Source organism: Methylibium sp., from assembly GCF_965279545.1.
Lineage (GTDB): Bacteria > Pseudomonadota > Gammaproteobacteria > Burkholderiales > Burkholderiaceae_C > Methylibium.
In genome coordinates this window covers 565,655-620,698 of the sequence record NZ_OZ257250.1, presented here as the reverse complement: position 1 = coordinate 620,698, position 55,044 = coordinate 565,655, and the positions used below count along the sequence as shown (strand labels likewise).

The 55,044-nt window shown below is 67.9% G+C and carries 55 protein-coding genes (2 of these 55 only partly in view); 23 read left to right on the top strand and 32 right to left on the bottom strand.

The annotated features are described in order from the left end of the window. The 6 genes from ACQY9S_RS02905 to ACQY9S_RS02880 form a co-directional block, all read left to right on the top strand. Positions 1-718 carry the 3' portion of a glycosyltransferase family 2 protein gene (locus ACQY9S_RS02905; protein WP_428423075.1) on the top strand. 134 nt of this gene lie to the left of the window's left edge, so the window shows 718 of its 852 coding nt (coding positions 135-852); its start codon lies beyond the left edge, outside the window; the stop codon is at positions 716-718. Then, on the top strand, positions 699-998 hold the full coding sequence (locus ACQY9S_RS02900) for a hypothetical protein (protein WP_428423074.1): 300 nt from the start codon (positions 699-701) through the stop codon (positions 996-998). The genes ACQY9S_RS02905 and ACQY9S_RS02900 overlap by 20 nt, the downstream gene beginning before the upstream one ends. 25 nt (positions 999-1,023) lie before the next feature. Beyond that, positions 1,024-1,884 (top strand): hypothetical protein, encoded by an 861-nt coding sequence (locus ACQY9S_RS02895; protein ID WP_428423073.1) that lies wholly within the window; start codon positions 1,024-1,026, stop codon positions 1,882-1,884. 46 nt (positions 1,885-1,930) lie between these two features. After that, positions 1,931-3,322: a hypothetical protein gene (locus ACQY9S_RS02890; RefSeq protein ID WP_428423072.1), complete on the top strand. Its 1,392-nt coding sequence runs from the start codon at positions 1,931-1,933 to the stop codon at positions 3,320-3,322. Then, on the top strand, positions 3,319-4,737 hold the full coding sequence (locus ACQY9S_RS02885; RefSeq protein ID WP_428423071.1) for a DUF3179 domain-containing protein: 1,419 nt from the start codon (positions 3,319-3,321) through the stop codon (positions 4,735-4,737). The genes ACQY9S_RS02890 and ACQY9S_RS02885 overlap by 4 nt, the downstream gene beginning before the upstream one ends. Before the next feature lie 256 nt (positions 4,738-4,993). After that, on the top strand, positions 4,994-6,472 hold the full coding sequence (locus ACQY9S_RS02880) for a hypothetical protein (protein WP_428423070.1): 1,479 nt from the start codon (positions 4,994-4,996) through the stop codon (positions 6,470-6,472). A gap of 109 nt (positions 6,473-6,581) precedes the next feature. On the opposite strand, the gene ACQY9S_RS02875 is transcribed toward ACQY9S_RS02880, so the two are convergent. The 15 genes from ACQY9S_RS02875 to ACQY9S_RS02805 are packed head-to-tail and all read right to left on the bottom strand — an operon-like array spanning position 6,582 to position 21,589. Continuing rightward, positions 6,582-7,427, bottom strand: coding sequence for an MTAP family purine nucleoside phosphorylase (locus tag ACQY9S_RS02875; protein WP_428423069.1), 846 nt, complete (start codon positions 7,425-7,427; stop codon positions 6,582-6,584). 31 nt (positions 7,428-7,458) lie between these two features. Further along, the gene (locus ACQY9S_RS02870) at positions 7,459-8,313 is read right to left on the bottom strand and encodes a phosphate ABC transporter ATP-binding protein (RefSeq protein ID WP_428423068.1); all 855 of its coding nucleotides are present in this window, start codon (positions 8,311-8,313) and stop codon (positions 7,459-7,461) included. Beyond that, entirely contained in the window at positions 8,310-9,257 is a 948-nt protein-coding gene (gene pstA, locus ACQY9S_RS02865) for a phosphate ABC transporter permease PstA (RefSeq protein WP_428423067.1), read from the bottom strand. Before pstA ends, ACQY9S_RS02870 begins: the two co-directional genes overlap by 4 nt. Beyond that, positions 9,244-10,137: a phosphate ABC transporter permease subunit PstC gene (gene pstC, locus ACQY9S_RS02860; RefSeq protein ID WP_428423066.1), complete on the bottom strand. Its 894-nt coding sequence runs from the start codon at positions 10,135-10,137 to the stop codon at positions 9,244-9,246. Before pstC ends, pstA begins: the two co-directional genes overlap by 14 nt. Further along, positions 10,091-10,921, bottom strand: a complete 831-nt coding sequence (locus tag ACQY9S_RS02855) for a phosphate ABC transporter substrate-binding protein (RefSeq protein WP_428423065.1) — start codon at positions 10,919-10,921, stop codon at positions 10,091-10,093. Before ACQY9S_RS02855 ends, pstC begins: the two co-directional genes overlap by 47 nt. A gap of 15 nt (positions 10,922-10,936) precedes the next feature. Next, the gene (locus ACQY9S_RS02850) at positions 10,937-11,974 is read right to left on the bottom strand and encodes a methyltransferase domain-containing protein (protein ID WP_428423064.1); all 1,038 of its coding nucleotides are present in this window, start codon (positions 11,972-11,974) and stop codon (positions 10,937-10,939) included. A gap of 14 nt (positions 11,975-11,988) precedes the next feature. Then, positions 11,989-13,131 carry an FAD-dependent oxidoreductase gene (locus ACQY9S_RS02845; RefSeq protein ID WP_428423063.1) on the bottom strand — a complete coding sequence of 381 codons (1,143 nt, stop codon included), beginning with the start codon at positions 13,129-13,131 and terminating at the stop codon, positions 11,989-11,991. Next, positions 13,128-13,796: a TIGR04282 family arsenosugar biosynthesis glycosyltransferase gene (locus ACQY9S_RS02840; RefSeq protein ID WP_428423062.1), complete on the bottom strand. Its 669-nt coding sequence runs from the start codon at positions 13,794-13,796 to the stop codon at positions 13,128-13,130. Before ACQY9S_RS02840 ends, ACQY9S_RS02845 begins: the two co-directional genes overlap by 4 nt. Continuing rightward, on the bottom strand, positions 13,793-14,470 hold the full coding sequence (locus tag ACQY9S_RS02835; RefSeq protein WP_428423061.1) for a TIGR04283 family arsenosugar biosynthesis glycosyltransferase: 678 nt from the start codon (positions 14,468-14,470) through the stop codon (positions 13,793-13,795). Before ACQY9S_RS02835 ends, ACQY9S_RS02840 begins: the two co-directional genes overlap by 4 nt. Then, on the bottom strand, positions 14,467-15,318 hold the full coding sequence (locus ACQY9S_RS02830) for a DUF547 domain-containing protein (RefSeq protein WP_428423060.1): 852 nt from the start codon (positions 15,316-15,318) through the stop codon (positions 14,467-14,469). The genes ACQY9S_RS02835 and ACQY9S_RS02830 overlap by 4 nt, the downstream gene beginning before the upstream one ends. Then, positions 15,315-17,480 carry an FAD-dependent oxidoreductase gene (locus ACQY9S_RS02825; RefSeq protein WP_428423059.1) on the bottom strand — a complete coding sequence of 722 codons (2,166 nt, stop codon included), beginning with the start codon at positions 17,478-17,480 and terminating at the stop codon, positions 15,315-15,317. The genes ACQY9S_RS02830 and ACQY9S_RS02825 overlap by 4 nt, the downstream gene beginning before the upstream one ends. After that, entirely contained in the window at positions 17,480-18,541 is a 1,062-nt protein-coding gene (arsS, locus tag ACQY9S_RS02820) for an arsenosugar biosynthesis radical SAM (seleno)protein ArsS (RefSeq protein WP_428423058.1), read from the bottom strand. The genes ACQY9S_RS02825 and arsS overlap by 1 nt, the downstream gene beginning before the upstream one ends. A gap of 44 nt (positions 18,542-18,585) precedes the next feature. Beyond that, positions 18,586-20,076, bottom strand: coding sequence for a sensor histidine kinase (locus tag ACQY9S_RS02815; RefSeq protein WP_428423057.1), 1,491 nt, complete (start codon positions 20,074-20,076; stop codon positions 18,586-18,588). A 29-nt stretch (positions 20,077-20,105) separates the two neighbouring features. Next, on the bottom strand, positions 20,106-20,879 hold the full coding sequence (locus tag ACQY9S_RS02810; protein ID WP_428423056.1) for a response regulator transcription factor: 774 nt from the start codon (positions 20,877-20,879) through the stop codon (positions 20,106-20,108). After that, a complete protein-coding gene (locus tag ACQY9S_RS02805) occupies positions 20,876-21,589 on the bottom strand; it encodes a DUF6969 family protein (RefSeq protein WP_428423055.1) in 714 nt (237 codons plus the stop codon). Before ACQY9S_RS02805 ends, ACQY9S_RS02810 begins: the two co-directional genes overlap by 4 nt. 69 nt (positions 21,590-21,658) lie before the next feature. Here ACQY9S_RS02805 and ACQY9S_RS02800 point away from each other — a divergent pair, with 69 nt between their 5' ends. Further along, positions 21,659-21,859: a hypothetical protein gene (locus ACQY9S_RS02800; RefSeq protein ID WP_428423054.1), complete on the top strand. Its 201-nt coding sequence runs from the start codon at positions 21,659-21,661 to the stop codon at positions 21,857-21,859. Between the two features lie 36 nt (positions 21,860-21,895). Here the strand turns inward: ACQY9S_RS02800 and ACQY9S_RS02795 are convergent, their stop codons facing one another. After that, positions 21,896-22,345, bottom strand: coding sequence for a YHS domain-containing (seleno)protein (locus tag ACQY9S_RS02795; protein ID WP_428423053.1), 450 nt, complete (start codon positions 22,343-22,345; stop codon positions 21,896-21,898). A gap of 227 nt (positions 22,346-22,572) precedes the next feature. On the opposite strand from ACQY9S_RS02795, the gene ACQY9S_RS02790 reads away from it, so the two are divergent. Then, a complete protein-coding gene (locus ACQY9S_RS02790; RefSeq protein ID WP_428423052.1) occupies positions 22,573-22,806 on the top strand; it encodes a hypothetical protein in 234 nt (77 codons plus the stop codon). A 465-nt stretch (positions 22,807-23,271) separates the two neighbouring features. On the opposite strand, the gene ACQY9S_RS02785 is transcribed toward ACQY9S_RS02790, so the two are convergent. The 4 genes from ACQY9S_RS02785 to hemN form a co-directional block, all read right to left on the bottom strand. Continuing rightward, a complete protein-coding gene (locus ACQY9S_RS02785; RefSeq protein WP_428423051.1) occupies positions 23,272-23,496 on the bottom strand; it encodes an Arm DNA-binding domain-containing protein in 225 nt (74 codons plus the stop codon). Positions 23,497-23,694: 198 nt separating this feature from the next. Continuing rightward, complete coding sequence (gene icd / locus ACQY9S_RS02780; protein ID WP_428423050.1) at positions 23,695-24,948, bottom strand: NADP-dependent isocitrate dehydrogenase; 1,254 nt, start codon at positions 24,946-24,948, stop codon at positions 23,695-23,697. Positions 24,949-25,094: 146 nt separating this feature from the next. After that, on the bottom strand, positions 25,095-25,790 hold the full coding sequence (locus ACQY9S_RS02775) for a sulfite exporter TauE/SafE family protein (protein ID WP_428423049.1): 696 nt from the start codon (positions 25,788-25,790) through the stop codon (positions 25,095-25,097). Between the two features lie 22 nt (positions 25,791-25,812). Beyond that, positions 25,813-27,243 (bottom strand): oxygen-independent coproporphyrinogen III oxidase, encoded by a 1,431-nt coding sequence (gene hemN / locus ACQY9S_RS02770; protein ID WP_428423048.1) that lies wholly within the window; start codon positions 27,241-27,243, stop codon positions 25,813-25,815. Between the two features lie 173 nt (positions 27,244-27,416). Here hemN and fnr point away from each other — a divergent pair, with 173 nt between their 5' ends. Then, entirely contained in the window at positions 27,417-28,142 is a 726-nt protein-coding gene (gene fnr / locus ACQY9S_RS02765) for a fumarate/nitrate reduction transcriptional regulator Fnr (protein WP_428423047.1), read from the top strand. A gap of 28 nt (positions 28,143-28,170) precedes the next feature. On the opposite strand, the gene ACQY9S_RS02760 is transcribed toward fnr, so the two are convergent. The 9 genes from ACQY9S_RS02760 to ACQY9S_RS02720 form a co-directional block, all read right to left on the bottom strand. Continuing rightward, positions 28,171-28,425, bottom strand: a complete 255-nt coding sequence (locus ACQY9S_RS02760; protein ID WP_428423046.1) for a hypothetical protein — start codon at positions 28,423-28,425, stop codon at positions 28,171-28,173. A gap of 18 nt (positions 28,426-28,443) precedes the next feature. Further along, a complete protein-coding gene (locus ACQY9S_RS02755) occupies positions 28,444-28,689 on the bottom strand; it encodes a hypothetical protein (protein WP_428423045.1) in 246 nt (81 codons plus the stop codon). 31 nt (positions 28,690-28,720) lie between these two features. Next, positions 28,721-30,205: a cytochrome c oxidase accessory protein CcoG gene (ccoG, locus tag ACQY9S_RS02750; protein ID WP_428423044.1), complete on the bottom strand. Its 1,485-nt coding sequence runs from the start codon at positions 30,203-30,205 to the stop codon at positions 28,721-28,723. A 28-nt stretch (positions 30,206-30,233) separates the two neighbouring features. Next, entirely contained in the window at positions 30,234-31,157 is a 924-nt protein-coding gene (ccoP, locus tag ACQY9S_RS02745; protein ID WP_428423043.1) for a cytochrome-c oxidase, cbb3-type subunit III, read from the bottom strand. Next, positions 31,150-31,320 carry a cbb3-type cytochrome oxidase subunit 3 gene (locus ACQY9S_RS02740; RefSeq protein ID WP_428423042.1) on the bottom strand — a complete coding sequence of 57 codons (171 nt, stop codon included), beginning with the start codon at positions 31,318-31,320 and terminating at the stop codon, positions 31,150-31,152. The genes ccoP and ACQY9S_RS02740 overlap by 8 nt, the downstream gene beginning before the upstream one ends. A 10-nt stretch (positions 31,321-31,330) precedes the next feature. Beyond that, positions 31,331-31,960, bottom strand: a complete 630-nt coding sequence (gene ccoO / locus ACQY9S_RS02735; RefSeq protein WP_428423041.1) for a cytochrome-c oxidase, cbb3-type subunit II — start codon at positions 31,958-31,960, stop codon at positions 31,331-31,333. Between the two features lie 24 nt (positions 31,961-31,984). After that, entirely contained in the window at positions 31,985-33,427 is a 1,443-nt protein-coding gene (gene ccoN / locus ACQY9S_RS02730; protein ID WP_428423040.1) for a cytochrome-c oxidase, cbb3-type subunit I, read from the bottom strand. A 70-nt stretch (positions 33,428-33,497) separates the two neighbouring features. Further along, complete coding sequence (ccoS, locus tag ACQY9S_RS02725; RefSeq protein WP_428423039.1) at positions 33,498-33,695, bottom strand: cbb3-type cytochrome oxidase assembly protein CcoS; 198 nt, start codon at positions 33,693-33,695, stop codon at positions 33,498-33,500. An 18-nt stretch (positions 33,696-33,713) separates the two neighbouring features. Continuing rightward, complete coding sequence (locus tag ACQY9S_RS02720; RefSeq protein ID WP_428423038.1) at positions 33,714-36,035, bottom strand: heavy metal translocating P-type ATPase; 2,322 nt, start codon at positions 36,033-36,035, stop codon at positions 33,714-33,716. Between the two features lie 78 nt (positions 36,036-36,113). Here ACQY9S_RS02720 and ACQY9S_RS02715 point away from each other — a divergent pair, with 78 nt between their 5' ends. Next, positions 36,114-36,596 carry a DUF192 domain-containing protein gene (locus tag ACQY9S_RS02715; RefSeq protein ID WP_428423037.1) on the top strand — a complete coding sequence of 161 codons (483 nt, stop codon included), beginning with the start codon at positions 36,114-36,116 and terminating at the stop codon, positions 36,594-36,596. A 59-nt stretch (positions 36,597-36,655) separates the two neighbouring features. Here the strand turns inward: ACQY9S_RS02715 and sodB are convergent, their stop codons facing one another. Continuing rightward, positions 36,656-37,237: a superoxide dismutase [Fe] gene (sodB, locus tag ACQY9S_RS02710; RefSeq protein ID WP_428423036.1), complete on the bottom strand. Its 582-nt coding sequence runs from the start codon at positions 37,235-37,237 to the stop codon at positions 36,656-36,658. Between the two features lie 168 nt (positions 37,238-37,405). On the opposite strand from sodB, the gene ACQY9S_RS02705 reads away from it, so the two are divergent. Continuing rightward, positions 37,406-37,984: a urate hydroxylase PuuD gene (locus tag ACQY9S_RS02705; protein ID WP_428423035.1), complete on the top strand. Its 579-nt coding sequence runs from the start codon at positions 37,406-37,408 to the stop codon at positions 37,982-37,984. A 45-nt stretch (positions 37,985-38,029) separates the two neighbouring features. Here ACQY9S_RS02705 and xseA read toward each other — a convergent pair whose 3' ends face one another. Further along, positions 38,030-39,361, bottom strand: a complete 1,332-nt coding sequence (gene xseA / locus ACQY9S_RS02700) for an exodeoxyribonuclease VII large subunit (RefSeq protein ID WP_428423034.1) — start codon at positions 39,359-39,361, stop codon at positions 38,030-38,032. A gap of 331 nt (positions 39,362-39,692) precedes the next feature. On the opposite strand from xseA, the gene ACQY9S_RS02695 reads away from it, so the two are divergent. The 10 genes from ACQY9S_RS02695 to ACQY9S_RS02650 all read left to right on the top strand — a co-directional run bounded on the left by ACQY9S_RS02695 (position 39,693) and on the right by ACQY9S_RS02650 (position 50,144). Continuing rightward, positions 39,693-40,334, top strand: a complete 642-nt coding sequence (locus ACQY9S_RS02695; protein ID WP_428425563.1) for a MotA/TolQ/ExbB proton channel family protein — start codon at positions 39,693-39,695, stop codon at positions 40,332-40,334. Between the two features lie 33 nt (positions 40,335-40,367). After that, positions 40,368-40,811: an ExbD/TolR family protein gene (locus ACQY9S_RS02690; RefSeq protein WP_428425561.1), complete on the top strand. Its 444-nt coding sequence runs from the start codon at positions 40,368-40,370 to the stop codon at positions 40,809-40,811. Further along, a complete protein-coding gene (gene lpxK / locus ACQY9S_RS02685) occupies positions 40,808-41,884 on the top strand; it encodes a tetraacyldisaccharide 4'-kinase (RefSeq protein WP_428423033.1) in 1,077 nt (358 codons plus the stop codon). The genes ACQY9S_RS02690 and lpxK overlap by 4 nt, the downstream gene beginning before the upstream one ends. Positions 41,885-41,886: 2 nt before the next feature. Continuing rightward, on the top strand, positions 41,887-42,084 hold the full coding sequence (locus ACQY9S_RS02680) for a Trm112 family protein (RefSeq protein ID WP_428423032.1): 198 nt from the start codon (positions 41,887-41,889) through the stop codon (positions 42,082-42,084). Next, positions 42,081-42,875 carry a 3-deoxy-manno-octulosonate cytidylyltransferase gene (gene kdsB / locus ACQY9S_RS02675; RefSeq protein WP_428423031.1) on the top strand — a complete coding sequence of 265 codons (795 nt, stop codon included), beginning with the start codon at positions 42,081-42,083 and terminating at the stop codon, positions 42,873-42,875. The genes ACQY9S_RS02680 and kdsB overlap by 4 nt, the downstream gene beginning before the upstream one ends. A gap of 132 nt (positions 42,876-43,007) precedes the next feature. Beyond that, positions 43,008-43,661, top strand: a complete 654-nt coding sequence (adk, locus tag ACQY9S_RS02670) for an adenylate kinase (protein WP_428423030.1) — start codon at positions 43,008-43,010, stop codon at positions 43,659-43,661. 86 nt (positions 43,662-43,747) lie between these two features. Beyond that, complete coding sequence (locus ACQY9S_RS02665) at positions 43,748-44,506, top strand: 3-hydroxyacyl-CoA dehydrogenase (protein ID WP_428423029.1); 759 nt, start codon at positions 43,748-43,750, stop codon at positions 44,504-44,506. Positions 44,507-44,567: 61 nt separating this feature from the next. Then, complete coding sequence (gene dnaG, locus ACQY9S_RS02660; RefSeq protein ID WP_428423028.1) at positions 44,568-46,388, top strand: DNA primase; 1,821 nt, start codon at positions 44,568-44,570, stop codon at positions 46,386-46,388. A gap of 317 nt (positions 46,389-46,705) precedes the next feature. Beyond that, entirely contained in the window at positions 46,706-48,961 is a 2,256-nt protein-coding gene (gene rpoD / locus ACQY9S_RS02655) for an RNA polymerase sigma factor RpoD (RefSeq protein WP_428423027.1), read from the top strand. 241 nt (positions 48,962-49,202) lie between these two features. Then, a complete protein-coding gene (locus ACQY9S_RS02650; protein ID WP_428423026.1) occupies positions 49,203-50,144 on the top strand; it encodes an adenylate/guanylate cyclase domain-containing protein in 942 nt (313 codons plus the stop codon). A gap of 23 nt (positions 50,145-50,167) precedes the next feature. On the opposite strand, the gene ACQY9S_RS02645 is transcribed toward ACQY9S_RS02650, so the two are convergent. After that, positions 50,168-50,863 carry an HAD-IA family hydrolase gene (locus tag ACQY9S_RS02645; protein ID WP_428423025.1) on the bottom strand — a complete coding sequence of 232 codons (696 nt, stop codon included), beginning with the start codon at positions 50,861-50,863 and terminating at the stop codon, positions 50,168-50,170. Between the two features lie 123 nt (positions 50,864-50,986). On the opposite strand from ACQY9S_RS02645, the gene ACQY9S_RS02640 reads away from it, so the two are divergent. Together ACQY9S_RS02640 and hemH are read left to right on the top strand one after the other, a co-directional pair. Beyond that, the gene (locus ACQY9S_RS02640) at positions 50,987-54,934 is read left to right on the top strand and encodes a PAS domain S-box protein (RefSeq protein ID WP_428423024.1); all 3,948 of its coding nucleotides are present in this window, start codon (positions 50,987-50,989) and stop codon (positions 54,932-54,934) included. Then, positions 54,934-55,044 carry the 5' portion of a ferrochelatase gene (gene hemH / locus ACQY9S_RS02635; RefSeq protein WP_428423023.1) on the top strand. It continues 981 nt past the right edge of the window, so the window shows 111 of its 1,092 coding nt (coding positions 1-111); its start codon is at positions 54,934-54,936; its stop codon lies beyond the right edge, outside the window. Before ACQY9S_RS02640 ends, hemH begins: the two co-directional genes overlap by 1 nt.

Below are 55,044 nucleotides of genomic sequence, written 5' to 3'. Positions count from 1 at the left end.
CATTCGCAGCCTGCTGCGGTTGCGCACGCAGGACCAGCAGGTGCTGATCTTTGAGGTGGTAGTCGCCGATAACGGCTCGACCGATGCCACCGGCCAGGTAGCGCGCGATGCTGGTGCCCGAGTGATCGAAGTTCCGCAGCCCGGATACGGCCAGGCCTGCTGGGCCGCGGTGCAGGCGAGCGATGGCGACGTGCTGCTTTTTGTTGATGGTGACGGTGCAGCTGACCCGCAGGACGCCTTCGCGCTGCTCGCTGCCCTCGAAAACAGCGCCGACCTGGTGATTGGCCTTCGGCAGAGTCCGGACGCAGGGGCGATGAGCCCACCGCAGCGGTTTGGCAACGCGCTGGCGTGCGCGCTGATGCGGTGGCTGTGGCGCATGCCGGCCACCGACCTAGGCCCGTACCGTGCCATTCGCCGCGCCACTTTCGATGCGCTCGACATGCAAGACCGCGGCTTCGGCTGGACGGTGGAAATGCAGGTGCGCGCCCACGGCCTCGGGCTGCGGGTGGCCCAACTTCCCGTGCAGTGGCATGCGCGCAGCGCCGGCGCCTCAAAGATCAGCGGCACGCTGCGCGGCGTGCTCGGTGCAGGCATCGGCATCCTCGGAATGATCACCCGCCTTTGGTGGCGCGAACGAACGCGACCACGGCACCCTGTCTCTCATCTCGTCTTATCTCACCCCACAGAAGGAGCTGTTCATGAATCGAAAGAGTTTTAGATCAACTGCATCCGCCGCGTTGCTGGCGCTGACGACTGGCCTTGCCTTGGCCTCAGGCTCTGACAGCGGGGGAGCGGCCGAAACCGGCGACGCCGCCGCCTACAACACCGGCAAGGGCGTCTACTCCGCCAAGCTGGCGTGCAGCGGTTGCCCAATGGCGGGCAAGAGCCTGGACTCCGGTATGGCGCGCGAGCTGTTGAGCAACAGAAAAGGCGTGACGCTCAGCGCCGAGGAATCGCAGGCGCTGGAGGTCTATCTCAAGCGCCGCTTCAAGCTCTGACACGACCTTGGCAACTGGACTCAACATGACAAAACCCCCGATTCGAGCCCTGCTGACCGCGACATTCTTGGCCCTTCCGTTGGTCGCTCTGGCCGAGGGCGCCTCGCCTTGGCTGCCGATCCCTGGCCAGCTTTCGCTGACGCTGAACCAGACCGAGCAAAGCGGCAGCGATGCGTACATCGGTACCACCAAACTGTCTGCGGCCGCGATCACCGGAGGTGCCGCGTCGAAGTTCCAGCGTTCGACCACCAACGTGCGTCTGGGTTACGGCCTGGCCGACGCGGTCTCGCTCGACGCAACGATCGGATACAGCAAAGTCAAAGCCGGTGCCGCTGATAGTGACAGCGGCCTGACCGACTCCGTGATCGGCGTCAGTTGGCGCGTGCTCGATGAATTCGAACAGCCCGCGTTGCCCACCTTGACGCTGCGCGGCGCGGCGATCCTCAAAGGCAACTACGACGGAGCGCGCCTGGCCGCCATTGGCAACGATCAAAATGGCATTGAACTGGCTGTGCTGCTGGGCAAGCAGATCACACCGAGCTTCGCGCTGTGGACCGAAGTGGGTGTGCAGAATCGATCAGGCAGCGTGCCCAATGCAAGGTTCTATGAGGTCGGCGCCCGGTATCGCTTCGCGCCGCAGTGGAGCGCCAGCCTGGGTTATGGCGGCAAAAAGTATGGCGGCAATCTGGACATCGGCGGCCCCGGCTTCTCGCCGGCCCGCTTTCAGGATGTGCGGGCGGAGCGCGAACTCGTCAAGCTCGGGGTGGGCTATGCCTTCGCCAGCAACCAGGGCTTGGCTTTGAACTACGCTAAGGCACTGAGCGGCGGCCGCAACACGGTCAAGGATGATCAGATCATCGGCTTGTCCTACACCTACGGGTTCTGACGAACCCGGCGCCGGGTGGCGTGGCCTCGCGGTCGCGCTGCTCGGCGTGGCCCAGGCCCTCACGCTGGTGGCCGCGAGTGGCGCGCCGCCGGGCGCTCAAATGGCGGCCGTGTTGATCAGCGCCAGCCTGGGTGGTGCAGCCTTGTTGTGGGTTGCTTGCGAGCGGCGTTTCGAGCGCCTGCCGGTGGCCGCCGTACTCGGCTTGGCGCTCGTGCTGCGACTGATTGCAGCGCAGGCTTCACCCCTGCTCGAAGACGACCACTACCGCTACCTGTGGGACGGCATGCGAACCGCCACCACGCTCGACCCCTACCGCCTGCCTCCTGCGGCGTTCTTCGGCCAGGTCGACCTGGCGGCGCACTGGCAAGACATCCTTGGCGGCATCAACAACCCGGACATTCCCACGATCTACGGGCCCGTGTTGCAATGGCTCTTCGCGCTGGCCCACTGGATCTCGCCAGGACGGCTGGGTGCCTTGCAGGCCCTGCTGCTGGTGGCCGACATGGCCGTGTTGTGGGTGCTGATGGGCCAGGGCATGGCAACGCGCTGGCTGCTGGCTTATGCGCTGCATCCTCTGGTGCTGAAGGAGGCGATCGCGAGCGCGCACCCCGACGGTCTGGTGGCATTGGCACTTTTGCTGGTGCTGACCGCCTGGCGGCAGCGCGCAGCCGCGCGGGTCGGCGTGATGCTGGGCTTGGCCGTGGGCACCAAGATTGCCGCGCTGGTGGTTCTGCCTTTGCTGCTGCTGGCCCCGGCGAAGCAGCAAAGCGCTGCGGCTCCGGTGGCCGCCGCTGCGCGATGGGCGTTTCGGCTGGGCTTGGGCTTTTGCGCCACCCTGGCCGTGCTCTATGCCCCGTTCATCCTGAACGGCGGCAGCGACGCTTCTGCGCTGGGCATCTTTGGCAGCCGGTGGCGCTTCAACCCGCTGTTGTATCGCGCGGTCGAAGTACTCGTGCCCGCAGCTGCCGCGCGTACGCTGGCAGCGGCATTGATCGTTGCCGGCATCGCGGTGCTGTGCTGGCAATGGCAACGCCAGGCCCGTTGCGCAGCGGCTTGCGGCAGCACCTGCCCGCTGCCGCCGGTCGACCTGGCCTTGGTGCTGCTCTTGCTGTTTTCGCCCGTCGTCAACCCCTGGTACTGGCTGTGGGCGCTGCCGCTCTCGACCTTCTTCGGACGCGGCTGGGTTGTTGCTGGCAGTGTGATGGCCGCCGTGTCGTACCTCAACAGCACCGTCTTGTTCGAGGCTGGCGTTTGGGCGGCGCACGGCACCGTCGCCGCACCCTACAGCGTGCCCTGGCCGCTCGCAGCGTTTCAAATGGCTGTGCTGTTCGGTGCCTTCGCCGCCGTTCGCGCCCGCAGCAAGGCGCTTGCCCGAGTGCGAGCGGCGCGATCAGGTGCCTGCCCAAGCTCATTCGAAACCAAGGGGAGACCTTCATGATCCGCATCCGAGCCCTGCAATTCACCCTGATGTGCTCGGTTTTGCTGGCGACCGTGGCCAGCCTGGCCGCCACGGAACCTGACGGCAGCGCGCCGCCCAAGCAAACGGCCCGCCCCGCGGCAACTCGTCAGGCGCAACTTCCGCTCGGCGTGTTCACGGCGGTGATTGGCGACGACGAGAAGGAGGCACTCGCGGCGCTCGCGCGCATTGAGCAGAGCTGGCACGAATCGTCCGCGGCGATGCTGATCGAAATGATCCACTTCGCGCCGAGCCGCCGAGTCCTCCATGCCTTGATTGCCCTGATCGAAAAGAAGTCAGGACGGTCCTTCGATGGCGACATCAATGCCTGGTACGAATGGCTTTGGTCGGCTGAGCGAGCGGTTCATCCTGACTATGCCGAATTCAAGGCCTGGTTGTATGAAGCGATCGACCCGCGCTTCCGCGAATACTTCCAGCGGCGCCCCAAGTCGATCATCCGTCTCGACGAGATCCGTTGGGGCGGCGTGCGCCGCGACGGCATACCGCCGCTGAAAAACCCGGCCATGATCACGGCGGGCGAAGCCGGCTGGCTTCAGGATTCGGACGTAATCTTCGGCGTTGCGGTCAACGGCGACGTGCGGGCGTATCCCAAGCGCATCCTGGCCTGGCACGAAATGTTCAAGGACCGCATCGGCGGCCGCGAACTGGCGGGCGTGTACTGCACGCTGTGCGGCGCGCTGGTGCTGTATGACACAACTGTCGACGGGGTACAGCACGAACTCGGCACCAGCGGCTTTTTGTACCGATCGAACAAGCTCATGTACGACCATGCCACCAAGTCGCTGTGGTCGACGCTGACCGGCACACCCGTGGTCGGTCCACTCGTCGGCAAAGGTATCGAGCTCAAGCCACTGTATGTCGTCACAACCACTTGGAAGGAATGGCGCACGCGCCACCCCGGCACCCAGGTGCTGTCGCTCGAGACGGGCCATCGGCGCGACTACAGCGAAGGCGCGGCCTACCGCGAATACTTCGCTACCGACCAGTTGATGTTCACCGTTCCCAAGCACGATGAGCGCTTGCCGAACAAGGCGGAGGTACTGGCGCTGCGCCTGCCGCAAGCGCAGCGCGAAGCGTTGGCCATTGCCGCCGACTTCTTGGTCACCCACCCGGTCTATCACACGCGCATGAGCAGCGTGAACATGGTGGTGTTCACTGATGCCAGCGGCGCCAATCGCGTCTACGAATCACGCGAGACGACGTTCACGAGCTGGGACAACATGGCGAGCGCACGCGACAGCTTGGGCAATGCCTGGCGGGTGGACGAGTCCCAGCTCACCGCGCCGAACGGCCAGACCTTGAAGCGGCTGCCGGCGCACCGGGCGTTCTGGTTTGGCTGGCACGCCGCGTTTCCGGAGACGCGGCTGGTCAAGTAGCGACCACCCGCGTCGCCGTTGCCGCAGCACCGCACCGGACCAATTGCCGTTGGGGCAGAGCGAACCAGCGGGAGGGTCGACACGACGCGAGTGATCTGCAAGCGTGCCGTACAGCGTGGCGCGCAGTGGGCGGGGTTGCGAACGAGAACAAATTGTCCACCTCTCGCCAGAACTCGGTGACACATCCATGAGTTCCGGGCGGCAGGATGCTCTGGCGTCGGCGCTCGCTTGCGCGCATTCAACACAGGAGTAGTCAATGAAGAATTCACACTTGCTTCGAGCGTCAATGCTCACCGCGTCGCTGTCTCTTCTTGGTGGGGCCATCTTTGCCACTCAGGTTGCGGCGCAATCCCATCGCGGATTGTTTGCGCAGAAGTATCAGCAGAAGGCCGATCAGGACGATCAAGCCGACCAACGCGACAACAAGCGCGAGATCGTCGACTTCGTCAACCGCGGCGACATCAAGCCGCTGCCGGCCCCGCTCAAGAAGCGGCTGATCCGCCTTGCCAAGCGTCCCCATACGTTTTTGCCGATGACCCTGTTTTCGGAGGCCGCACAATCGAGCCTGCTGTTCCAGTACTACCTGCTCGACACCACCGGCTTTCAACCCAACGTCTTCACGAGCGTGGTGCCGGGCATCAACGACACCGCCATCGCCACCGCAGCCAACGCCGCCAACGGCGGCCTGCCCACCGTCGGAGCGGTTCGCCTCGCACTCGAACCCAAGCCCGGACTGCCCACGGATCCCAATGACCCCCGTGCGTTCATCGACATCTTCACCGACATCTCAGGGCTGTTTGTCATCAACAACGAAGCCGGTTGGTACGAAGGCTGGATGATTCAGGACATTCCGGTGCCGGCCATCGCGTCAGCGAAGGCCGATGGCACGTCGCAGTTTGGCAGGATCACTCCGGCCGATGCCGCTGCACTGGCCGCAATGGGCGACGGCAACAACCGGCCCGGCAATGTCTTCACGGTCGACGGCAAGGCGGCGCGCTTCCCGACCGCCGGTGACCGTTTCCCTGACCTTGGCAAGAACACCATCGCGCACCCGGTCAGCATGGGCGCCTACAACGCCATGCAGCAAAGCGACGTGCATTCATACTGGGAATTCAACGCCGGAACCAACTGGGTGTTCCCGCATTACGAGGTGATCTTCACCGGGGGCGTTCCCGGCACCTACGCAGCGGGGCTGCAGTACAACAATCTGAAAGACCTGCGCACGGTCATCCCCGGCTCGGGGCCACGCGGCGTGACCAACGACAAGATCGCCTACGGCGACAACCCCAACGATCCGCGCGACCCGGACCGAACCGAAGCGACGAACCCGGCCCAGGCCGAGAAGCGGCTGCGCATCGTGCCCAGCGCAGTCGACCTCGAAGTGTTGTTCGACGTCTTCCTGCGAAGCAAGTCCTTCCGCCCGGATGTCGCCGACACCGCGGAACGGTTCTTCCTTGCCTATGCCCACGAAGTGGCCAAGGTGGACAAGAACGGCGACGGTGTCATCTCGTTCGAGGAAGCCAATATCAACGGAACCTCGGACGGCCTGCCCAACACCCGCCTGTACCTGCCTCCCAGCGCCTTCAACCGCTTCGCGATCACGCGTGAGTTGAACGACGGCTTGCTCGCCCCCCGCTTCGCGCCGAGCGAGCGCGGCTATGTGCTCAGCGGGTTCCTCACCCGCCTGCGCAATCCCGCCGGCGCATCGGTGCCCGAGGATGCCGACCTGCGCTGACGGCCGGTAGCATGGCGCGCATTGGCAGCTGGTACGCGGCCATGAGGCCGAGTCTTCAAGCCACCGTTGACCGCACGATGCTCATCCGGGCATCACGGCAGCTGCGCGGCTATTGCCGCAGCACGGACAACCAACTGAACTGCGCCGGCGTGAGCGCCGCATCGGGCGTCAGCATGGCCGATTGCAGCGCCGTTCGAATCGTCAGCTCAGGGGTGGGCACCGGCTGCGCCAGCCAATGGTCGAGCAGGCGGCGCGCGGTGGCCAAGCTCTGCCCATACAGCTCGAAAATCCCCGAAACGCTGACGTGGCGCGCCGGGTCTTCCAGCCAGCAGTCGTAGTCGGTGACGATGCCCACGGTGGCGTAGGCCATTTGCGCCTCCCGTGCCAAGAAGGCCTCGGGTACGTTGGTCATGCCCACCAGATGGCAGCCGGCCTGGCGCAGAAACAGGCTCTCGGCCCGGGTGCCCAGGCGAGGGCCCTCGACACAGGCGTAGGTCAGGCCGCGGTGCAGCGTGATGCCGAGCAACTGCGCTGAGGCCGCTGCGGCATCGACCAGCGCGGCGCTGACCGGATTGGCGGTCGATACATGCGCCGCCACCCCATGGCCGAAGAACGTGCGCTCGCGCGTACCGCGCGTCCAGTCGAAATATTGCTCCGGCATCGCCAGATCACCCGGCGCGATGTGCTCGGCGAGGCTGCCCACCGCCGAGAAGCCGAGCACCATGGTCGCACCCGCGCGCTTCAGCGCGAAGATATTCGCGCGGTAGTTCACCTCATGCGGCAACAGGCGGTGACCCGCGCCGTGGCGGGCCAGGAACAGCAGCGACTGATTGCCGATGCGGCCGCGCACCACCGAGCCCGACGGCACGCCGAACGGCGTGCTGCCGTCGATGCGCTGTTCGATCTGCATGCCTGCCAGATCGTACAGACCGGTGCCGCCGATGATTGCAAGCATGGTGTTCAATCCTTCGTGGGGAATGCCAGGTTCAACCGCGCGCCCCGCCCACATAAGCAGCGGTCAGTTCATCGCGCGGGTTCTCGAACAGGTGGCGCGACTGGCCGAACTCGATGAGTTTGCCCACACGCTCTTTCATCCAGAAGAATGCAGCGTAGTTGGCAATGCGGCGGGCCTGCGCCAGGTTGTGGGTGACGATAACCACCGTGTAGTTGCCTCGCAGGCGCACGATCAGGTCTTCAACCACGGCTGATGAGATCGGGTCGAGCGCCGAGCACGGTTCGTCCATCAGCAGCACCTCCGGCCGCAGCACCAGGGCGCGTGCAATGCACAGGCGCTGCTGCTGCCCGCCGGACAAGGTGAGCGCGGGCCGGTCGAGCCTGTCGTGCACCTCGGCCCACAGGCCCACGTCGACAAGAGCCGCTTTGATGCGGTCATCGAGTTCGGCGCGACGGCGCACGCCGTGCTCGCGCAGTGGCAGCTCGAGGTTGCGGCGGATCGACAGCGGGAACGGATTGGGCTTCTGAAAGATCATGCCGACGCGTTGGCGCAGCGCGCGCACGTCAAGCGCGGGGTCGGCCAGATCGGTGTCGCCCAGACGCACGCTGCCGCTAACCTGCGCGCCGGGCACGAGGTCGGACAGGCGGTTCAGCGCCGTCAAGAACGAGGTCTTGCCGCAGCCCGACGGGCCGATCAGCGCGGTGATGCAGCCCTTGAAGATATCGAGCGAGACGTCTTTGAGCACCGGGTGGCCGCGATAAGCCACCGACAAGCCGCGCACGGCCAGGTGCGGCACTGGCGCACAGCAGGCCGGCCCGCTCTGCACCTGCCCGAGCGTGTACGAGGGGGCGTCCGGCGCCAGGCCGAGATCGGTGAGTGTGTTCACGAGGGCGAGATCTTTCGCGCCATCCAGCCCTGCGCGAGGGCCGACGACAAGACATTGATCGAAACGATGAGCAGCACCAGCACGCAGGCCGATGCGTACGCGGCGCGGTCGCCGCCTGCCACGTTCATCGCCAGGTCGTAGATGTGAACGGCGAGCGTGCGGCCCGAGTCGAGCAGCGAGTCGGGCATGCGGTCCACATAGCCGCTGGTGAAGATCAGCGCGGCGGTTTCGGCGGTGGCGCGGCCGATGCCAAGCATGACGCCTGCCATGATGGCCGGTGCGGCCGCCGGCAGCAGCAGATGGCGCAGCGCGCTGGTGCGGGTCAGACCAAGCGCGGCGGCGCTCGGCCGCCAATCGGTCGGCAACGCCGACAGGCCGGCTTCACTGGTGCGGATGACGATCGGCAGGATCATGCAGGCCAGCGTCAGCCCGCCCGAGAGAACCGAAAACCCGAGGCCGAGAAAGACGCTGAAGAAGGCGCTGCCGAACAAACCAAAGACGATCGAGGGCACGCCCGCCAGCGCGTCGAGCGCCAGGCGTACGCTGGCCTGTGTGCCGCGGTGGCGGCTACCGAACTCGACCAGCCACACCGCCGCACCGACGCCCAGCGGCACCGCCGACAGCAGCGCCACCAGCAGCACCGCGAGCGTGGAGACGAGGATCGGCGCGATGCCGCCAGCACGCCCCGATTGGCGCGGCTCGCTCCACAAGTAGTCCCACGACAGTTGCGTTGCGCCCTGGCGCACCACGTCCCACAGGATCCAGCCCAGCGCCAGCACGACCACGCCGGTGGCGCCGCAGACCACGGCGGCAAAGACCGCATCGCGCCAGCGCCTAGGCAACGGGCTCGTGCTCTTACTGAGCGCCCCCAGGGCCGGGCCGCGCCCAGCCCGCCCCCCGCGGGGGTCAAGCAAAGTGGCAAAGCCACATTTACTTGAGAGCATGTGTGCTCCCGCGCGTCGTGCGCGCCGCGGCCGCGGCCAGCGCCAGTACCAGCATGCCGAGCAGCAGGCCGGACGCAAACAGCGCGGCGCGATGCTCGCCGGTGGCGTAAGCCATTTCAAGCGCTATGTTGGCCGTGAGCACGCGCACCGGGTCGAAGACGCTGCCCGGCGTTTGAACCACATTGCCGGCCACCATCAGCACGGCCATCGTTTCACCGAGCGCCCGCGCAGCGGCCAGTACCATGCCGCCGACAATGCCCGGCCGCGCTGCCGGCAACACCACACCGAGAATCGCACCCGTCTGCGAGAGGCCGAGCGCCGCGGTGCCGCGCAGCAGCGGCTGCGGCACCGCGGTCAGGGCTGAAGCGCCGGTCAGCGCCACCGTCGGCACCACCATCAGCGCCAGGATGAGCATTGCCGCCAGCAGGCTGGCACCGGGTGGCTGCCAACGTGCGATCAACGGCACCAGCACGGTCAAGCCCCACAGGCCGAACACCACCGACGGGATGCCGGCCAGCAAGGCCAGCATCAGGCGCAGCGCGCGTGCAGTGGCCGCGCCGGCGTAGAAGCAGACGAAGACCGCGACGCCCAGGCCTAGCGGCGCTGCCAGCAGCAACGCGCCTAGCGCGGCCGCCAGCGTGGCCCACACCATCGGCAGCAGGCCCAGACGCTGTTCGAGCGGGAACCAGCCGTCGCTGGCGACGAAGCGGGACAGGCCGTGCAGCGTCAGCACCGGCGCGGCCTCGCGCGCCAGAAAGCCCAGCACCAGCGCCAGCAGCAGCACCGCGCCGACGACCAGCGCGCCGAGTGCGCGGCCGGTCAGCCGGTCGGCGTCAGGGCGCGTCGAGCGCAACAAAAAACTGGGCTTCGACAAGATCATGGGTGGCCTTGGACTTGGCGAACTCGATGAAGGCCAGCGCCAAGCCCGTGGGCTGCCCGCGCGTGACCAGGTTGAGCGGGCGCGACAGTGGGAACTTGCCGGCACGCACCTGCGCCACGCTGGCCGCCACGCCGCCCATCGGCAGCAGCTTGATGGCCGCGCCCTGCCGGGCTTCGTAGTCGGCCGCGCCGATCGAAACGTAGCCGATCGCCCCCGGGTTGCCGGCCACGGTCTTGATGCCCTGCGCGTTGTCGCCGATCACGACCTGCGGCTTGATCTGGCTGTTGGTGAGTTCGAAGTAGTGCAGGAAGAGTTCGAGCGTCGAGCGCCCTTCGGCCTTGTTGACAACGGTGATCGGCAGATCGGGCCCGCCGGCCTCGCGCCAGTGGCGCACCTGGCCGGTGTAGATGGCCTTGATCTGCGCGTCGCTGAGCAAAGCCACCGGGTTGCTGCGATGAAGGATGATGCTGATCCCGTCCAGGGCCACGGTGTGTGCAAGGAGATCGTGCTCCTCGGCCTTCAAGGCACGCGAGACCAGACCGATCTGCGCTGCGCCGCTGCGTGCATCGGCAATGCCGCGCGACGAGCCGCCCGATTGCACATCAATGCGCACGCCGGGGTTCTGCTTCTCGAAGCGCTTGGCCATCTCCAGGGCCAGCGGCGCGACCGTGCTTGAGCCGGTGAGCGTGAGCTTGCCTTCGGCGGCGTGGGTGCGGTCGAGCCCGGCCAGTGCGACGGCGGCACTGGCCAGCGCGCGGCGGCGGTTGAGTTTGAACGCTTTCATGGGGAAGGCCTTCGTTCAGCAACAGGGGGTTGATGAGACAGTGCCGGCGGCATCGAACGGCAGGCTGCCGCCGCAGCCTTCAAACAGGCCGTGGTGGCGGTCGAAGTTGCCGATGAACTCGAAGTGCGGTGCCAAGCGCGTGTCGTGCAACATGCGCCAGGTGTTGCCACACACTGGAAAGACACGCCCGGTCTCGATGTCGTGGTGCTTGTCCAATACGAAGCGGTGTGGCTGCCGCGCCATGCTGCCGCGGTAGATCACCGCCTGGCCGTAGTCTTCGCATGCTGTTTCGAGCCTGGCGAGCTTGAACAGGCGGTAGGTGGCCGAGAAGAAGCGCAGGTTGCCCAGCTTGTCGGCCAGCAAGGGGTCGGTGACGGCCAGCGGCCGATCTTCCACCAAGCGCGGATCGGCGCAGCCCTGGCGCTGTGCCAGGCGCATGAAGTCGTTCCAGTACAGCGCGCCGCCCAGGCATTCGCCGTACAGCACGGGATCGTTGCGCACGGCGTCGGGCACGCGACGGTCCGCATAGACATCGGAGAAGTAGAACTCGCCACCCGGCTTGAGCAGGCCCTGCACGCCGCGCAGTACCGCGTCCTTGTCGGGCGACAGGTTGACCACGCAGTTCGAGACGATGACGTCGAAGCTGCCGGGCTGCAGGCCGAGTTCGTCCAGGCGTTCGATGTAGCCATGCAGAAAACTCACGTTGTCGAAGCCGAATGCTTGTGCATGGTGCGCACGGTGGTTTTGCGCCACGGCGAGCTGCTCGTCGGTCATGTCGACCCCGACCACCTCGCCCTGCGGGCCGACGAGCTGGGCCAGCAGAAATACGTCGCGCCCGGCGCCGCAGCCCAGATCGAGCACCCGGCAACCCTCCAGCACGGGTGGGCACACCAGACCGCACCCGTAGTAGCGGGACTGCACCTCCGGGTGAATCTTCGAAAGCAGTGGCTTGAGCCACTCGGGCATCTGGCTGATGTCGCAGCACGCGGTGGTTTTCAGGTCGCCGGTGCTCTGCAGTTGCCGGCCGTAGTAGTCTTGAACGATGCTGTGCATGGAGTGTTTTCCTTTCATGCCCGAGGGACGCTGTTTGAGCGAACCGGTGAAGTCCGGAACGAATGATCTGCCGCGTCGGAAAACTTCCCCAGGAATCCACGGTCGAGATGGTTCTTCCAGCGCTGGGCCCAACGACCGTTGGTCGACCAGCCTCCCCATGATGCGATGGCACGACCGTCGGCGGTGGACAACAGTGCAAGCGTCCGGCGCTGTGGGCGGTGCTCGGCTGCGGTGCCAATGCCCAGCGCGGCGCGCAGGTTGCGTGACAGCACCGATCCCATGCGCACCGCGTGGACGCCGGCTTTAGGTAGCGGCGCGGGGCTGTCGGCGCAGTCGCCCACCGCGTAGACGTTTGGGTGCGAAATTGATCGCAGCCGGCCGTCGATGCGGATGAAACCCTGCGCGTTGACCGCCAGGCCGCAGTAAGGCTGCCAAGCATGCGCTTCGGCGCCCGCCGCCCACAGCAACAGATCACTCACCGGTGTCGCCGCATCGGCATAGGCGGCGCCCAATTGCACCACCACACTGGCCGATGCCAGCGCTGCCCGTGCCGCGACGGCCGCCCTCGGTGCGAGATCTGCCAACAGCACCGTGTTGCGCGAGACCAGCGTGCCGTGAACAGACCTCAGCGGCTGCATCGAGCGCAGCCGTGCCAGCACGGCCAACAGCGCTTCCACACCGGCCGCGCCGCCTCCCACGGCGGTGACCGTCAGCGCGCTGTCGGCTGGGTCCGACGCCAGTTTGCCCAGCAGTGTTTCCCACGCTGTGCGCAAGCTGGCCAACGGGCGCAGCGCGAGTACCTGGGTGTGACAGCAGGGCGTCGGCGGGTTCAACGTCGATCCGACATTGAGCGACAGCAGGTCGTAGCCGAGTTGCGTGCCGCTGGTCAGGCGCGCGCTGGGGCGGTTCGGGTCGAGACTGGCCAGTGTGTCGATGACGAGGTGAGCCCCAGCCGCACGAGCCAGCGCTTTGAAGTCGATGCAGATGTCGTCGTAGTCGTAAACCCCGGCGAGCCAACCTGGCACCATGCCGGAATAGGGCGCCTGTGCACTGGGCGAAACGAGCACGAGTTCGACGCCGGGCAGCGGCGCGGCAATCCAGTCGAGCAAGACCTGTGCATGGGCATGGCCCGCACCAATCAGCAACAGGCGCTTCATGTCATCGCCCGCTGCGGCGAGACCTGGTGTGACCTGCCCGCGCCGTGTCCTCGCGAGCACCATTCGGGTGGCACGTGGATCAGATCCACAGGCTCGTCGATGTCGGCCACCGGTGGCAGTTCGACGTGCCGCAGCCCGGCCGCTGCGAGCCGCTCTCGTGTGTCGGCCATCACACGGGCCGTGCTCCAGGCCATGCCGCTGAACAGCGTTGGCGTCGCGCGTCGCAGCCCGATCAAGGCATAACCGCCATCGATTGCCGGGATGAACACCGCGTCGGCGTCGTCCAGCGCCGCGGCGGCGCGGCCCAGCATTGCCGCATCGAGCGCCGGCGCATCGGTGCCGATCATCAGCGCGCGGCCCGTGCGTGCCAGAACGCGATCAAAGGCACGCACCATTCGTGCGCCGAGATCGCCCTCGCCCTGGGCCGACAGCGTCATGCCGGGCCAGGCGGCGTGGCGAGCCAGCGCGGGGTGGTTCATGTCAGGGGCGCAGCACAGAACTACCGGCCCCAGCCGCGCATCCAGCGCCTGGCCGATTGCATGCTCCATCAGGCATTCAGCCAGTGCCGCCGCACCCTGCGCACCCAGCGCAGGGATGAGACGTGTCTTCGCAAAACCGGCCACCGGCGCCTTGGCCATGACAATGACCGGGCAGCTCGTTTTCATCGGTAGGCCTTCGCGAGTTCATCGGCGGGCACGCCACGCCAGTGGCACCAGCGCAGCCGCCACATCAGCCAGGTCGTACGCCACACGCCGTGTGCCTCCCAGCGCCGACCGGAGGTGACAACACGTTCTCGCAAGCAGGCCGGCGCACCCTGCGCACGCAGACGCCGCGAGAGGTCGACGTCTTCCATCAGCGACAGGTCTGCGAAGCCGCCCAGGCATTCAAACACCGAACGTCGCACGAACATCGCCTGGTCGCCGGTGGCGATGCCGGTCCAGCATGATCGCCGGTTCATCAAGGCCGCGATGACGGGGAGCATCAGCGATCGACCGGTGATACGCACATCGAAGCGGCCCCAGGAGGCACCGCCCTGGAGTGCTTCGGCGACCAGGACGTCCGCATGCACCGGCAGCAGCGTATCGGCATGCAGGAACAGCAACACGTCGCCGCGCGCGCGGGCCGCGCCGGCATTCATCTGGCGCGCGCGGCCACGCGGGGCGATGAAGGCCGCATCGGCCCGACCCTGGCACAGCGCCAGCGTGCCGTCGCGGCTGCCACCGTCGACCACGATCACCTCGTGACCGAGCGCACGCAGCGGCGCCAGCGCGGCCAGCGTCGCGGCGATGAGGCCGGCTTCGTCGAGCGCCGGCACGACGATGGACAGTCGCAGGATCATCGCGTCGCGTCGTTGAGCTTCCAGTCGTAGTCGAGGTACGCCACGCCGGTGTCTTGCTTGCGGATTCGTTCGCGGGCTGCCGGCGCGTCTGCGAGTTGATCCGCGAAGCGGGCATAGAACGCTGCCGTCGAGGCGATGCCGTGGTGGCCGAGCTTGAAGTCCTCGCCGTACCAGTCGAATATCTTCGACACCTCGAGCTTGGCCTTGGCGGCATTCCAGCGGTTGCGACTGCGGTCGGACATGAAGCGCAGGGCCTGCTCGTCGAGCTGCGCATCAAGGCGCTCGGCCACATAAGCTTCCTCGCGCAAGGGCGGACAGCCGATGGACGCGCAGTTGGCGGCGAAATGGATGCGCGGGTCGTCGTAGCGCCCTCGCTGGCGCAGCATGTCCTGCTCGATGCCGTCGAGCGAGAGCGTGCCACCCAGCAGCGGCACGATCTTCTTCTTCCACGGCGACTGGATCAGGCTGCCCAGGTCCTTGATGGAGGACAGCTTGGGATAGCCAGTGAGGATCAGCTCGATGGTGTGCGCGTTGTAGGCGTTGATCAGGAAGGCCATCTGCTGCGGCTTACTGAAGGCGTCGAAGGTCGGCGCGTTGACCGAGGCCAACGCGCCGAGGTAGGCCTTGAGCGCAGCCCGGTCCCGTGCCATGCCGGCATAGCGCAGCTGCGTGGCCTTGCCGCCGTCGATCAGCACCACATGCTTCTTCAGCAGCGAAGTCCAGGCGGTGTGGCTGTGGTCGAAGGCCGGTTGGGCATGCGCCACCGGCAGCGCGATTGCAACGCCGGAAGCAACCCCGGCGGCAAGCCAGGTGCGACGCCTGAGGGAGATGGATATGCGGTTCGTCATGTTCGTTCCCAGGTATGAAAGCGCTCGACCCAGGCCAGCAGCCGCTGCGGGGCATGCGCGCGCTTCCACGCGCCGGCGGCGTACTTGTTGGCCTCGGCGAGCGTCGGGTAGGTATGGATGGTGCCGAGGATCTTGTTCAGCCCCAGGCCGTGTTTCATCGCCAGAACGTATTCGGCAAGCAGGTCGCCAGCATGCTCGCCGACGATGGTCACGCCGAGGATCTTGTCCTTGCCCGGCACGGTAAGCACCTTGATGAAACCATGCGCCGTGCCGTCGGCAATGGCACGGTCGAGATCGTCGAGGTCGTAGCGAGTCACTTCGACGGCGATGCCCTGCTCGCGGGCTTCAGTCTCCGACAGACCGACGCGCGCGACCTCCGGGTCAGTGAATGTGGTCCAGGGCATCACCGAGTAGTCGGCCTTGAAGCGCTTGAAGCGGCCGAACAGCGCGTTGACCGCCGCATACCAGGCCTGGTGCGCGGCAGCGTGTGTCAGCTGGTAAGGTCCAGCCACGTCGCCCACGGCGTAGATGTTGGGGTAGCGCGTGCGCAGCCAGGCGTCGGTGGCAATGGTTTTGCGCGGCGTGAGCGGGATGCCGAGTTCTTCCAGGCCGTAGCCTTCGACGCGCGCACTGCGACCCACGGCGCACAGCAGCACATCGAACTCGATGGCCTGCTCGACCTCGCCCTTTCGGACGATCAGGCGCTTGATGCCGTCAGCCTGTTCGCAGCGCAACGCCTGGTGACCGGTCAGCACCACCACGCCATCGCTGCGCAACGAATCGGCCACCAGCTCGGCCACCTCCGGGTCTTCCCGCGCCATCAGCCGCGCCAGCATTTCGACCTGCGTGACTTGCGCACCCAGGCGCGCAAAACTCTGCGCCAGCTCGCAGCCGATCGGCCCGCCACCGAGCACCAGCAGCCGCCGGGGGCATGCGGTCAGGCCCCAGACCGTGTCCGACGTGAGGCAGCCCACCTCCGCCAGCCCCGGAATGGGCGGCACGAAGGGCCGGGCGCCGGCGGCAATGACGATGTTCTTCGTCGTCAGCGTCTGCCGCAGTCCGTCGGCTGCGGTGATCTCCACGCTCCACGGCGAGCTGATGCGTGCATGGCCTTGCACCACATCGACACCGAGCCCGGTGTAGCGTTCAACCGAGTCGTGCGGCGCGATGTCGCCCACCACGCGCTGCACCCGCGCCATCACGGCTGCGAAATCAACGCGACCGGAGGCGTTGCGCAGGCCCAGCGATTCGACCTTCTCGATCTGCTTGGCGAGCTTGGCCGAGCGGATCAGTGCCTTGCTCGGCACGCAGCCGAAGTTCAAGCAATCGCCGCCCATCTTGTGGTCTTCGACCAGCGTTACTTTGGCCTTCACGGCGGCGGCAATGTAGGCAGTGACCAATCCCCCGGCTCCCGCACCGATGACGACCAGGTTTCGATCAAAGCGCCGAGGCTTCGGCCACTTTGCGTACACCTTGCGGCGGTTGATCGCGGCCAAGACCGCCTTGGCCATGAGCGGGAACACGCCCAACAGCACAAAGCTCAGCAGCAGCCCGGGCGAAAGAATGTCGGCGGATGTCTGGATGCTGGCGAGCTGCGTGCCGGCGTTCACGTACACCGCCGTGCCCGCCAGCATGCCGAGCTGGCTGACCAGGTAGAAGCGGGCAGCGCTGATCGGGGTCAGGCCCGCCAGCAGGTTGACCACGAAGAACGGAAACACCGGCAGCAACCTCAGTGTGAACAGGTAGAAGGCGCCGTCGCGCCGCATTCCGTCGTTGACGGGTGCGAGCACTTTGCCGAAGCGCGATTGCACGCCGTCGCGCAGCAGGTAGCGAGCGGCCAGAAACGCCAGCAGCGCCCCCACGCTGGAAGCAAACGAGACAACGACAAGCCCCAGGCCCAGCCCGAACATGGCGCCCGCCGCGAGCGTGAGGATCGTCGCACCGGGAAACGACAGTGCAGCCGCAAGCACATAGATGGCGAAATACACGGCGACCGCGGTGACCGGCCGGTTCTGGTAGAGCGCCCCGAGCGTTTCGCGGCTGCCCTTGAGCGCGTCGAGCGTGAGCAGCTTGCCAAGGCCGAAGTAACGATAGGCCACCAAAGCAGCCAATGCGACCAGCACGATGCCGAGCCACCGACGGTGTTTGGAAAGCGCGGTCATCACGCCGCCGCCACGCTCGTGGCTGCGGCCTTGAGCGCGCCCCCACAACTGCTGCCCTGGCCCGCGGTGCAGCCGTAGCAGTGATCGGCCACACGAATCGACTCGCCAGCAGCGTCGTGCAGCAGCAGATCGCGCAGGTGTGGGCGGGTGTGGCCGTTCAGCCGCGCGGGCAATCCGAGCATCTGGTTGAAGTCGCAATCGTAGAGATCGCCCTGCCAATCGACACTGAGCATCGAGTTGCACATCACGGTGCCAAGGTTATCGCTGCGGTAGGCCGATTTGAGCAAGGCCATGTAGGCCTGAAAGCCGTGCTTGGATATGAGCGTGCTGCCAAAGCGCTGTATCGGCATATTGGTCAGCGCAAAAAGGTGGTTGAAGCCGATACCGAAGCGCGCGCCGAGTTCACGCTTGTAATCGGCTTCCAGGCTCATTTGCGGCGGCGGCAGCGAGGCGCCTTGAGGGTTGTAGACCAAGTTGAGCACCAGGCCCGAGCCCGGGTTGCCATAGCCCAGGGCGTTGAGCGCGCGCAGCGCGTCGATGCTGCGTTCAAAGACGCCATCACCGCGCTGGCGATCGACGTTGTCCACTGAATAGCACGGCAGCGAGGCAATGATTTCAGCGCCGTGGGCGGTCAGGAATTCGGCTAGGCCTTCCTGCCCTGGCTCGGACAGAATGGTCAGGTTGCAACGATCGATCACCTTGACGCCTTCGCGGCGCGCAGCGCTGACAAGGCGCCTGAAGTGGCTGTTGAGCTCGGGCGCGCCACCGGTCAGATCCAGGGTCTGTATCCGACGTGTGCGCAGCACCTCGAGCACCAGGTCAACATGGGCGCCATCCATCATCTCGGTGCGGTTCGGGCCTGCATTGACATGGCAATGCAGACAGCTCTGATTGCAACGGTAGCCCAGGTTGACCTGGAGTGTTTCGAGCCTCGCTCGGCGCAGGGGCGGGAAGTCTGTCTTCGCGAGCAGGGGGAGCGTCGGGTGCATAAAGGGCAGGTGCTTGGGCTGGGGGATGGTCGGGCCATTGGATGGGCAATCGGCGCGCAAGTCCTCACGCATCCATCACGTTTCGATTCAGGCGCGCCGGATGGGCAGCGTTCAAGTCAAGCAGCCTGCGGCAGCAAGAACTCGAAGCGTGTGCCGCGTTTCAATTCCGAGTGCACCCGCACCACGCTGCCGTGCAGGTCCAGGATTCGTTTCACGATCGCTAGGCCCAGCCCTGAACTGGTCGATGCGCCGGCCTCCTCGGCGTCGGAGGCCCGCCAGTAGCGCTCGAAGATGTGCGGCAGGTGGTTCGTCTCGATGCCGCGGCCGGTGTCACTCACGCTGATCTGCATGAATGCCCCGTGGTTCTCGATGGCCAGCACCACCGTGCCACCCGAAGCCGTGTAGCGCAGCGCGTTGTCGACCAGGTTCTGGAGCACGCGCTCGATCATGGCGATGTCGGCCAACACCTTGGCCTTCATGTGGCTGCCGGCCGCCAGGCTGAGCGACACGCCGCGCCGCTCGGCAGCGAGCCGGTAGTTCTGCACCACGTCCTGCAGCAATTCGGCCAGGCAGAACATCTCTTGCCTGGGCTCGATCCGGCCGGCGTCGAGCTTGGACAGTTCGAACAGGTCGGCAATGCGCTTACCTAGCAGATCGACGTGGCGCAGCGCGGTGCGCAAGTGGGCAGCGCGCGTCGGTGCGTCAATCGCCTCGCCGCGCAACAGCACGGTCTCGACATAACCCTGGATGCTGGACAGGGGTGTGCGCAGATCGTGCGAGATGTTGCTCACCAGTTCGCGGCGCTGCCGGTCGCTGTCTTCGAGCCGCTGGAACTGCTGTGCGATGCGTTGCCGCAGGGTCTGCACAGCGTTTCGCAGCACGCCGATCTCGTCGCCGGATTCACTCTGTGCGCCGGCGTCGCCATCGTCGCGGAACGACTTCAGCTCGTCGGTGAGCTGTCGCAGCGGGCGGGTCAGGTGCCGCCACGCGAGCCACAGCACGGCAGCCGCCAACAGCGTGGACAGTGCAGCACCGATGGCCATCGCACGCAGCGCGCCGGAGTTGCCAAGGCCGGCCGCAACGCCCTGGGCCGCGCTGCCGTTGAGCACGACGTAGAGGTAGCCCATGCCGCCCCCGGGCGGTGCAATGGCCCACACCGAGAAGATGTTGGCGCGGGCCGGGCTGCGCGGGTCTGTGCCCAGCACCGGCAGCAGCACGCCGGCATCGTTCTCAGCGCTCAGCAAGCGGCGCATCGGTGCCATGTCGACCTGCACGCCCACCGGATCCGGCCCCCGCAGACCTTCCAGCGCGTGGGCCAGAACGCGGCCGTTGGTGTCCAGAAGATACAACTCGACCGACGGGTTGATCGCCATCACTTGCACGGCCAATTCCTTCACCAGGCCCTTGTCCGGCCGGCCCGCGGAGTTGATCAGGCCGGGCGGCTGGTGCTCGACGATGTAGCGCGCCAGCCCGAGGTTCATGCGCTGCCCGGCTTCGAGAGCCGCCTGCGCGCTGTAGTGCTGCAGCAGGAAGTACATCACCGCACCCAGGCCCAACAACAGCGGTGCAGCCACAAGCGCCGCGCGCACGTGCAGACGACGCCACATGGCAGACCACTTCTGCTGCCGCGCCGGCCTCACGGCGCCACCTCGAAGCGGTAGCCCACACCCCACACCGTGTGGATGAAGGCCGCCTCCGCGCGCTCGTCGCCGAGCTTGCTGCGCAGCCGGTTGATGTGGCTGTTGACCGTGTGGTCGTAACCATCGTGGCCATGGCCCCACACGTCAGCCAGCAGCTCGGTGCGGGTGAACACGCGGCCGGGGTGCTGCACAAAGTGCCACAGCAGATCGAACTCGCGCGGCGTGAGAACGATCTCGGCGCCGCTCAGCCAGGCCCGGCGCTGCGTCCGGTCCACGCTCAAGCGGCCTTGTTCGACGCGCGTAGGCGCCTGCGCCACCGCCTCCGCCGTGCGTGCCGCGGTGACGGCAGAGCGCCGCAGCAAGGCCTTCACGCGCGCCTGCAGCTCCAGCACGCTGAAGGGTTTGGTCAGGTAGTCGTCGGCACCCAACTCAAGGCCCAACACGCGGTCGAGCTCGCCGCTGCGCGCGGTCAGCATCAGGATCGGCACATGGGAGGTTTGCGCACGCACTTCGCGACAGAGATCCAGGCCGTTCAGCCCCGGCAGGCGGATGTCGAGCACGATGGCGTCCCAGTGCCGCTGCAAGGCCAGTTGCAAGCCGCCCGGACCGTCGTTGGCCAAAGTGATTTGAGCCGGCAGGTCCGTCAGATGCAGCGCGATCAGTTCGGCGATGTCGCGCTCGTCCTCGATCACGAGGATGCAGCGCGCGGCCCGTTCGGTCGCATCTGCGGCTGAACGGGTGGAAGATCCTGGCTGCGTGGTGAGGGTCATGTGACAGGTGCCAAGCCGCGGCGTTTCAGTTCGTGGTCGATGCGGTTCAGGTCGGCAAGCCAGTCCAGGCCCGCCACGCTGACCACTTCGATCCGTCGGTCGTTCAGCGCTGCCGCCGGGCAAGGCCGCGCGCCGATCCGGCGGTCGCGCGAGCGCAGCACCTGGCCGATGACGGGTTCATACAGCCGCACAAAAGCGGTCAGCCAATCACATGAGTCGGCATGGCCGGCGATTCCTTTCAGCTCGAAGCGCCGAACCATCCCGAGCGTGGTTTCGGCATCGAACCAGTGGCCGTCGGCGACCCAATGGTTGACGCTGAAGATGCTCACCGGCAGGCCGCGGGCATCCAGGCCGATGGCGATCAGATGACTCGGTGCACTGCGTTTCCAGTCGTCTCGACCTGGGGCTCCGGGCAGGCCGAGGTAGCGCCGCCGGCCTCTGCGTGTGGCATGCCAGAACAGGTGCAGGTGGCCGTGTTCGGCATCGCCCGCGCGGTGGCTGTGATAGAAGAATTGCGAGCCGCGGCCGCGGTCCACCACGCCGCCTTCGGGGTAGTGTTCGAGTGCCACCACGCTCGCGCCCGCCACCCAGCTCTGGGTCAGCGAGCCATGCCGCCGGGTGGCGCGGCCGAAGCTGTCCAGGCAGATTCTCGCGGCGTGATGAGTGCGCAGCAGTTCGGTGTCGCTGAGGCCGCGCAGCGGCAATCGCATGGGTGGGCAGTTGTGCGGTCGCGCGATCGCTCAACCGACTATTTCTTGGCGCCGCAGGCACCGCACTTCTTGGCCGCGCAAGCCCCGCACTTCTTCGCGCCGCAAGCCCCGCATTTCTTGCCGCTGCAAGCGCTCGCGGAAGTGCTGCAGCGCGCGCGGCAGGCGCTGCCGGCGCAGCCGGCCAGCGCGGCAGCGGTCACGACGGCGGTGGCCAGAGTGCGGGAAAGGTCAAGGGCCAATGAACTCATGGAAGTCTCCAGTGGTGGATGAAGTGGGATGGGTGGCTGCGCTTTCAGCCGTTGGCGATCACTGGCCCTTCAGCGAAGTCCAGTTCTGACTCGCACGATCAATGAAGCCCGGGATGTCTGCCTGCCAGCGCTTCTGGACGGCGGGGCTGAGGTTCAGATAGAGCTTGCCGTCGACGATGCGAAAGGCTGTCGGGTCGATGTCGGGCTTGTAGCCCTGGGCGACACCGTAGGCGCAGTAGCCGCCGTACTGCGGCTCGTACTTTGCAGGGTCGGCCTTGAAGAGCTGCTGGTTCGCCTCGCTGGCGAACCAGTAGGTGGCCGCGCCGGCGATGGCGCTGTACTCGGCCTTGCCCATGACCGCCTTGCTTTCGACGAAGTAGGCCACCGGGTCGTGGCCATGGATTGCGACGCCGCGGGCGTCGAGATTGGCTGGCCCTGCGGCCAACGCGGCAAGGGGCGCCAGAGTGGCGGCCACTGCGAGCAAAAGGTGGCGTCGAAGAGTATTCATGATCGGTTCCGAGGCTTCGAGCGCTCATCATGTTTCGTGCGTCGGCGCAAGTCCTCACCGATTTCTCACGCAGTGCTCAGCGATTCGATTCGCGGTCCTGCATGAGCGGCGGCAGACGGTGTTGCCCGCGGTCTGACGATTTGCCGCGATCGTTTGGTGAGGACTTCTGCGCGGCGGGCTCCAAGAATCCGTCGCTGGAGCTATTGCCAGATCCCAGGAGATTCACCGTGCATTCATCTGCGAGACGTTTCGCGTTGGCCTTCACGTCATTGGCCGTGCTGCTCGGCACCGCCGCGTGCGGTGGAGGCGGCGACGATGCCGCCGATCAAAATTCGGCCGCGGCGCTCGACGCCGAACGCGCTACCGCGCTGGCGCGCCGCACGCCCGCGCCGCCGCCTCCCGCACCGGCACCCGCGACCGACGCCACCCTGGCACTGGCCTCGGCCGGTGCCTCCGGCTAGGCGGTCGACGGCCAAATTTGCGGCGTGTCGGCCGACGGGGGCAAGGTCTTGTTCACCTCGTCGTCGGACACGCTGGTGAGTAGCGACGTCACACCCCTCGCGGCGGACATCTACTTGAAGAACTTCAACGGCAACGGCGTCACGCGGGTGGTGGCCGGCACACAGTTCTGCCTTGCCCTGACGCCGGACGCCGGACGCCGGACGCCGGACGCCAACACGGTGGTCTACACATTGCAGAACCCCAGCATCCATCCACCGATCCGGGTGAAGAATCTGACCACGGGCGTGGACACGCTGGTCACGCCGCCGCTCAATGCGTTCCCGAACGTCGCGGGCTACCAGTTTGCCGGCGTGTCCGACGACGGTCTGCGCGTGGCCTGTCGGCTTCTTGGTCTCCTGGACCCGCTGCCTGCGCTCGTCCACCTCCTTGCGCTTGGCCTGAGCCGGATCGACCTCGCTCCGGGATCAGCACTCAAAGTGCCGATCCCTGGCGTCGGCGACGCCCACCTCGGGGTACTTGCCGATGGTCACCTCGACGCGGGTACAGCCGAAACGGTACTGGTAGCGCCAAGTCTTCAGGCCCGCAGGGCTCACATGCACATACAGACCCCCGCCATCGCTCAGTTTGTACGGCTTCGGCTTGGCGTTGTTGATGCGGGTCGGAGAAAGGGTGTACCGGGATGTCCTCATGAACGGTCTCGCTAGCTCGGTTTGCGAATCCTACAAATGGAGGAATTTGGAGGATTTCTCCCCCTCTGTCCCTCCAAAATTCTCTCCAAATTGGCGGGATTTCGCGATTACCAGTGAGACGCAGAAAAACGAAATTCCTCGAAATTCACAAGGAAAATCAATGGCTTACGAGACGTCATGAGACGCCAGGTAGCAGCTTCACATATGGTCGATCATCACCTGCCCGAAGCCCGAGCAGCTGACCTGCGTGGCGCCGTCCAGCAGGCGCGCGAAGTCGTAGGTGACCTTCTTCGACAGGATGGACTTCTCCATCGACGAGATGACCAGGTCGGCCGCCTCGGTCCAGCCCATGTGGCGCAGCATCATCTCGGCCGACAGGATCTCGGAGCCCGGGTTGACGTAGTCCTTGCCGGCGTACTTGGGCGCGGTGCCATGGGTGGCCTCGAACATCGCGATCGAGTCCGACAGGTTCGCGCCCGGGGCGATGCCGATGCCGCCGACCTGCGCCGCCAGCGCATCGGACACGTAGTCGCCGTTCAGGTTGAGCGTGGCGATCACGGAGTACTCGGCCGGGCGCAGCAGGATCTGCTGCAGGAAGGCGTCGGCAATCGAGTCCTTGACGGTGATGTCCTTGCCGGTCTTCGGATTCTTGAACTTGCACCACGGGCCGCCGTCGATCGGCTGCGCGCCGAATTCCTTCTGTGCCAGGCCGTAGGCCCAGTCGCGGAAGCCGCCCTCGGTGAACTTCATGATGTTGCCCTTGTGCACGATGGTCACGCTGGGCTTGTCGTTGTCGATCGCGTACTGGATCGCCTTGCGCACCAGGCGCTCGGTGCCTTCACGCGACACGGGCTTGATGCCGATGCCCGAGGTGTTCGGGAAGCGGATCTTCTTGACGCCGAAATCCTCTTGCAGGATCTTGATGAGCTTCTTGGCCTTCTCGCTCTCGGCCTCGAACTCGATGCCGGCGTAGATGTCTTCCGAGTTCTCGCGGAAGATCACCATGTTGGTCTTGTGCGGCTCCTTGACCGGGCTCGGCACGCCTTCGAAATACTGGATCGGGCGCAGGCAGACGTAGAGGTCGAGTTCCTGGCGCAGCGCCACGTTGAGCGAGCGGATGCCGCCGCCCACCGGCGTGGTCAGCGGGCCCTTGATCGACACCACGTACTCCTTCAGCACCTGCAGCGTCTCTTCGGGCAGCCAGACGTCGGGGCCATAGACCTTGGTCGACTTCTCGCCAGCGTAGATCTCCATCCAGTGGATCTTGCGCTTGCCGCCGTAGCTCTTCGCGACCGCGGCGTCGACCACCTTGATCATCACCGGCGTGATGTCGAAGCCGGTGCCGTCGCCCTCGATGTAGGGAATGATGGGCTGATCGGGCACATTGAGCGAGAAATCGGCATTGACGGTGATCTTGTGGCCGTCGGCAGGCACCTTGATGTGCTGGTACATGGACTTGCGTCTCCGCTGGGTGGGGGTTCGAGAGGAACAGGAGGGGTGACTTCGATTCTAGGCGAGGCATCGTGCACTGCAGCGAACGATGCCGCTCTGCGCAGCGCACAGGGGAGTGCCAGGGCAATACCGGACGGTCAATGGTCCTAGGCCGCAATGCACCACGGCCCGCCCGGGCCGGTCAGCTGGTGCCACATCGCCCACGCCCCAGCGGCGGCCAGCAGCACCCCGGCCAAGCGCACGGCGCCCGCGCCGCGGCCCAGGCGGCCCAGCAGGCTGCGGCCCAGCAACAAGGCCAGCGCGCCGCCGAGCGCGAACGCCAGCATCACCGCCGCACCGGCGAGCGGCCCGTCGGCCAGCGCGGCGACGACCAGCGCCGAGTACAGCAGGCCGCAAGGCCAGGCCGCCCACAGCAGGCCGACGGCCCCCGACCAGGCCCAGCCGCGCTGGCGCACCCGCCCCATGGCCGGGAGCGGCCCGAGCATCGGCACGGCCGAGAGCGGTGCCGTGAGGCGGCCCAGCGCAACGCGCGGGATGCGGCCGGTGAGCAGCAGCCACAGGCCGAAAACCATCACCGCCGCCTGCAACAGTGTCCACAAGGGTTTCAGCCAGGCGGTGGCCTGGAACATCTCGGCCAGCCAGCCGGCGCCCACCGCCACCAGGGCCCCCGCACTGCCGTAGGACAGCAGCCGTCCGAGCTGCAGCGACACCGCAGCCTGCCACGGGCGCGCGCCGGGACAGGCCCGCTCGACGGCCGCACAGGGTGCGGCGCACATCGCAACGCAGTGCGGACTGCCGGCCAGACCCAGCACGAGGCCGGTCGTGATCAGTGCGAGGCTCATTGCCGCACCCCGCGCACTTGTCTCAGATCAACCGCGAATAACGCTCGCGGTCGCGATCGGCCTGCAGGTGGCGGTCGAACACCATCGCCACCGCACGCACGAAGTACCAGCCCAGCGGCGTGAGCTGGATCGCGTCGGCGTCGATCTCGACCAGGCCCTGCCCGACCAGCGGCTCGAGCCGCTGCAGCTCGGCATCGAAGTAGCGCCTGAAGTCGAGCAGATGGGCCAGCTCGATCGACTCGAACACCACCCGGCCCTGGCACATCAGCGCCATGATCACCGAGCGGCGCACCACGTCGTCGCGCGTCAGCACGAGGCCGCGCACCACCGGCAGTTCGCCGGCGCGCAAGGCGTCCTGGTACTCCGGCAGCGACTTGGCGTTCTGGCTGTAGGTCGCACCGACGCGACCGATCGCCGACACGCCCAGGCCGATCAGATCGCAGTCGGGCTGGGTGCTGTAGCCCTGGAAGTTGCGGTGCAGCCGCCCCTGGCGCTTGGCCGTCGCCAGCGCATCGGTCGGCAGCGCGAAGTGGTCCATGCCGATGTAGTCGTAGCCGTGCTCCAGGAAGCCGGCGATCGCGTTCGACAGCATCGTGACACGCTGCGCCGTGCCGGGCAGGTCCTGCGCATGGATGCGCCGCTGCGGCTTGAAGCGCTGCGGCAGGTGCGCGTAGCCGTAGAGCGCCACGCGGTCCGGCCGCAGCCGGGCCACTTGCTCCACCGTGCGTGCCAGCGAAGCCGGCGTCTGCTTCGGCAGACCGTGGATCAGGTCGATGTTGATCGAATCGAAGCCCAGCGCGCGGGCACTGGCCATCAGTGCCGAGACCTGCTCCTGCGGCTGGATGCGGTGCACCGCCTGCTGCACGGCAGGATCGAAGTCCTGCACGCCAAAGCTCAGGCGGTTGAAGCCGAGGTGTTTCAGGTGCGCCAGCCGCCCGGCATCGACGGTGCGGGGGTCGACCTCGATCGAACATTCGGCCTGCGTCTGCACGTCGAAGGCCGCGCGCAGCAGCGACATCAGTTGCGTGAGTTCGCCGTCGCTGAGGAAAGTCGGCGTGCCGCCGCCGAGGTGCAGCTGGCTCACGCGCTGCCCCGGGCCGAGCGCGCCCACGTGCAGCGCGATCTCCTGTCCGAGCGACTCCAGGTACTCCGCGCCATGCCGGTGCTGGCGCGTGATCACCTTGTTGCAGGCGCAGTAGTAGCAGACCGATTCGCAGAACGGAACGTGCACGTACAGCGACAGCGGTGAACTGCCGCCCACCGCACCGGCCGACTGCGGGCCGCTGCGGCGCTGCCCCAACGCCTGCCGGTACTGGGCGGGACCGAAGGCCTCGACGAAGCGGTCCGCCGTGGGATAGGAGGTGTAGCGCGGCCCGCCCGCGTCCAGTCGGCTCAGAAGCTCCTCGGTCGGTGCGGCGGGCGCCGGCTTGGCGGTCGTGGGAGTGCTGGACATGCCCAGACTGTGCCCAGCGCCCAGCGCCCTGCACTTGATCTGCATCAAGCCCCGGGGTCGACGGGCCCGGACAATCTGCACTCATCTTGAGGCCGATCATGCAACTTGCCCCGGACACACCCGCTGACGCGCCTTGCGGAGCTCACGCCGAGCGCGCACCCATAATGGTCCGCATGGAACAACCCATCCGCATCGAAGCGCTCAAGGTTGCCTGCTCGAGCTGCAACCTGCGCGAGTTGTGCCTGCCGGTCGGCCTGTCGGATGCGGACCTCGACCGGATCGACGAACTGGTGGGTGGCCGCCGTGCCGTCAAGCGCGGCGACGCGCTGTTCCACGCCGGTGATCGCTTCGAGTCGCTCTACGCGGTACGCACCGGCTTCTTCAAGACCCGCGTCTCGGCCGACGACGGACGCGACCAGGTCACCGGCTTCCAGATGGCGGGCGAGCTGCTCGGGTTGGACGGCATCAGCACCGACCGCCATGCCTGCGACGCCGTGGCGCTCGAGGACTCGCAGGTCTGCCAGATCCCCTACACGCAGCTCGAGACGCTCTCGCGCGAGTCGACACCGCTGCAGCACCAGTTCCACAAGATCATGAGCCGCGAGATCGTGCGCGACCACGGCGTGATGCTGCTGCTCGGCAGCATGCGCGCCGAGGAGCGGCTCGCCGCCTTCCTGCTCAATCTGACGCAGCGGCTGCAGGCGCGCGGCTTCTCGGCCTCGTCGCTGGTGCTGCGCATGACGCGCGAGGAGATCGGCAGCTACCTCGGCCTCAAGCTCGAGACGGTGAGCCGCACCTTCTCGAAGTTCCAGGACGAGGGGCTGCTCGAAGTGAAGCAACGCGACATCCGCGTGCTCGACGAAGCCGGCTTGCGCCGGCTCGTCAACGGCCCCTGCTGAGCCCCCGAGCGCGGAGGCCCCCGCTCACTCAGGGCCAGCGGCGCGGCTCGGTTCCCTCGGGCTCCGGCGTCGCCAGCAGCAGCGTCAGCATCGACGTGAGCGCGCACACGATCCAGAAGCTGAAGAAGGCCAGCGTGTACACACCCGCCGGTGACACGCTCTGCAACGCACTGCCGACCCAGCCGCTCAAGTCGGCGGGATCGGCGGCGCTGAACACCAGCATCTCGAGCACGCCAGCCATCATGAACGAGGGCCAGGCGATCCACAACGTGCGTTGCCTCATGGCGTGTCCCGGCCGGCCCTAGTGCGGCGCCCTGGGCGTGGCCGCGTGGTTGCGTGCCTGCACCGCAGGCGTGCTGCTGTCGAGGGACTCGCTCGCGCGGCTGAGCACCGGGTCGCTGCCGCGCACGGCAATCACGGCGGTGGCGATGGCGGCCACCACCACCACGAGCGGCCCGCCGAGCACCAGCCAGAGCATGGGCTCGCGCCACCACGGCAGCTGCGCTGCCGGGGAGGGCGCCAGGATCTTTGCGTTCGTCTGTGCCATGGAGACTCTCCTGGTGAGCAGCGTACCGCACTCAGCGCGGCACGACGAAAGTGGACTTCTCGACCACGCTGAACGCCGGCTGACTGCCGTCGACCTCGCGTGTGAGCTCGAAACGCAAGGGGTGCGCGCCCGGCCCCAGCGCCGCGGCCGTCTGCGGCGGGATCTGCACGGCCACCGGCACCCAGCGCGACTCGGCCGGCGCCAGCAGCACCTCGCCGCGCACCTGCGCTTGGGCACCGGCGATGCCGCTCACGGCCACGCGGTAGCGCTGCGCGGATTCGGTCGCGTTCATCACCTGCAGACGGTAGACGTTCTCGATGCGCCCTTCGTCGACCAGCCGCGCCAGCGTGCCACGGTCGCGCACCACGTCGACCCGCACCGGGCTGCGCAGTGCCAGGCTGGCAACGAAACCGCCCGAGACCAGCAGCAGGATCACGCTGTACACGAGCACCCGCGGACGGAACACCCGGCGCCAGTCCAGCGTGCTGCGGCCGGCGGCCAGGCCGTTCTGCGTCGCGTAGCGGATCAGGCCGCGCGGATAGTCCATCTTGTCCATCACGCCGTCGCAGACGTCGATGCAGGCGGCGCAGCCGATGCACTCGTACTGCAGCCCCTGGCGGATGTCGATGCCGGTCGGGCAGACCTGCACGCACAGCGTGCAGTCGATGCAGTCGCCCTTGCCCTGGGCCGCCAGCGCGTCGTGCGCCAGGCTGCGCGGGCGCGAGCCGCGCGGCTCGCCGCGCGCGGTGTCGTAGCTGATGATCAGCGTGTCGTGGTCGAACATCGCGCTCTGGAAGCGCGCATAGGGGCACATGTACTTGCAGACCTGCTCGCGCATGAAGCCGGCATTGCCGTAGGTCGCAAAGCCGTAGAACAGCACCCAGAACCACTCCCAGGGGCCCGGCCCGGCGGCACCCGGGCCGGCGAGACCGAACAGGCTCAGGGCCTCGCCGCCCAGCTCGCGGATCGGCGTGAAGTAGCCGACGAAGGTGAAGCCGGTCCACAGCCCGATCGCCAGCCACACCGCATGCTTGGCCGATTTGCGGGCCAGCTTCGCGGCGCCCCAGGGCGTGGCGTCGAGCTTCAGGCGCGCCTGCCGGTCGCCTTCGATATGGTGCTCGACCCACATGAAGATCTCGGTGTAGACCGTCTGCGGGCAGGCGTAGCCGCACCACAGACGACCGGCCACGGCGGTGAACAGGAACAGGCCGTAGGCCGACAGGATCAGCAGGCCGGTGAGGTAGATGAAGTCCTGCGGATAGAGCACCAGGTCGAAGATGTAGAAGCGCCGCGCCCCCAGGTCGAACAGCACCGCCGGGCGGCCGTTCCACGGCAGCCACGGCAGGCCGTAGAACACCAGTTGCGTGAGCCACACCAGCGCCCAGCGCCAGGCGGCGAACCAGCCGTGCACCGCGCGCGCATGGATCGTCGCCTGCTTCGCGTACAGCGACACCATCTCGCCCGTGTCGTCGGGCGCGGCAGCGATGGGGATGACGCGTGAGGCAGGACGATTCATCAGCGGCTCGGGGTCGCGCTCCGGCAGTTCACTGCTTCGCCGCGACCGCGGCGCCGCCGGTGTTCGACAGCCCCCAGACGTAAGCGGCCAGCACCTGGATCTGCGCCTCGCTCAGCCGCCCGGCATGCGCCGGCATCACGTTGGTCTTGCCTTCGTTGACCATCTTCATCACCGCGTCCTCGCCCCAGCCGTGCAGCCAGATCTTGTCGCTCAGGTTGGGTGCGCCCAGGGCCTGATTGCCCTTGCCGCCCGGACCGTGGCAGGCCGCGCAGGCACCGAACTTCTCGCGCCCCAGTTGTGCAGCGATGCTGTCGTGCGGGCTGCCGGACAGGCTCAGCACGTAGTTGGCGACGTTGCGCACGTCCTCGGCGCTGCCGACCGCCGCGGCCATCGGCGGCATCATGCCCTGGCGCCCCTGTGCGATGGTCTGCGCGATCTGCTCGGGCGCACCGCCGTGCAGCCAGTCGTTGTCGGTCAGGTTCGGGAAGCCCTTGCTGCCGTGCGCGTCGGAGCCGTGGCACTGGGCGCAGTTGTTGATGAAGAGCCGCTCGCCCAGGGCATGCGCCTGCGGGTCGCGCGCCAGTTCGGCCGCCGGCATGGCGGCGAAGCGGGTGTAGAGGGGTTCGGCCTCGGCACGGCCACGCTCCATCTCCGCCTGGTACTGCGAGCGCGAGGTCCAGTCGAACTGGCCCGGATTGGAGCCCAGCCCGGGATAGAGCACCAGATAGAGCGCACCGAACAGCACGGTCAGCACGAACAGCCCCACCCACCACAGTGGCAGCGGGTTGTTCAACTCGCGCAGGTCTCCGTCCCACACGTGGCCGGTCGTGTTGTCGCCCGCCATCACCTTGCGCCGGCTGGCGATGAACAGCAGTATCAGGCAGGCCGCCAGGCCCACGACCGTGACGATGCCGATGAAGAGCGGCCAGCCGCTCGTGACGAAATCACTCATGGCGGCCCTCCAGCCGGTTGGGCTCGTCGCCGGCCGCGAACGGCAGCTGCGCCGCCTCGTCGAAGGCCTCGCGGCGGCGCCGCGCCATCGTCCAGGCCACGATGCCGATGAAGACAAGGAAGGACAGCAGCGTCACCGCCGCCCGCAGTTCATTCAGGTTCATCTCACGCTCCTCACTTCACCGCGGTGCCGAGCACCTGCAGATAGGCCACCAGGGCATCGAGTTCGGTCTTGCCCTTGACGTCGTCGGCCGCCTGCGCGACCTCGGCGTCGCTGTAGGGCGCACCGAGCTGCCGCAGGACCTTGAGCTTGGTGGGCATGATCGCGGCGTCGACCGGCGCCGTCGCGAGCCACGTGTAGGCCGGCATGTTCGACTCCGGCACCAGGTCGCGCGGGTTGTTCAGGTGGATGCGGTGCCACTCGTCGCTGTAGCGACCGCCCACGCGCTGCAGGTCGGGGCCCGTGCGTTTGCTGCCCCACTGGAACGGCCGGTCGTAGACGAACTCGCCGGCCACCGAGTAGTGGCCATAGCGCAGCGTCTCGGCACGGAACGGCCGGATCATCTGCGAGTGGCAGTTGTAGCAGCCCTCACGCACGTAGACGTCGCGGCCGGCGAGCTGCAGCGCGGTGTAGGGCTTGAGGCCGGCCACCGGCTCGGTGGTGCTGCGCTGGAAGAACAGTGGCACGATCTCGACCAGACCGCCGATCGCCACCACCACCAGGATCAGCACGATCATCAGCCAGTTCGACGTCTCGATGCGCGCGTGGCCGCTGGCCGGCGCCGTATTGTGTTCGTTGCTCATGTCATCAGGTCCTTGACGGGTGACTCAGGCTCTTGCGAGCGAGGTTGGCACGGGCACGCGCTCACGGCTGCCCACCTTCACGGTCATCACGACGTTCCACGCCATCAGCAGCATGCCGCCCAGGTACAGCAGCCCGCCCAGCAGGCGCACCACGTAGAACGGGAAGGTCGCCTTCACGCCCTCGACGAAGCTGTAGACCAGCGTGCCGTCGGGGTTCACCGAACGCCACATCAGCCCCTGCATCACGCCGGCGATCCACATCGCGGCGATGTAGAGCACGACGCCGATGGTCGCGATCCAGAAGTGCAGCTCGATCGCACGCACGCTGAACATCTCCTTGCGGCCGAACATGCGCGGGATCAGGTAGTACAGCGAGCCCATCGAGATGAAGCCGACCCAGCCGAGCGCACCGCTGTGCACGTGGCCGATGGTCCAGTCGGTGTAGTGGGACAGCGCGTTCACCGTCTTGATCGACATCATCGGACCCTCGAAGGTCGACATGCCGTAGAAGGACAGCGAGACGATCAGGAACTTCAGGATCGGGTCGTCGCGCAGCTTGTGCCAGGCGCCGCTGAGCGTCATGATCCCGTTGATCATCCCGCCCCAGCTCGGCGCCAGCAGCACCAGCGAGAACACCATGCCGACGCTCTGCGCCCAGTCAGGCAGCGCGGTGTAGTGCAGGTGGTGCGGCCCCGCCCACATGTAGGTGAAGATCAGCGCCCAGAAGTGAACGATCGACAGCCGGTAGCTGTAGACCGGGCGCTCGGCCTGCTTGGGGATGTAGTAGTACATCATTCCCAGGAAGCCCGCGGTCAGGAAGAAACCGACCGCGTTGTGGCCGTACCACCACTGCACCATCGCGTCCTGCACACCGGCGTAGGCCGAGTAGCTCTTGGTCAGGCTCACCGGCAGCGCGGCGCTGTTGACCAGGTGCAGCAGCGCCACCGTCAGGATGAAGGCGCCGAAGAACCAGTTGGCCACGTAGATGTGGCGCACTTTGCGGATGCCGATGGTGCCGAAGAACACGATCGCATAGGCCACCCAGACCAGCGTGATCAGGATGTCGATCGGCCACTCGAGTTCGGCGTACTCCTTGCCGCTCGTGAAGCCCAGCGGCAGCGTGAGCGCTGCCAGCACGATCACCGCCTGCCAGCCCCAGAACACGAAGCTCGCCAGCGCCGGCGCGAACAAGCGGGTCTGGCCGGTGCGCTGCACGACGTGAAAGGATGTCGCCATCAGCGCGCAGCCACCGAAAGCGAAGATCACCGCGTTGGTGTGCAGCGGCCGCAGCCGGCCGTAACTCAGCCAGGGGATGCCGAAGTTGAGCTCCGGCCACGTCAGCTGGGCGGCGATGAACACGCCGACGGTCATGCCGACCACACCCCACAGCACCGCCGCCAGCGCGAACTGCGTGACCACGCGATCCTCGTAGACCAGCGCTGTGCCTTTGGCCGCCTGTGCATTCATCGAACTCTCCTCGGGTCCTGTCGATGGCACCGAGTGTCGCGACGGGCGCGGGCGCCCGGCTTGATGCCGGTCAAGGATCGAGCGATGCGTTCGATGTCGACTGCAAGGGTGTGGTCTGGGCGCCGCACGGCTCGACCTCTTCAAGCACCCGCGCACCCTCGCGGTCGAGGTCGTCGAACTGGCCGTGGTGCACCGCCCACGCGAACACGCCGAGCACGCCCAGCGCGAGCAGCACCGACAGCGGCAACAACAGGTACAGACTGTCCATGGATGGCCTTGCTTGCCTTCAACGCGCCAGGCGCAGGGCGTTGCCCACGACGACCAGCGAACTCAGGGCCATGCCCAGCCCGGCCGCCCAGGGCGGCAGCCAGCCCAGCAGCGCCAGCGGCACGCAGACCGCGTTGTAGGCCACGGCCCAGGCCAGGTTCTGCCGCACGATGCGCGCGCAGCGGCGCGCCAGTTCGCACGCGTGGGCGATCTCGCCCAGCCGGCTGCCGAGCACCACGAAATCGGCACGCTGCTGCGCCAGCGCCGCGCCGTGGCCGAGCGCGATGGACACGTCGGCCTGGGCCAGCACCGGTCCGTCGTTGAGTCCGTCGCCGACCATCAGCACGCGGTGGCCCTCGCGCTGCAAGCCGCGCAGCGCGGCCAGCTTGTCCTGCGGCGCCGCCCCGTGCAGCGCCTGCGTCAAGCCGAGGCGCCGTGCCACCGCCTGCACGGCGCCGGCGCGGTCGCCGGACAACAGGCGCAGATCAAGGCCCTGCGCCCGCAGGGACTGCAGCAATGCCGTCGCGTCCGGGCGCAGCGCCTCGTCGAACTCGAACCGGGCGACCTCGGCACCAACACCCGCGTCCTGCGGCGCGAGCCACACGGCCGGGCGAGCGAGGCCCTCGGGCGCCAGCGCACCGACCCAGGCCGCCGCCCCGAGCCGCCAGCGCCGCCCGTCGGCGTCGCACGCCTCGAGGCCCTGCCCGGCATGCTCGCGCACGTCCCGCCAGGTCCGCGCCTCGGCACCGGCGTGCGCCACGGCGCGCACCAAGGCCACCGACAGCGGGTGGTGCGAGTGCGCGGCCAGCGTGGCCGCCCGCGCCAGCCAGGCGCTGCGGTCGGCCCCGGCCGGCAACTCGATGTGGGCCAGTGCCAACCGGTCCTCGGTGAGCGTGCCGGTCTTGTCGAAGCAGGCAACGTCGACATGGGCCAGGGCTTCGAGCGCATCGAGACGCTGCACCAGCACGCCGCGCCGCGCCAGCGCGCCGGCCGCCGCGATCAGTGCCGACGGCGCGGCCAGCGACAGCGCGCACGGGCAGGTCACGATCAGGATCGAGACTGCGACCCACACCGCCCGCGCCGGCTCGATCTGCAGCCAGGCCCAGAAGGCCAGCCCGGACAGCAGCAGCACGCCGACCACGAAGGGCGCCGCGATGCGGTCGGCCGCGCGCATCAGCGTCGGCCGCTCGGCCAGCGCGCGCTGCATCAGATCGACGATCTGCTGGTGGCGCGTGCCGGTGCCGACCTGCGTCAGCTGCACCACCACGGGCGCGACGAGGTTCAGGCTGCCGGCGATCACCGCATCGCCGGCACCGCGCGGCAGTGGCCGCGACTCGCCCGTCAACAGCGATTCATCGGCTTCGGTGCGCCCTTCGATCATCAATCCGTCACCGGGAAAGGCCTGGCCCGCCGCAACGCGCACCCGGTCGCCGGCCACCAGCCGCGCCACCGGCACCCAGGCCACGCTGCCATCGGCCGCCAGCCGCTCGACGCTGTCGGGCAGGCGGCGCAGCAGCGCATCAAGGGAGCGCGTGCTGCGCTCGCGCGAGCGCGCCTCGAGCCAGCGGCCGGCCAGCAGGAAGCAGACGAACATGGTCAGCGAGTCGAAGTAGACCTCGTGGCCGAACGGTCCGCCCGGATCGAAGCTCGCAGCGCTGCTGGCGACGAAGGTGACCACGATGCCCAGCGCGACCGGCACGTCCATGCCGACGCGGCGCTGGCGCAACGCGTGCCAGGCACCGGCGAAGAACGGCTGGGCCGAGAACAGCAGCACCGGCAGCGTCAGCACCCAGGCGCTCCAGCGCAGCAGCGCCGCGATGTCGGGCGCGATGTCGCCCGGCGCGGCGAAGTAACTGGGCGCTGCCGCCATCATCACCTGCATCATGCAGAAGGCCGCGACGAACAGGCGCCACAGCGCGGCGCGCGATTCGGCCTGGCGTGCACGCAAGGCGTCTTGCGCGTCGGCGAGATAGGCTTGGTAGCCGGCGCGCTGCACCGCATCGATCAAGACCGACGCCCGCGTGCGCAGCGGATCCCAGCACACCTCGGCGCGCTCGGCCGCGGCGTTGACCTGCGCGCTGCGCACGCCTTCGATCCGCAACAAGGCGGCTTCGATGATCCCGGCACAGGCGGCGCAGTGCAGCCCCTGCAGCAACAGCCGCGTGCGGGCCTCGCGTTGCCCGTCGGCACCGTTTTGCCAGGTGGTGCAGGCGGCCAAGGCCGCTTCATCATCCAGTGCCGCCCGCTGCCGACCCGACAGATCGGCCGCACCATCGGGCGCGTGGGCGGCGAGAGAGCGGGTGGCGGGAAAGGGCAGGCTGGTGGCGGGCATCGGCGTCATGGGCAGACGCTGCGGCCGTCAGCGTGCGGTCGGCTACGGAACGTCCCGTGCGTTACTCTAGATCAGCCCTTCACCCCCATGCTGACAAAGATCAAGTTCATGCGCCTTCGCCTCCCGCACACTGCCGGCCTCGTGCTGGCGCTCGCCGCCCTGTTGTCAGGCCCTGCAACCCTGGCCCAGACCGGTCCGCAGAAGCTGCCGGCCGTTCGCCTCAACGCGGGCATCCACAACATCCAGGCCGAGGTCGCCCGCACGCCCGAGCAGCGCGCGATCGGCCTGATGAACCGGCCGACGATGGGCAGCAACGACGGCATGCTGTTCGTCTTCGAGGAGGCGGCGACGCAGTGCTTCTGGATGAAGAACACGCTGCTGCCGCTGTCGATCGCCTACCTGGCCGACGACGGCACGGTCCTGCAGATCGTCGACATGCCGCCGCAGACGCTGGAGTCGAAGTGCTCGACGAAGCCGGTGCGGCTGGTGCTCGAGATGAACCAGGGCTGGTTCGCCAAACGCGGATTCAAGGCCGGCAGTCGGCTGAGCGGCCCGGCTTTCAAGCCCTGAGCGCATCATGAAAAAGGCCGGTCCAGGACCGGCCTCGATCGATCAGTGCAGGGTCTTGCTCAGACGAAGTTCTTCGCGGCGAAGTCCCAGTTCACGAGCGAGTTCAGGAAGGTCTCGACGAACTTCGGACGCGCGTTGCGGAAATCGATGTAGTAGGCGTGCTCCCACACGTCGACGGTCAGCAGCGCCTTGTCGGCGGTGGTCAGCGGCGTGGCGGCATTGCCGGTGTTGACGATGTCCACCGAGCCATCGGCCTTCTTCACCAGCCAGGTCCAGCCGGAGCCGAAATTGCCGACCGCGCTCTTCGTGAAGGCTTCCTTGAAGGCCGCCAGGCTGCCCCACTTGGCGTTGATGGCCGCGGCCAGCGCGCCGCTCGGCTCGCCGCCGCCCTTGGGCTTCATGCTGTTCCAGAAGAAGGTGTGATTCCAGATCTGGGCCGCGTTGTTGAACACGCCGCCGCTCGATTTCTTGATGATCTCTTCCAGCCCCAGGGCCTCGAACTCGGTCCCCTTGATCAGGTTGTTGAGGTTCGTGACATAGGCCTGGTGGTGCTTGCCGTAGTGGAACTCGAAGGTCTCTTTCGAGAGGTGCGGCGCGAGGGCGTCCATCGCGTACGGCAATGCAGGCAAAGCGTGTTCCATCGGGTGTTTCCTTTTTTGGGTTTGATCGGGATGAGCGGGGCGGGCTCGCCACGCGGACATCATGCCCGGCAACCCGATGCAAGGTGCGCGCAAGGCAAAAAAGCCTGGCGCTGCGCTGCGTTAACTTCGCTATAGTTTGATCGCCTTCCAACAACAAGGAGAGAGTCGATGGGCGCAATCTTCCAGTCCCTGGGACGCACCGTGGTCGCCGGTGTGCTGCTGCTGATCCTGATCGTCCTGCTGGCCGGCAACATCCAGTTCGGCCATGCCTGGGGCGCGTTCTTCATGCGCTGGCTGCACGTTCTCTCGGGCGTGATGTGGATCGGCCTGCTGTGGTACTTCAACTTCGTGCAGATCCCCTCGATGCCGAAGATTCCCGATGAGCAAAAGCCGGCGATCGGCAAGGTGATTGCGCCGACCGCGTTGTTCTGGTTCCGCTGGGCCGCACTGTCCACCGTGATCACCGGGCTGTTGCTGGCCTGGATGAACGGCTATATCGCCGCGGCCCTGGGCCTGCAGCGGCCGGTCACCGCGATCGGCATCGGCATGTGGCTGGCCTTGGTGATGGCCTTCAACGTCTGGTTCATCATTTGGCCGAACCAGAAGAAGGCGCTGGGCATCGTGACCGTTGCGCCCGAGGAAAAGGCCAAGGCTGGCCGGCTCGCGATGCTGACCTCGCGCGCCAACACCATGCTGTCGATCCCCATGCTCTACTGCATGGTGGCGCAGCAGAACGCGGGCCTCTGATCCCCTGCGGTCCCGACGACGAACCGGGCCTTGCGGCCCGGTTCTTCATTTCGGCAGCACGCGATCGACCCGCAGCCCGATCTGGCCGCGCGCCAGCGTGAGCTTCAGGTCCTGGCCTGCCTTCAACTGCTGCGGATCGACGACCAGTTCGCCCTCGGCGGTTTCGATCAAGGCATAGCCGCGTCCCACGACCCGCGTCGGGTCGAGCGCCTGCAGGCGCGTCTGGACCGTCTGCAGCGCGTGGGCGCGTCGCTCGCGCAGCAAGCGGCCACCATGGTGCAGGGCCAGTGCGGCGCGCTGCAGTTCGGTGCGTGCCCCGTGCACGCCGGTCCGCACGCCATGCGCGAGGCGCTGCGCGAGCAGATCAAGCCGGTTGCGCTGGCCGCTCAGGCGCTCGGCCGGACGGCTCAGCGCCAGCGTGAGCCGGTCGAGCCGCTGCGCCTGCTGCTGCAGGCCGCGTTCCAGGCTGCGCGAGAGGGAGCGCGCGGTGCCGGCCAGCTGTCGCAAGGCGTCCTCGCGCGGCGTGGCCGCGAGTTCGGCCGCCGCGGTCGGCGTCGGTGCGCGCAGGTCGGCGGCGAAATCCACCAGGCTCACATCCGTCTCGTGACCGACGCCGGCAATGACCGGGATGCGGCTGGCCGCGACCGCGCGCACCACGACCGCTTCATTGAAAGCCCACAGATCTTCGAGCGAGCCGCCACCGCGGGCGACGATGAGCGTGTCGGCCCGGCCGTGCCGGCCGGCCGCCTCGATCGCCGCCGCCAGCGCAGCCGGCGCGTCGGCCCCCTGTACCGGGCTCGGGTAGATGACCACCCGCACCTGCGGTGCGCGACGCTGCAGTGCGGTCAGCACATCGTGCAAGGCTGCCGCCGCAAGCGAGGTCACCACGCCGACACAGGACGGGTAGCGGCTGATCGGGCGCTTGCGCGCCGGATCGAACAGGCCTTCGGCCTCGAGCTGGGCCTTGAGCCGCAGGAAGCGCTCGTACAGCGCACCGGCCCCGGCGCGCTGCATGGCCTCCACCACGAACTGCAGCTCGCCGCGCGGCTCGTAGACCGCCAACCGGCCGCGCAACTCGACCAGATCGCCATCGTCGGGCGTGAAATCGAGCAGGCTCGCCGCGCGGCGAAACATCGCGCAGCGCAGCGCGGCCGTGCCTTCAGCGTCCTTCAACGTGAAATAGCAGTGGCCGCTGGCGGCCCGGGTGTAGCCGGAGACCTCGCCGCGCACTGCCACGGCGGCAAAGCGCGCCGCCAGCGTGTCAGCAACGGCATGCACCAGCGCGGCGACCTCCCACACCAGCGGCGCAGGGGTCCGGCCCGGCCCCTGCGCGGGCGGCGCAAGGCCCCGCCCCGAGAACCGATCAGCACCGGTCATCGCCGCTCCGGCCGGCCCGCAACCCCCTCGATATGCGGGGCCGGAACTCCACAGCCGCGCCAGACAAGGCCGGGCGCCGCATCGACACCGTCATGAGCCCGTCAAAATCGTGCAAGCTGTTGATTCTCAAGTGTTTTTTTGTGCTCATTGTTTGAGCAATCTGTTCACGGCCTTGACTGGCGGGCGTTTCGGGCGGGGGGTGAAGCAGTTGCCCACAAAGTTATCCACAACAACGGTGGACGATTGCACCGACTCGCACAAAGTCGCCTGTTGCGGCTGGCGCGGCTGGGGCCGGGCCATAATCGCCGCGACTCGAATCTGGAGACTTTCGTTGTTTTCGATCATACAAGCCGCCGGTTGGCCGATCTGGCCGCTCATCCTGTGCTCCATCGTCGCGTTGGCCCTCGTGATCGAGCGTTTCAGCAGCCTGCGCACCGTGCGCGTCGCGCCGCAGCGGCTGCTCGATGAAGTGATCTCCGTCACCAGCAAGAGCCTGCCGGCGCCCGAGGTCGTGAACAAGCTGTCGGCCAACTCGGTACTCGGCAGCGTGCTCGCCAGCGGCCTGCGCGCCGTGATCGCGGATCCGCGCATCACCGAGGATGGCCTGCGCATCGCTTTCGAGACGGCCGGCCGGGCTGCGGTGCACCGGCTCGAACGCTACCTGAACACGCTGGGCACCATTGCCTCGGCCGCGCCGCTGCTGGGGCTGTTCGGCACCGTGGTCGGCATGATCGAGATCTTCGGTTCGCAGGCTCCGGCGACGACCGCCGGCGTCGGCGGCAACCCGGAACAACTGGCGCACGGCATCTCGATCGCGCTCTACAACACCGCGTTCGGACTGGTCGTCGCCATTCCCTCGCTGATGTTCTACCGCTACTTCCGTGGGCGGATCGACGAATACACCATCGATCTCGAGCAAGCGAGCGAGCGCATCATGCCGCACCTGCTGCGCTTCACGTCCCGCCCGAACTGAGCGGCGCGCACCCCGCCCAACCCCACCATGGCGATGAATTTCCGCCACCGCCGCAGCGAGGAACCGGAGATCAACCTGATCCCCTTCATCGACGTGCTGCTGGTGATCCTGATCTTCCTGATGCTCTCGACCACCTACTCCAAGTTCACCGAGCTGAAGGTGAACCTGCCGGTGGCCGACGCCGAGCGTGCGCGCGACTACCCGAAGGAAATCATCGTCGGGGTCTCGAGCGACGGCCGCTACACGGTGAACCGCGACCAGGTCGCCGGCAAGGATCTCGCGACGCTGACCGCCGCCCTGGCCGCTGCGGCGGCGGGCCAGAGCGACCGGGTCGTGATCGTCTCCGCCGACGCCAGCGCGGCACACCAGAGCGTCATCAACGTGATGGACGCGGCGCGCCGCGCCGGCCTGCAGCAACTGACCTTCGCGACCCAGGGCAGCCGCAACGGTGCCCCCACCGACGCCGAGTCGCGTTGAATGCGGACCGGCCTCGCGCGCCGGTGCGCGCGCCGCTCGAAACCGTCCTGACCCGCCACTGGCTGAAGCGCGGGCCGCTGGCCTGTGCGCTGTGGCCGCTGTCGGTGCTCTACGGTGCCGTCGTGGCGGTCCGCAATGCAGGCTACCGCCTCGGCCTGCCGGGCAGCGAGCCGGCCGGCCGGCCGGTGGTGGTGGTGGGCAACCGCATCGCCGGCGGCGCCGGCAAGACGCCGACGGTGATCGCCGTGCTCGCGCATCTGCGCCAACGGGGCTGGCGGCCCGGCGTGGTGTCACGCGGCCATGGTCGCGCTGCCGACGGCGTGCAGGCCGTGCGGGCGAACACCCCTGCCGGCGCGGTGGGCGACGAGCCGCTGTTGATCCACCTGCGCAGCGGTGCACCGGTCGTCGTCGGCCGCGACCGGGTGGCCGCCGTTCGCGCCCTGTTGGCGGCCCGGCCGGACATCGATGTGATCGTGGCCGACGACGGGCTGCAGCACCGCCGGCTGGCGCGCGACGTCGAGGTGGTGGTGTTCGACGCCCGCGGCGCCGGCAACGGCTGGCTGCTGCCGGCCGGTCCGCTGCGCGAGCCGATCGACACGCCCGGCGGTGCGGCCGCGACGCTGGTGCTCTACAACGCCGAGACGCCGAGCACGCCGCTCGCCGGCTACGGCACCCGGCGTTCGCTGGCCGGTGCCGCGGCACTCGCGGCGTGGTGGCAGGGCGAACCGGCATCGACCGCGGCCCTGCACGCGCTGCGAGGCCGGCCGCTGCTCGCCTGTGCCGGCATCGCGCAACCGCAGCGCTTCTTCGACCAGCTGCGCAGCGCCGGGCTGGAAGTCCGGGAGCAGGCGTTGGCGGATCACGCCGACTTCGCCGCCCTGCCCTGGCCTGCCGACACCCGCGACGTGATCGTGACCGAGAAGGACGCCGTCAAGCTCCCGGCAGATCGCGTGCTGCGGGAGCGGCCCGGCACACGCATCTGGGTCGCGCCGCTAGACTTCTCGCCGGAGCCGGCGTTCTTTGCCGCGCTCGATGCCGCACTGGCGCCCCTGTCACCGCGCCGCGAAGGATGAGCATGGACACCCGATTGATGGACTTGCTGGTGTGCCCGATCTGCAAGGGCCCGCTGACGCACGATCACGCCGCCCACGAACTGCACTGCGCCGCCGACCGGCTGGCGTTCCCGATCCGCGACGGCATCCCGGTGATGCTCGAAGGCGAGGCCCGCGCGCTGGACGAGCCGCCGTCGCAGCCGGCGCCGCTGTCCGAATGAGCTTCACGGTCCTCATTCCGGCACGGCTCGGCTCGAGCCGCCTGCCGGACAAGCCGCTCGCCGACATCGCGGGCCTGCCGATGGTGGTGCGGGTGGCGCACAGCGCGATGTCCAGCGGTGCGAGCGCGGTGGTGGTGGCCGCCGACGACGCCCGCACCGTCGACGCCTGCGCACGGCATGCCGTGCGCGCGTTGCTCACGCGCCGCGACCACGCGACCGGCAGCGACCGCCTGGCCGAGGCCTGCGAGCTGCTCGGACTGGCGGACGGCGAGATCGTCGTCAACGTGCAGGGCGACGAGCCGCTGATCGACCCCGCACTGATCGACGCCTGCGCCGCACTGCTGGCGCGGCGGCCCGAGTGCGCGATGGCCACGGCAGCCCACGCGATCGACAGCGTGGCGGAGTTCGAGAATCCCAATGTCGTGAAGGTGGTCTGCGACGCCCAGGGCCGCGCATTGACCTTCTCGCGCGCCCCCATTCCCTGGTGGCGCGACGGCTACGCCGCCGGACTGCGCCAGGCCCGCTCGCTCAGTGATCCGCCGCCCTTGCGGCACATCGGCCTGTACGCCTACCGCGCGGCGTTCCTGCGCCGCTACCCGACGCTGCCGCCGAGCCCGATCGAGACGATCGAGTCGCTCGAGCAGCTGCGCGTGCTGTGGCATGGCGAACGGATCGCGGTGCACGTGAGCCCGCTGCGTCCGGGCCCGGGCATCGACACGCCCGAAGACCTCGAGCGTGTGCGGGCCCTGTTCGCCGATGCGACCCGCAAAGGGCTGCGCGAGTCAGGTTGACGAAAGGCTGCGTGGTATTCTCATTTCGACTTCGCCGGATCGAATCCAGCGGGTCGAATACCAGCGAGACAAGCCACTTGCCGCCTCGAGCGACACGGTGCGCGAACCGACAAGAAACCACGAGGACCCGCGATGAATCTGATCCTGTTGGGCGCGCCCGGCGCTGGCAAGGGCACCCAAGCCACCTTCATCTGCCAGAAGTTCGGGATCCCGCAGATCTCGACCGGCGACATGCTGCGCGCTGCGGTCAAGGCCGGCACCCCGCTGGGCGTCGAAGCGAAGAAGGTGATGGACAGCGGCGGTCTCGTCAGCGACGACATCATCATCGGCCTGGTCAAGGAGCGCATCGCGCAGCCCGACTGCGCCCAGGGTTTCCTGTTCGACGGCTTCCCGCGCACGATCCCGCAGGCCGATGCGATGAAGGTTGCCGGCGTGAAGCTCGACATCGTGCTCGAGATCGACGTGCCCGACGAAGCCATCATCGAGCGCATGAGCGGACGCCGCGTCCACGTCGCCTCGGGCCGCACCTACCACGTGAAGTTCAACCCGCCGAAGGTCGCCGGTATCGACGACGTGAGCGGCGAGCCGCTGATCCAGCGCGACGACGACAAGGAGGCGACCGTCCTCAAGCGCCTGCAGGTCTACCAGAGCCAGACCCGGCCGCTGGTCGACTATTACGCCGCCTGGTCCGCGACGGGTGATGCGGCCGCGCCGAAGTACCGCAAGATCGCCGGCACCGGCAGCGTCGACGAAATCACCGCGCGGGCGCTGGCCGCCCTGAGCTGACGCCGGCCGTCTGGCCTGTCTCTTGCACGCACAGGGGCCGCAGCAGCGGCCCTTTTTCATTGCCCTCTTCACGATCGGAGCACGACATGGACATCGCAGGCAAGGTCTACATCGTCACCGGCGGCGCCTCGGGCCTCGGTGAAGGCACCGCACGCATGCTGGCGCGCGAGGGCGGCACCGTCGTCGTGGCCGACCTGCAGGTCGAGGCCGGCGAGGCGGTGGCGCGCGACATCGGGGGCGCCTTCGTCAAGTGCGATGTTGCGAGCGAAGCCGATGGCCAGGCGGTCATCGCCAAGGCGGTATCGCTGGGCAAGCTGATGGGCCTGGTGAACTGCGCCGGCATCGCGCCCGCCGTCAAGACGGTGGGCAAGGACGGCGCCCATCCGCTGGCGGTGTTCAGCAAGGTGATCACGGTCAACCTGGTCGGCACATTCAACATGATCCGGCTCGCCGCCGAGGCGATGGGCCGCAACGAGCCCGAGCCGACCGGCGAGCGCGGCGTGCTGATCTCCACTGCGTCGGTGGCGGCTTACGACGGCCAGATCGGCCAGGCCGCCTATTCGGCCAGCAAGGGCGGCGTGGTCGGCATGACGCTGCCGATCGCCCGCGACCTGGCCCGCAGCGGCATCCGCAACATGACCATCGCGCCGGGCATCTTCGGCACGCCGATGCTGTTCGCGATGCCGCAGGAGGTGCAGGACGCGCTGGCCGCCGGCGTGCCCTTCCCGTCTCGCCTGGGCACGCCCACCGACTACGCGAAACTGGTGCACCAGATCATCACGAACGAAATGCTCAACGGCGAGGTGATCCGCCTGGACGGGGCGATCCGCCTCGCCCCGCGCTGACGTCCCGTGGTGGGGCGGGCGGCGTCCGCCCCGTCGCTGCGGCAAGTCTTAGACTGAGCACGTGATCCCGCCCGCCTTCATCCAGGACTTGCTGGCCCGCACGGATGTGGCCGAGGTGGTAGGTCGGCACGTGCAACTGAAGAAGGCCGGTGCCACCCTCAAGGGGCTGTGCCCCTTCCATGGCGAGAAGTCACCCAGCTTCACCGTCAGCCCGACGCGCCAGACCTACCACTGCTTCGGCTGCGGCGTGCATGGCAACGCGATCGGTTTCCTCATGGAGCACGCCGGCCTCGGCTTCATGGACGCCGTGCGGGAGCTCGCCCAGCAGGCCGGCATGACGGTGCCCGAGGACGACAGCTCGCCCGAGGAGCGCGAGCACGCCCGTGCCATGAAGGAGCGCCAGGCCACGCTCAGCGAGGTGCTGGCGAAGGCCGGCGAGCATTGGCGCAAGCAGCTCAAGGCCAGTCCTCGCGCGGTGGCCTACCTGAAGGGCCGCGGCCTGACCGGCGAGATCGCCGCACGCTTCGGCATGGGCTACGCGCCCGAAGGCTGGCGCGGCCTGGCCAGCGTGTTCCCGCGCTACGACGACCCGCTGCTCATCGAGTCGGGGCTGGTGATCGTGCAAGGCGACGACGGACCGGACCAGAAGCGCTACGACCGTTTCCGCGACCGCATCATGTTCCCGATCCGCTCGGTGCAGGGCGAGGTGATTGGCTTCGGCGGCCGCGTGCTCGATGCCGGAGAGCCGAAATACCTCAACTCGCCGGAGACGCCGGTGTTCGTGAAGGGCCGCGAACTGTACGGCCTGTTCGAGGCCCGCCAGGCGCTGCGCGAGCGCGGCTACGCGCTGGTGGTCGAGGGCTACATGGACGTCGTCGCGCTGGCCCAGCTCGGCTTCCCGAATGCGGTGGCCACGCTGGGCACCGCCTGCACCGCCGAGCATGTGCAAAAGCTGCTGCGCTTCACCGACCGCATCGTCTTCAGCTTCGACGGCGACGCGGCCGGCCGGCGCGCCGCCGGTCGCGCCCTGGAAGCAGCCCTGCCGCATGCCAGCGACACGCGCAGCATCAAGTTCCTGTTCCTGCCGCCCGAGCACGACCCCGATTCCTTCGTGCGCGAGCAGGGCGCGCCAGCCTTCGAGGCCTGTGTCGAACAGGCGGTGCCGCTGTCACGCCAACTGATCGAGGCAGCGCGCGAAGACTGCGACCTCGAGACCGCCGAGGGCCGTGCGCTGATGCTGGCGAATGCCAAGCCGCTCTGGTCGGCACTGCCCGAAGGCGCGCTGCGGCGTCAACTGCTCACCGAACTCGCTCGCGCGGGCGCACTGGAGTCGGCGGAGCTCCAGACTTTGTGGGGCGGCGCACCTGCGCCGCGGCGAGAAGCGCCCCGCCCCGCCCCGCGCCCCAGCCGACGTGCACTGCGCGCGGCGACCAGTTCGCTCGACCGCGGCGCGTGGCTGCTGGTGCAGCGCTGCGATCTGTGGGAGCGCCTCGACGTGGCAACCCACGAGCTGCTGTGCGAGGTGCTCGATCCCCACGGCGCCTTCTTTCGCTGGCTCGACCGCCGCTTTCACGAAGAAGGTGCGCTGTCGCCCCAGACCCTGCTCGACGAAATGCTGGCGGGCGGCGAGTCGCTCGGACTGACCGCACTCGCACAGCGCATCGGCTCGCTGCACGAAGTCGACGTGGGCGAGCATGCCGAGCCCCAGTTGCACGTCGTCGCAGACCGCGTGCGCCTGGACGCACTGGAGCGCGACCTGGAGATGCTGACCACCGCCGAGCCCTTGACTCCGGACATCCTGGAGACCATCCGCCGCACCCGCACGAGCGCCGATGAGATCAAGCACCGTCTCGCACGCAGCCAGGCCGCGGCAAGCCCGTGAGCGCTGTTGTCTTTGACGCGAGGCGTTAAATCGCCGATAATTTGCGGTTAGTCGTATGCGGCAAGAGTGAGCGCAGCACCTCCGGGCCCCGGCCACCCCCGACAAGGGTCACCATCAGGCCACCCTCCCCCGCCAGGGCTGCACCTTCAGGACACTCACGCGAGCTTGCCCGCCGACGCTGTGGCCCTCATGTCCGCTTTCGGGCTGATGGCAGCCCGACCTGCTAGTGCACGGCGCCGCGAGTCGCCCTGCCGCTCGCGGCCGGCGCACAGCGCATGGCTCCAGGCACCCGAGTACCCCATCCTCCAAGGAATCGCATGACCGCGAAGAAGAGCGCCCCCGCCGCTGCGAGCAAGTCCACCAAGGCCGTCGCGCCGGCTTCGTCTGCCAAGACCACCGCCAAGTCGGCCGGCAAGGTGGAGATCGACCTGAAGAAGGCCAAGGCGGTGCCTGCGGCGCCGCTGAAGGCCGCTGGCAAGGCCTCGTCGGGCAAGACAGCAGCCGCACCCGAGGCAGCCAAGGGCAAGCCGGGCCGCAAGCCGGCCGCCGGCAAACCGGCGTTGCCGGTGCTCGACGAAGAGCTCGGCGACATCGAGGCCGACATCGAAGGCGAGGTGAGCGTCGACGACGCCGGCGGCGACAAGCCCAAGGCCAAGCCGCTGCGCATGAAGGTCTCGCGCGCCAAGGAGCGCGCACTGATGCGCGAATTCGGTCTGGACGAAACGGCGCTGACCGAGGACGAGGTCGCCAAGCGCCGCCAGGAGCTCAAGACGCTCATCAAGATGGGCAAGACGCGGGGTTTCCTGACGCACCAGGAAATCAACGACCATTTGCCGGAAAAGCTGATCGAGGCCGAGATCCTCGAGGCCATCGTGTCGATGCTCAACGACATGGGCATCGCGGTCTACGAACAGGCGCCCGACGCCGCCACGCTGCTGATCGCCGGCGGCACCACCGGCACCTCGACCGACGAAGAGGCCGAGGAGGAGGCCGAGGCGGCGCTCTCCACCGTGGACTCCGAGTTCGGCCGCACCACCGATCCGGTGCGCATGTACATGCGCGAGATGGGCACGGTCGAGCTGCTGACGCGCGAGGGCGAGATCGAGATCGCCAAGCGCATCGAAGGCGGTCTGCAGGCGATGATGCTGGCGATCAGTGAGTCGCCCACCACGATCGCCGAGATCCTGGTGCTGGCCGACAAGATCCGCGCCGGCGACATGCAGATCTCCGAAGCGGTCGACGGCTTCGTGTCGAACGAGGAAGCCGACGACTACGTGGCCGAAGAGGACTTCGACGAATTCGACGAGGAAGACGACGACGACGGCAACGGCGGCTCGAAGGCGCTGACCAAGAAGCTCGAGGAGTTGAAGACCCAGGCGCTGGTACGTTTCGACGATCTGCGCACGCACTTCGACCGCATGCGCAAGGCCTACGAGAAGGAAGGCTACAAGTCTTCGGCCTACAACCGCGCGCAGATGGGCGTGAGCTCCGAGATCATGAGCCTGCGCTTCACGGTCAAGACGATCGAGCGCCTGTGCTCGATCCTGCGCTCGCAGGTCGACGACATCCGCCGCTACGAGCGTGAGCTGCGCAAGATCGTGGTCGACAAGTGCGGCATGCCGCAGGACCACTTCATCAAGACTTTTCCGCCGAACGCACTGAACCTGAAGTGGGCCGAGAAGGAGATCGCGGCGAACAAGGCCTACAGCGCGGTGATGGCGCGCAACCTGCCGCCGATCCAGGACCTGCAGCAAAAGCTGATCGACCTGCAGAGCCGGGCGGTGGTGCCGATCGACGACCTGAAGCTCATCAACAAGAAGATGAACCAGGGCGAGAAGGCCTCGCGCGACGCCAAGAAGGAAATGATCGAGGCCAACCTGCGCCTGGTGATCTCGATCGCGAAGAAGTACACCAACCGCGGCCTGCAGTTCCTCGACCTGATCCAGGAAGGCAACATCGGCCTGATGAAGGCGGTGGACAAGTTCGAATACCGCCGCGGCTACAAGTTCTCGACCTACGCCACCTGGTGGATCCGCCAGGCCATCACGCGCTCGATCGCCGATCAGGCCCGCACCATCCGCATCCCGGTGCACATGATCGAAACGATCAACAAGATGAACCGCCTGTCGCGCCAGCACCTGCAGGAGTTCGGCTTCGAGCCGGACGCGCCGACGCTGGCCGAGAAGATGGAGATGCCCGAGGACAAGATCCGCAAGATCATGAAGATCGCCAAGGAGCCGATCTCCATGGAGACGCCGATCGGCGACGACGACGACTCGCACCTGGGCGACTTCATCGAGGACACCAACAACACCGCGCCGATCGAGGCCGCGATGCAGGCCGGCCTGCGCGATGTGGTCAAGGACATCCTCGACAGCCTGACGCCGCGCGAGGCCAAGGTGCTGCGCATGCGCTTCGGCATCGAGATGAGCACCGACCACACGCTCGAGGAAGTGGGCAAGCAGTTCGACGTGACGCGCGAGCGCATCCGCCAGATCGAGGCCAAGGCGATCCGCAAGCTCAAGCACCCGAGCCGCTCGGACAAGCTGCGCACGTACCTGGACAATCTCTGAAGCCGACGGCGCAAGAGATGGGCCTGGAACGTGCCGCCCTGCAGGCGGTAGCGATTGCGCAGCAATCGCCACGCGGCTTGCGCCACAAGCTGCGCACCTGTCTCGACAATCTCTGAGCGCAGCTCTTCGGCACGAATCAGCCCGGCCTTGCGCCGGGCTTTTTTCTTGCCCACCTTGTTGGGGATAGTGGCGTCACACGGCGCGGGATAAACTTTTGTGTGATCTATTGCACGCCGCCTCGATGACCGCACTGCTCCAACGCACCGTCCTGTTCGCCGACCTGCGCGGCAGCACGGGTCTGTTCGAGAAGCTCGGCAATGCCGAAGCGGCATCGGTCGTGACGCAGAGCGTCGCGCTGATGGCCCAGATCGTTGGTACCTGCGGGGGCCAGGTCGTCAAGACGCTGGGCGACGGGCTGATGGCCGTGTTCGAGCAGCCTCAGGGCGGTATTGATGCGGCCGACGAAATGCACGAATCGCTGGACCGCATCGTCGCCGAGGGCCCGCAAAGCGGTGCGCGCCGCTCCGCGCTCAAACTGCAGGTCGCCATGGCGCATGGCGAGCTGATCGAGCTCAACGGCGACTGCTTCGGCGATGCCGTCAACGTGGCCGCGCGCCTGCTCGACAGCGCCGGCGACAACGAGACGCTCACCACGCAGCAGGTGCTCGAAGGCCTCGACCCCGACCACCGCGGACGCTTCCGATCCCTGAGCAAGCTGCAGCTGCGCGGCCGTCAGGAGCCGGTGCAGGTCTACCGCCTCGAGGCACGACGCTTCGGCGAGACGGTCGCCACACTGTTCGAAGGCTCGGCGCCAATGCCCGCGCCGGACGGCATCCGGCTGGCCTGGCTGGACGTGACCCGGGTGTTCGCGGGTGTCGACCTGCCGGCGATCCTGGGTCGCAGTCCGCAGGCCACCTATTGCATCGACGACACGCGGGTCTCGCGCTCGCACGCGCGGGTCGAGTGGCATGGCGGCACCTTCCAGGTCAGCGATCTCAGCTACAACGGCACTTATGTGCGTTTCGCCGGTCGCGATGAAGTGATCGCCCTGCGGCGCGGCAGTTGCACACTGCACGGCAGCGGCGTGATCTGCCTCGGCGCGTCACCGACCGATCCGACGGCACCGACCGTCAACTTCGACGTCCTGAGCTTCCAGGACACCGTGCCGCGCTCGAGCGACTGAACCGCGCGGCCTCCGCGCCGGAGTCAGACGCCCAGCCGATCGGCCAAGGCCAGCAGGTCGCGACCCTGCCAGCAGCGTGCGGCAACGGCAGCGTCATGGCCGCCATCGCGACGCAGCCAGGCCGCCTGCAGCCCCGCATCGAGGGCGCCGTGCACGTCGAGCGCCAAGTCGTCACCGACGTGCAGCACCTCCTGCGGCAAACAGTCCAGGCGCTCGCACGCAGCCGCGAAGATGCGACCATCGGGCTTGCCGATGCCCAACTCACGCGCCGCGAGACTGCCGCTGAACCAGCGCCGGATGCCGATGCGCTCCAGATCGGCGTTGCCGTTGCTCAAGGCGAACAGCGGCCAGCGCGCGGCGAGGCGTCGCAGGGCCGGCAGGGTGTCGGCGTAGAGATCGACGCGCTGCCGCTCGGCCAGGAAGACCTCGAAGGCCGCGTCGGCCAGCGCTTCGTCTTCGTCGGCGGCGACCAGCAGGCGGCGGATGCTCTCGCGCCGCAATCGACCGAGGTCGTGGGCCCATTCGGGCCGCTCGCGCGCCACCGCCTCTCGCACGCTCCGCATCGCGACCCCGTCGAAGCGCTCGGTGACGCGTGGCGCGTGCCGCTGCAGCCAGGCCAGCAGCACCGACTCGGCGCGCTCGATGGTCGGCCAGATCGGCCACAGGGTGTCATCCAGGTCCAGCGTCAATGCGCGCAGCTTGTCGATGTTCAGGCTCATGCGGGCTCCACGTCCCAGTGTGAACGAAGCACGGCGCGACCGCGCGGCGCGACCGCCATCGCCCCACTCCGGGACGCCCCTCCGCTACATTACAACGCTCTTCCACCGGTGCCCGACCGCAGCATGAAATCGGCCCCTGCGCCCGCCGGCGACGCCGAGCGGCTGCGCGTCCTGCATGAACTGCGCCTCGTCGACACCGAGGTCGATCCGGCATTCGCGGCGATCGCACGGCTCGCGCGCCAGCACACCGGCTGGCCGATCGGCGCGGTCAGCCTGGTCGATGCACATCGGCAGTGGTTTGCCGCCGCGGCCGGGCTCGACATCCGCGAGACCCCGCGCGACGTCGCCTTCTGCGCGCACGCCATCCTGGATGCCGGGGCCCTGGAAGTGGTGGATGCGAGCAGCGACGAGCGCTTCGCGAACAACCCGCTCGTCACCGACGCGCCGCATGCCCGCGCCTATGCCGCCGTACCCGTGCGGGTCGACGGCCAGCGCATCGGCACCGTGTGCGCCATCGACCGGCAACCGGGCCGGCTCGACGAGGCGGCGCTCGCCGCGCTGCATGACCTCGCAACACTGGCCGGCTCGCTGCTCCAGGCACGCCTGCTCGAGCAGCGCTCCCGCCTGCAGGAGAGCCGCGTGCGCGGCGCCAGCCGAGCCGGCAGCGACTGGCTCTGGGAGACCGATGCACAGGGCGTTCTCACCTGGGTCTCCGACAGCGTGGAGGCCCACACCGGCCAGCCCGCGAAAGCCGACGTCGGCCTGTCGGCTCAGGTGCTGAACCAGCCGCGTGACGACGAGCACCGGGCGTCCTGGGACGCCTGCCTGGCGGCGCAGGCCGGCCAGCAGTCGTTCAGGAATGCCGTCGCCGACCGCAACGCTGCCCACGGCACGATCACGATCTCGATGAACGGCGACCCGGTGTTCGACTCGGCCGGACGTTTCAAGGGCTACCGCGGCGCCGCACGCAACATCACCGAGGAGCTGACAACGCGCACGCAGGCGCAGCGCACCCAGGACCTGCTGCGAGCATCGATCGAATGCGTCGCCGTGGGCGTGATGGTCAGCGATGCGGCTGGGCGCATCGTGCTCAGCAACGCCGCCTGGCGTGCCGGCATACACCGCTTCCTGCAAGAGCTGCCGTCCCGCTGGTCCGATCTCGTGCAGGCCCTGCTGCGTGCCGGCGCCTACCCGGATGCCGTCGGGCGCGAGGCCGAGTTCGCAGCGTGGCGGCTCGGACTCACGACCGCCGAGGGCCTTCAGCACGAGCTGCGCTTCGGCACGCAGCATGTCCTGGTGACCGACCAGCTGCTCGCCGACGGCAGCGTGATCCACCTGTCGATCGACATCACGCCGCGACGGCGCGCCGAGCTCGAACTGGCCGAGCAACAGGCCCGCCTCGGCGCCGTGCTGCGCTCGCTGCCCGACCTGTGGTTCGTCATCGATGCCGACGGGCGACACGTCGAATGCAGCGACGAGCAGCACCCCGGGTTGTTGCGCCCGTTCGCCGAGTTGCGCGGCAAACACTTCACCGAGGTCGTGCCCGAGCCGCTGGCGACCCAGGCCATGCGCGCCATCGGCGATGCACTGCGCAGCGGCGATGTCCAGCGCATCGAGTACGAGTTGTCGATGCCGGACGGCCGGGTCCGGCACTTCGAGGCCCGCATCTCGCCGATGGCCGGCGACCGCCTGCTCTACCTGACCCGCGACCTGACGGAACTGCGCGGCCTCGAGCGCGACGTCCAGCTGATGCAGCGGGCCCTGGAGGCCGAGGCCGCCCTGCCGATGGTGGTGGCCGACGCCACCCAGCCCGACCTGCCGATCATCTACGCCAACACCGCCTTCGAGCGGCTGAGCGGGCTGTCGAGACACCAGGCGATCGGCCGCAACTGCCGCTTCCTGCAGGACGGCGATCGTGATCAACCCGGCCTCGCTACCCTGCGTGCAGCCCTCGCGGCCGGTCGTGCCTGCACCGTCACGCTGCGCAACCGACGGGCCGACGGCGAGCCCTTCATCAACGAACTGCACGTCGCACCGGTGCGCGACAGCCTGGGGCGCGTGACCCACTACGTCGGCGTGCAACACGACGTGACCGAGCGCAGTCGCGCCGCGCGCCAGCTCGAGCTCAGCGAAACGCTCTACCGCTCGGTTGCCGCATCGATCACCGACGGCTTGCTGGTCGTCGGCCACGATCGCCGGATCGTCACCGCTAACCCGTCGGCCTGTGCGCTGCTGGGCGCCACGGCCTCTGCGCTGACCGGCCAGCGCCTGGGCCGCCTCGGCTACCGGCTGCTGGAGGAAGACGGAACCCTCGTCGGCCTCGACCAGCATCCGGTGCGCGAGGTCCTGCGCACCGGACTGAGCGCACTCGACCGGGTGCACCGCCTGCGGCGCCCGGACGGCAGCGAGCGACTGCTGCGACTGAGCGTGCAGCCGCTGCGCAGCGACCCCGACGGCTCGCGCGTGTCGTGCGTGGTGACGTTCCGCGACATCACGGCGCAACGGAGCGCCGAGACGGCGCTGGCCCAGTCCGAGGCACGCTGGAAGTTCGCTCTCGAAGGCGCGGGCGACGGCATCTGGGACTACGACGAGGACACGCAGCTGGTGTTCTACTCGCCCCGCTGGAAGGCCATGCTCGGCCACCGCGACGACGAGATCAGTACCTCGACCCGGGAGTGGTCGCGCCGCATCCACCCCGAGGACCGCCCGGCGGTGATCGACGCGATCCGGCGTTACCGCGCCGGCGAGAGCGGCGAGTACCGCACCGAGCACCGCCTGCGCCACAAGGACGGCCACTGGATCTGGGTCTACGAGCGCGGCAAGATCGTCGAGCGCCGCCCCGACGGCAGCCCGCGGCGCATCGTGGGCACGCACACCGATATCACGCGTCAGAAGATGGCGGATCAGGCCTTGCGCGACAAGCGTGCCGCCGAGTTGGCGAGTCAGGCCAAGAGCGAGTTCCTTTCACGCATGAGCCACGAGATGCGCACCCCGCTGAATGCGGTGATCGGTTTCGCCCAGCTGCTGCAGAAGGACAGCGCAGGCGGCACACAGCGCATCGCCCAGTTCAGCGGCCACATCCTGCAGGCCGGCGAGCACCTGCTGGCGCTCGTCAACGACGTGCTCGATCTCCAGCAGGTCGAAGAGGGCCGGCTGTCGTTGCGGCTCGAGGCGCTGGCGCTGCGCGCCGCGGTCGACAACACGCTCGAACTGGTCCGCCCGCAGGCCGAGCTGCGCCGCATCACCGTGCTGAACCGGATCGATCCGGACGTGAGGGTCTGGGCCGACGCCCAGCGCCTGCGACAGGTGCTGCTGAATCTGTTGTCCAACGCCATCAAGTACAACCGCGACGGCGGTGAGCTGCGCTGCGCGGTGACGGTCGACGGACCGCAGCGCTGCGTGCTGGTGATCGAGGACACCGGCACAGGCCTGGCGGCGTCGGACCTGGCACGGCTGTTCCAGCCCTTCGAGCGCCTGGGACGCGAAACCTCGTCCACCGAGGGCACCGGGCTCGGCCTGGTCATCTCGCGACGCCTGGCCGAAGAGATGAACGGCAGCCTGTCCCTGAGCAGCCGCCCCGGCCATGGCACCCAGGTCCACCTGGCGTTGCCGCTGCCGCCAGCCCTCGACCCGGGCGAGACGGGTTCGATGCCGGTCGAGGCCGAACGTCCTTCGGCGGGCGACGCGAACGCCCCCGCGCTGCGCATGCTCTACGTCGAAGACAACCGCATCAACGCCATCCTGTTCGAGGAGGCGATCAAGTTGCGCGGTGGCTTCGAGCTGAGGATTGCCGAAGACGGCCCTGAAGCGCTGACAATGGCGAATGAGTGGCAACCGGACGTGCTGGTGCTGGACGCCAACCTGCCGAGCACGACGGGCTATGAAGTGCTGGCCGAATTGCGCGGTCGGCCGGCATTCGCCCTGACACCCGCGTTCATGTGCTCGGCCGATGCGATGCCCCGCGACATGCAACGTGCACTCGATGCCGGCTTCACCGGCTACTGGACCAAACCGATCGATATCGACCGTGTCATGAGCGACCTCGACGCCCTGCGCGCCACTGCCCCTTGATGAAACACGGCCCCGAACCCGCGCACCGCCATGGCAGCGCCGAACGCTGCGCCGTGCTGCTGGTCAATCTGGGCACGCCCGACGCACCGAGTGCCGGCGCACTGCGCCGC

Bases quoted from the DNA above. Each gene is read 5' to 3' on its own strand.
- ACQY9S_RS02760 (WP_428423046.1), bottom strand. From the start codon at position 28,425: ATGAGGCAACGCACGTTGTGGATCGCCTGGCCCTCGTTCATGATGGCT.
- hemN (WP_428423048.1), bottom strand. From the start codon at position 27,243: ATGTCCAGCACTCCCACGACCGCCAAGCCGGCGCCCGCCGCACCGACC.
- ACQY9S_RS02740 (WP_428423042.1), bottom strand. From the start codon at position 31,320: ATGAACCTGAATGAACTGCGGGCGGCGGTGACGCTGCTGTCCTTCCTT.
- ACQY9S_RS02830 (WP_428423060.1), bottom strand. From the start codon at position 15,318: ATGACGAACCGCATATCCATCTCCCTCAGGCGTCGCACCTGGCTTGCC.
- ACQY9S_RS02785 (WP_428423051.1), bottom strand. From the start codon at position 23,496: ATGAGGACATCCCGGTACACCCTTTCTCCGACCCGCATCAACAACGCC.
- sodB (WP_428423036.1), bottom strand. From the start codon at position 37,237: ATGGAACACGCTTTGCCTGCATTGCCGTACGCGATGGACGCCCTCGCG.
- ACQY9S_RS02645 (WP_428423025.1), bottom strand. From the start codon at position 50,863: ATGAGCCTGAACATCGACAAGCTGCGCGCATTGACGCTGGACCTGGAT.
- pstC (WP_428423066.1), bottom strand. From the start codon at position 10,137: ATGATCTTGTCGAAGCCCAGTTTTTTGTTGCGCTCGACGCGCCCTGAC.
- ACQY9S_RS02815 (WP_428423057.1), bottom strand. From the start codon at position 20,076: ATGTGGCGTCGTCTGCACGTGCGCGCGGCGCTTGTGGCTGCACCGCTG.
- ccoN (WP_428423040.1), bottom strand. From the start codon at position 33,427: ATGAATGCACAGGCGGCCAAAGGCACAGCGCTGGTCTACGAGGATCGC.
- kdsB (WP_428423031.1), top strand. From the start codon at position 42,081: ATGAGCTTCACGGTCCTCATTCCGGCACGGCTCGGCTCGAGCCGCCTG.
- ACQY9S_RS02885 (WP_428423071.1), top strand. From the start codon at position 3,319: ATGATCCGCATCCGAGCCCTGCAATTCACCCTGATGTGCTCGGTTTTG.
- ACQY9S_RS02705 (WP_428423035.1), top strand. From the start codon at position 37,406: ATGGGCGCAATCTTCCAGTCCCTGGGACGCACCGTGGTCGCCGGTGTG.
- ACQY9S_RS02640 (WP_428423024.1), top strand. From the start codon at position 50,987: ATGAAATCGGCCCCTGCGCCCGCCGGCGACGCCGAGCGGCTGCGCGTC.
- ACQY9S_RS02690 (WP_428425561.1), top strand. From the start codon at position 40,368: ATGAATTTCCGCCACCGCCGCAGCGAGGAACCGGAGATCAACCTGATC.
- ACQY9S_RS02855 (WP_428423065.1), bottom strand. From the start codon at position 10,921: ATGAAAGCGTTCAAACTCAACCGCCGCCGCGCGCTGGCCAGTGCCGCC.
- xseA (WP_428423034.1), bottom strand. From the start codon at position 39,361: ATGACCGGTGCTGATCGGTTCTCGGGGCGGGGCCTTGCGCCGCCCGCG.
- icd (WP_428423050.1), bottom strand. From the start codon at position 24,948: ATGTACCAGCACATCAAGGTGCCTGCCGACGGCCACAAGATCACCGTC.
- fnr (WP_428423047.1), top strand. From the start codon at position 27,417: ATGGAACAACCCATCCGCATCGAAGCGCTCAAGGTTGCCTGCTCGAGC.
- ACQY9S_RS02680 (WP_428423032.1), top strand. From the start codon at position 41,887: ATGGACACCCGATTGATGGACTTGCTGGTGTGCCCGATCTGCAAGGGC.
- ccoO (WP_428423041.1), bottom strand. From the start codon at position 31,960: ATGAGCAACGAACACAATACGGCGCCGGCCAGCGGCCACGCGCGCATC.
- adk (WP_428423030.1), top strand. From the start codon at position 43,008: ATGAATCTGATCCTGTTGGGCGCGCCCGGCGCTGGCAAGGGCACCCAA.
- ACQY9S_RS02875 (WP_428423069.1), bottom strand. From the start codon at position 7,427: ATGCTTGCAATCATCGGCGGCACCGGTCTGTACGATCTGGCAGGCATG.
- ACQY9S_RS02825 (WP_428423059.1), bottom strand. From the start codon at position 17,480: ATGACCGCGCTTTCCAAACACCGTCGGTGGCTCGGCATCGTGCTGGTC.
- ACQY9S_RS02755 (WP_428423045.1), bottom strand. From the start codon at position 28,689: ATGGCACAGACGAACGCAAAGATCCTGGCGCCCTCCCCGGCAGCGCAG.
- ACQY9S_RS02880 (WP_428423070.1), top strand. From the start codon at position 4,994: ATGAAGAATTCACACTTGCTTCGAGCGTCAATGCTCACCGCGTCGCTG.
- ACQY9S_RS02715 (WP_428423037.1), top strand. From the start codon at position 36,114: ATGCTGACAAAGATCAAGTTCATGCGCCTTCGCCTCCCGCACACTGCC.
- rpoD (WP_428423027.1), top strand. From the start codon at position 46,706: ATGACCGCGAAGAAGAGCGCCCCCGCCGCTGCGAGCAAGTCCACCAAG.
- pstA (WP_428423067.1), bottom strand. From the start codon at position 9,257: ATGCTCTCAAGTAAATGTGGCTTTGCCACTTTGCTTGACCCCCGCGGG.
- ACQY9S_RS02900 (WP_428423074.1), top strand. From the start codon at position 699: ATGAATCGAAAGAGTTTTAGATCAACTGCATCCGCCGCGTTGCTGGCG.
- ACQY9S_RS02895 (WP_428423073.1), top strand. From the start codon at position 1,024: ATGACAAAACCCCCGATTCGAGCCCTGCTGACCGCGACATTCTTGGCC.
- ccoP (WP_428423043.1), bottom strand. From the start codon at position 31,157: ATGAGTGATTTCGTCACGAGCGGCTGGCCGCTCTTCATCGGCATCGTC.
- ACQY9S_RS02840 (WP_428423062.1), bottom strand. From the start codon at position 13,796: ATGAAAACGAGCTGCCCGGTCATTGTCATGGCCAAGGCGCCGGTGGCC.
- ACQY9S_RS02795 (WP_428423053.1), bottom strand. From the start codon at position 22,345: ATGAATACTCTTCGACGCCACCTTTTGCTCGCAGTGGCCGCCACTCTG.
- ACQY9S_RS02850 (WP_428423064.1), bottom strand. From the start codon at position 11,974: ATGCACAGCATCGTTCAAGACTACTACGGCCGGCAACTGCAGAGCACC.
- ccoG (WP_428423044.1), bottom strand. From the start codon at position 30,205: ATGAATCGTCCTGCCTCACGCGTCATCCCCATCGCTGCCGCGCCCGAC.
- ACQY9S_RS02775 (WP_428423049.1), bottom strand. From the start codon at position 25,790: ATGAGCCTCGCACTGATCACGACCGGCCTCGTGCTGGGTCTGGCCGGC.
- ACQY9S_RS02720 (WP_428423038.1), bottom strand. From the start codon at position 36,035: ATGACGCCGATGCCCGCCACCAGCCTGCCCTTTCCCGCCACCCGCTCT.
- ACQY9S_RS02810 (WP_428423056.1), bottom strand. From the start codon at position 20,879: ATGACCCTCACCACGCAGCCAGGATCTTCCACCCGTTCAGCCGCAGAT.
- arsS (WP_428423058.1), bottom strand. From the start codon at position 18,541: ATGCGTGAGGACTTGCGCGCCGATTGCCCATCCAATGGCCCGACCATC.
- ACQY9S_RS02650 (WP_428423026.1), top strand. From the start codon at position 49,203: ATGACCGCACTGCTCCAACGCACCGTCCTGTTCGCCGACCTGCGCGGC.
- ACQY9S_RS02845 (WP_428423063.1), bottom strand. From the start codon at position 13,131: ATGAAGCGCCTGTTGCTGATTGGTGCGGGCCATGCCCATGCACAGGTC.
- ccoS (WP_428423039.1), bottom strand. From the start codon at position 33,695: ATGGACAGTCTGTACCTGTTGTTGCCGCTGTCGGTGCTGCTCGCGCTG.
- ACQY9S_RS02805 (WP_428423055.1), bottom strand. From the start codon at position 21,589: ATGCGATTGCCGCTGCGCGGCCTCAGCGACACCGAACTGCTGCGCACT.
- ACQY9S_RS02665 (WP_428423029.1), top strand. From the start codon at position 43,748: ATGGACATCGCAGGCAAGGTCTACATCGTCACCGGCGGCGCCTCGGGC.
- ACQY9S_RS02835 (WP_428423061.1), bottom strand. From the start codon at position 14,470: ATGATCCTGCGACTGTCCATCGTCGTGCCGGCGCTCGACGAAGCCGGC.